This window comes from Streptomyces sp. NPDC012466 (assembly GCF_042955215.1).
Taxonomy (GTDB): Bacteria; Actinomycetota; Actinomycetes; order Streptomycetales; family Streptomycetaceae; genus Streptomyces.
This window is the reverse complement of sequence record NZ_JBIBEQ010000014.1, coordinates 112,201-167,182: the sequence shown is the minus strand read 5'-3', so window position 1 is coordinate 167,182 and position 54,982 is coordinate 112,201. Positions and strand designations below refer to the sequence as shown.

54 protein-coding genes, 1 tRNA gene and 1 pseudogene (2 of these 56 running past the window's edge) are annotated in these 54,982 nt (G+C 71.6%); 29 read left to right on the top strand and 27 right to left on the bottom strand.

Annotation, left to right across the window (positions count from 1 at the left end; translation table 11 throughout):
• Positions 1 to 435: part of a homocysteine S-methyltransferase family protein coding region (locus tag ACFY9E_RS37250; RefSeq protein ID WP_390992320.1), annotated on the bottom strand (this coding region is incomplete at its 3' end). Its footprint begins 1,306 nt before the window's first position; the window shows 435 of its 1,741 annotated nt.
• 304 nt (positions 436 to 739) lie between these two features.
• On the opposite strand from ACFY9E_RS37250, the gene ACFY9E_RS37245 reads away from it, so the two are divergent.
• From ACFY9E_RS37245 to ACFY9E_RS37220, 6 genes are all read left to right on the top strand, one after another.
• Positions 740 to 1,513, top strand: a complete 774-nt coding sequence (locus ACFY9E_RS37245) for an IclR family transcriptional regulator C-terminal domain-containing protein (RefSeq protein ID WP_390992318.1) — start codon at positions 740 to 742, stop codon at positions 1,511 to 1,513.
• 262 nt (positions 1,514 to 1,775) lie between these two features.
• A complete protein-coding gene (locus ACFY9E_RS37240; RefSeq protein ID WP_390992315.1) occupies positions 1,776 to 2,570 on the top strand; it encodes an MIP family channel protein in 795 nt (264 codons plus the stop codon).
• 85 nt (positions 2,571 to 2,655) lie between these two features.
• Complete coding sequence (gene glpK, locus ACFY9E_RS37235) at positions 2,656 to 4,194, top strand: glycerol kinase GlpK (protein ID WP_390992312.1); 1,539 nt, start codon at positions 2,656 to 2,658, stop codon at positions 4,192 to 4,194.
• 8 nt (positions 4,195 to 4,202) lie between these two features.
• Positions 4,203 to 5,819 (top strand): FAD-dependent oxidoreductase, encoded by a 1,617-nt coding sequence (locus ACFY9E_RS37230; RefSeq protein ID WP_390992310.1) that lies wholly within the window; start codon positions 4,203 to 4,205, stop codon positions 5,817 to 5,819.
• 127 nt (positions 5,820 to 5,946) lie between these two features.
• Positions 5,947 to 6,618, top strand: coding sequence for an FCD domain-containing protein (locus tag ACFY9E_RS37225; protein ID WP_390992308.1), 672 nt, complete (start codon positions 5,947 to 5,949; stop codon positions 6,616 to 6,618).
• Positions 6,619 to 6,775: 157 nt separating this feature from the next.
• Positions 6,776 to 7,759: a PAC2 family protein gene (locus ACFY9E_RS37220; protein WP_390992305.1), complete on the top strand. Its 984-nt coding sequence runs from the start codon at positions 6,776 to 6,778 to the stop codon at positions 7,757 to 7,759.
• Between the two features lie 73 nt (positions 7,760 to 7,832).
• Here ACFY9E_RS37220 and mshC read toward each other — a convergent pair whose 3' ends face one another.
• The 4 genes from mshC to ACFY9E_RS37200 all read right to left on the bottom strand — a co-directional run bounded on the left by mshC (position 7,833) and on the right by ACFY9E_RS37200 (position 11,303).
• Complete coding sequence (gene mshC, locus ACFY9E_RS37215; RefSeq protein ID WP_390992302.1) at positions 7,833 to 9,062, bottom strand: cysteine--1-D-myo-inosityl 2-amino-2-deoxy-alpha-D-glucopyranoside ligase; 1,230 nt, start codon at positions 9,060 to 9,062, stop codon at positions 7,833 to 7,835.
• A gap of 94 nt (positions 9,063 to 9,156) precedes the next feature.
• Positions 9,157 to 9,987 carry an SCO1664 family protein gene (locus ACFY9E_RS37210; protein WP_390992300.1) on the bottom strand — a complete coding sequence of 277 codons (831 nt, stop codon included), beginning with the start codon at positions 9,985 to 9,987 and terminating at the stop codon, positions 9,157 to 9,159.
• Positions 9,951 to 10,538, bottom strand: a complete 588-nt coding sequence (locus ACFY9E_RS37205; RefSeq protein ID WP_390992297.1) for a DUF3090 family protein — start codon at positions 10,536 to 10,538, stop codon at positions 9,951 to 9,953. Before ACFY9E_RS37205 ends, ACFY9E_RS37210 begins: the two co-directional genes overlap by 37 nt.
• A 78-nt stretch (positions 10,539 to 10,616) precedes the next feature.
• The gene (locus tag ACFY9E_RS37200) at positions 10,617 to 11,303 is read right to left on the bottom strand and encodes an MSMEG_4193 family putative phosphomutase (RefSeq protein WP_390992294.1); all 687 of its coding nucleotides are present in this window, start codon (positions 11,301 to 11,303) and stop codon (positions 10,617 to 10,619) included.
• A gap of 61 nt (positions 11,304 to 11,364) precedes the next feature.
• Between ACFY9E_RS37200 and corA the strand changes: the two genes are divergently transcribed.
• Entirely contained in the window at positions 11,365 to 12,360 is a 996-nt protein-coding gene (corA, locus tag ACFY9E_RS37195) for a magnesium/cobalt transporter CorA (protein WP_390992292.1), read from the top strand.
• An 11-nt stretch (positions 12,361 to 12,371) separates the two neighbouring features.
• Here corA and ACFY9E_RS37190 read toward each other — a convergent pair whose 3' ends face one another.
• Both ACFY9E_RS37190 and ACFY9E_RS37185 read right to left on the bottom strand, forming a co-directional pair.
• Positions 12,372 to 13,160: a ferritin-like domain-containing protein gene (locus ACFY9E_RS37190; protein ID WP_390992289.1), complete on the bottom strand. Its 789-nt coding sequence runs from the start codon at positions 13,158 to 13,160 to the stop codon at positions 12,372 to 12,374.
• A 252-nt stretch (positions 13,161 to 13,412) separates the two neighbouring features.
• Positions 13,413 to 14,468, bottom strand: coding sequence for an LLM class F420-dependent oxidoreductase (locus tag ACFY9E_RS37185; RefSeq protein ID WP_390992286.1), 1,056 nt, complete (start codon positions 14,466 to 14,468; stop codon positions 13,413 to 13,415).
• A gap of 209 nt (positions 14,469 to 14,677) precedes the next feature.
• Here ACFY9E_RS37185 and ACFY9E_RS37180 point away from each other — a divergent pair.
• The 3 genes and pseudogenes from ACFY9E_RS37180 to ACFY9E_RS37170 all read left to right on the top strand — a co-directional run.
• Positions 14,678 to 15,778, top strand: a pseudogene (locus tag ACFY9E_RS37180) (polysaccharide lyase family 1 protein); the annotation flags it as partial.
• 112 nt (positions 15,779 to 15,890) lie between these two features.
• Positions 15,891 to 16,874, top strand: a complete 984-nt coding sequence (locus ACFY9E_RS37175; RefSeq protein ID WP_390992283.1) for an aldo/keto reductase — start codon at positions 15,891 to 15,893, stop codon at positions 16,872 to 16,874.
• Positions 16,871 to 19,237 carry a helix-hairpin-helix domain-containing protein gene (locus ACFY9E_RS37170; protein ID WP_390992281.1) on the top strand — a complete coding sequence of 789 codons (2,367 nt, stop codon included), beginning with the start codon at positions 16,871 to 16,873 and terminating at the stop codon, positions 19,235 to 19,237. Before ACFY9E_RS37175 ends, ACFY9E_RS37170 begins: the two co-directional genes overlap by 4 nt.
• Before the next feature lie 72 nt (positions 19,238 to 19,309).
• Here ACFY9E_RS37170 and ACFY9E_RS37165 read toward each other — a convergent pair whose 3' ends face one another.
• Positions 19,310 to 20,011 (bottom strand): hypothetical protein, encoded by a 702-nt coding sequence (locus ACFY9E_RS37165; RefSeq protein WP_390992279.1) that lies wholly within the window; start codon positions 20,009 to 20,011, stop codon positions 19,310 to 19,312.
• A 47-nt stretch (positions 20,012 to 20,058) separates the two neighbouring features.
• On the opposite strand from ACFY9E_RS37165, the gene ACFY9E_RS37160 reads away from it, so the two are divergent.
• Positions 20,059 to 20,247, top strand: coding sequence for a DUF5703 family protein (locus ACFY9E_RS37160; protein WP_390992277.1), 189 nt, complete (start codon positions 20,059 to 20,061; stop codon positions 20,245 to 20,247).
• 80 nt (positions 20,248 to 20,327) lie between these two features.
• On the opposite strand, the gene ACFY9E_RS37155 is transcribed toward ACFY9E_RS37160, so the two are convergent.
• From ACFY9E_RS37155 to ACFY9E_RS37145, 3 genes are all read right to left on the bottom strand, one after another.
• Positions 20,328 to 21,170, bottom strand: coding sequence for a chaplin family protein (locus ACFY9E_RS37155; RefSeq protein WP_390992275.1), 843 nt, complete (start codon positions 21,168 to 21,170; stop codon positions 20,328 to 20,330).
• 130 nt (positions 21,171 to 21,300) lie between these two features.
• The gene (chpH, locus tag ACFY9E_RS37150; RefSeq protein WP_030608446.1) at positions 21,301 to 21,534 is read right to left on the bottom strand and encodes a chaplin ChpH; all 234 of its coding nucleotides are present in this window, start codon (positions 21,532 to 21,534) and stop codon (positions 21,301 to 21,303) included.
• Positions 21,535 to 21,682: 148 nt separating this feature from the next.
• A complete protein-coding gene (locus ACFY9E_RS37145) occupies positions 21,683 to 23,008 on the bottom strand; it encodes a M20/M25/M40 family metallo-hydrolase (RefSeq protein ID WP_390992273.1) in 1,326 nt (441 codons plus the stop codon).
• A 196-nt stretch (positions 23,009 to 23,204) separates the two neighbouring features.
• Between ACFY9E_RS37145 and ACFY9E_RS37140 the strand changes: the two genes are divergently transcribed.
• Both ACFY9E_RS37140 and ACFY9E_RS37135 read left to right on the top strand, forming a co-directional pair.
• Positions 23,205 to 23,289 (top strand) — tRNA-Leu (locus ACFY9E_RS37140).
• A gap of 63 nt (positions 23,290 to 23,352) precedes the next feature.
• A complete protein-coding gene (locus ACFY9E_RS37135; protein ID WP_390992271.1) occupies positions 23,353 to 23,727 on the top strand; it encodes a YchJ family metal-binding protein in 375 nt (124 codons plus the stop codon).
• 3 nt (positions 23,728 to 23,730) lie between these two features.
• Here ACFY9E_RS37135 and ACFY9E_RS37130 read toward each other — a convergent pair whose 3' ends face one another.
• Positions 23,731 to 24,432 carry an FCD domain-containing protein gene (locus ACFY9E_RS37130; RefSeq protein ID WP_390992268.1) on the bottom strand — a complete coding sequence of 234 codons (702 nt, stop codon included), beginning with the start codon at positions 24,430 to 24,432 and terminating at the stop codon, positions 23,731 to 23,733.
• Between the two features lie 138 nt (positions 24,433 to 24,570).
• On the opposite strand from ACFY9E_RS37130, the gene ACFY9E_RS37125 reads away from it, so the two are divergent.
• The 4 genes from ACFY9E_RS37125 to ACFY9E_RS37110 are packed head-to-tail and all read left to right on the top strand — an operon-like array spanning position 24,571 to position 28,365.
• Positions 24,571 to 25,089, top strand: a complete 519-nt coding sequence (locus ACFY9E_RS37125; protein ID WP_390992265.1) for a gluconokinase, GntK/IdnK-type — start codon at positions 24,571 to 24,573, stop codon at positions 25,087 to 25,089.
• Between the two features lie 54 nt (positions 25,090 to 25,143).
• The gene (locus tag ACFY9E_RS37120; RefSeq protein ID WP_390992263.1) at positions 25,144 to 26,541 is read left to right on the top strand and encodes a gluconate:H+ symporter; all 1,398 of its coding nucleotides are present in this window, start codon (positions 25,144 to 25,146) and stop codon (positions 26,539 to 26,541) included.
• A gap of 13 nt (positions 26,542 to 26,554) precedes the next feature.
• Positions 26,555 to 27,319, top strand: coding sequence for a glucose 1-dehydrogenase (locus tag ACFY9E_RS37115; protein WP_390992261.1), 765 nt, complete (start codon positions 26,555 to 26,557; stop codon positions 27,317 to 27,319).
• A 20-nt stretch (positions 27,320 to 27,339) separates the two neighbouring features.
• Positions 27,340 to 28,365: an alcohol dehydrogenase catalytic domain-containing protein gene (locus ACFY9E_RS37110; RefSeq protein ID WP_390992259.1), complete on the top strand. Its 1,026-nt coding sequence runs from the start codon at positions 27,340 to 27,342 to the stop codon at positions 28,363 to 28,365.
• A gap of 23 nt (positions 28,366 to 28,388) precedes the next feature.
• Here the strand turns inward: ACFY9E_RS37110 and ACFY9E_RS37105 are convergent, their stop codons facing one another.
• The 6 genes from ACFY9E_RS37105 to ACFY9E_RS37080 all read right to left on the bottom strand — a co-directional run bounded on the left by ACFY9E_RS37105 (position 28,389) and on the right by ACFY9E_RS37080 (position 35,158).
• Positions 28,389 to 30,392 carry a hypothetical protein gene (locus tag ACFY9E_RS37105; protein ID WP_390992256.1) on the bottom strand — a complete coding sequence of 668 codons (2,004 nt, stop codon included), beginning with the start codon at positions 30,390 to 30,392 and terminating at the stop codon, positions 28,389 to 28,391.
• Positions 30,382 to 30,828 (bottom strand): hypothetical protein, encoded by a 447-nt coding sequence (locus ACFY9E_RS37100; protein ID WP_390992254.1) that lies wholly within the window; start codon positions 30,826 to 30,828, stop codon positions 30,382 to 30,384. Before ACFY9E_RS37100 ends, ACFY9E_RS37105 begins: the two co-directional genes overlap by 11 nt.
• 365 nt (positions 30,829 to 31,193) lie before the next feature.
• Positions 31,194 to 31,817 (bottom strand): cytochrome b/b6 domain-containing protein, encoded by a 624-nt coding sequence (locus tag ACFY9E_RS37095; RefSeq protein ID WP_390992251.1) that lies wholly within the window; start codon positions 31,815 to 31,817, stop codon positions 31,194 to 31,196.
• Positions 31,801 to 32,526: a molybdopterin-dependent oxidoreductase gene (locus ACFY9E_RS37090; protein WP_390992340.1), complete on the bottom strand. Its 726-nt coding sequence runs from the start codon at positions 32,524 to 32,526 to the stop codon at positions 31,801 to 31,803. Before ACFY9E_RS37090 ends, ACFY9E_RS37095 begins: the two co-directional genes overlap by 17 nt.
• Positions 32,527 to 32,637: 111 nt before the next feature.
• A complete protein-coding gene (locus ACFY9E_RS37085; RefSeq protein WP_390992249.1) occupies positions 32,638 to 34,173 on the bottom strand; it encodes an APC family permease in 1,536 nt (511 codons plus the stop codon).
• A gap of 34 nt (positions 34,174 to 34,207) precedes the next feature.
• Positions 34,208 to 35,158, bottom strand: coding sequence for a hypothetical protein (locus ACFY9E_RS37080; protein WP_390992337.1), 951 nt, complete (start codon positions 35,156 to 35,158; stop codon positions 34,208 to 34,210).
• A gap of 361 nt (positions 35,159 to 35,519) precedes the next feature.
• Here ACFY9E_RS37080 and ACFY9E_RS37075 point away from each other — a divergent pair, with 361 nt between their 5' ends.
• The 4 genes from ACFY9E_RS37075 to ACFY9E_RS37060 are packed head-to-tail and all read left to right on the top strand — an operon-like array spanning position 35,520 to position 37,749.
• Positions 35,520 to 36,425: a DMT family transporter gene (locus tag ACFY9E_RS37075; RefSeq protein ID WP_390992246.1), complete on the top strand. Its 906-nt coding sequence runs from the start codon at positions 35,520 to 35,522 to the stop codon at positions 36,423 to 36,425.
• Between the two features lie 45 nt (positions 36,426 to 36,470).
• Entirely contained in the window at positions 36,471 to 36,986 is a 516-nt protein-coding gene (locus tag ACFY9E_RS37070; protein WP_390992243.1) for an NUDIX domain-containing protein, read from the top strand.
• A 38-nt stretch (positions 36,987 to 37,024) separates the two neighbouring features.
• The gene (locus ACFY9E_RS37065) at positions 37,025 to 37,417 is read left to right on the top strand and encodes a DUF202 domain-containing protein (protein WP_390992241.1); all 393 of its coding nucleotides are present in this window, start codon (positions 37,025 to 37,027) and stop codon (positions 37,415 to 37,417) included.
• Positions 37,414 to 37,749: a DUF202 domain-containing protein gene (locus ACFY9E_RS37060; RefSeq protein ID WP_390992238.1), complete on the top strand. Its 336-nt coding sequence runs from the start codon at positions 37,414 to 37,416 to the stop codon at positions 37,747 to 37,749. The genes ACFY9E_RS37065 and ACFY9E_RS37060 overlap by 4 nt, the downstream gene beginning before the upstream one ends.
• 36 nt (positions 37,750 to 37,785) lie before the next feature.
• Here the strand turns inward: ACFY9E_RS37060 and ACFY9E_RS37055 are convergent, their stop codons facing one another.
• Positions 37,786 to 38,730, bottom strand: a complete 945-nt coding sequence (locus tag ACFY9E_RS37055) for a zinc-binding dehydrogenase (protein ID WP_390992236.1) — start codon at positions 38,728 to 38,730, stop codon at positions 37,786 to 37,788.
• Positions 38,731 to 38,929: 199 nt separating this feature from the next.
• Between ACFY9E_RS37055 and ACFY9E_RS37050 the strand changes: the two genes are divergently transcribed.
• The 3 genes from ACFY9E_RS37050 (at position 38,930) to ACFY9E_RS37040 (ending at position 42,099) form a co-directional block, all read left to right on the top strand.
• Positions 38,930 to 39,964, top strand: a complete 1,035-nt coding sequence (locus ACFY9E_RS37050; protein WP_390992233.1) for a phosphotransferase — start codon at positions 38,930 to 38,932, stop codon at positions 39,962 to 39,964.
• Positions 39,965 to 39,969: 5 nt separating this feature from the next.
• Positions 39,970 to 41,184 (top strand): acyl-CoA dehydrogenase family protein, encoded by a 1,215-nt coding sequence (locus ACFY9E_RS37045; protein WP_390992230.1) that lies wholly within the window; start codon positions 39,970 to 39,972, stop codon positions 41,182 to 41,184.
• 150 nt (positions 41,185 to 41,334) lie between these two features.
• Complete coding sequence (locus tag ACFY9E_RS37040; RefSeq protein WP_390992227.1) at positions 41,335 to 42,099, top strand: hypothetical protein; 765 nt, start codon at positions 41,335 to 41,337, stop codon at positions 42,097 to 42,099.
• Here the strand turns inward: ACFY9E_RS37040 and ACFY9E_RS37035 are convergent.
• Genes ACFY9E_RS37035 through ACFY9E_RS37025 form a run of 3 tightly spaced genes read right to left on the bottom strand, consistent with a single transcriptional unit; the run spans position 42,038 to position 45,094 of the window.
• Positions 42,038 to 42,631, bottom strand: coding sequence for a TetR/AcrR family transcriptional regulator (locus tag ACFY9E_RS37035; RefSeq protein WP_283973180.1), 594 nt, complete (start codon positions 42,629 to 42,631; stop codon positions 42,038 to 42,040). The genes ACFY9E_RS37040 and ACFY9E_RS37035 overlap by 62 nt on opposite strands.
• Before the next feature lie 28 nt (positions 42,632 to 42,659).
• Complete coding sequence (locus ACFY9E_RS37030) at positions 42,660 to 44,324, bottom strand: AMP-binding protein (protein WP_390992225.1); 1,665 nt, start codon at positions 44,322 to 44,324, stop codon at positions 42,660 to 42,662.
• Complete coding sequence (locus tag ACFY9E_RS37025) at positions 44,321 to 45,094, bottom strand: SDR family NAD(P)-dependent oxidoreductase (RefSeq protein WP_390992222.1); 774 nt, start codon at positions 45,092 to 45,094, stop codon at positions 44,321 to 44,323. The genes ACFY9E_RS37030 and ACFY9E_RS37025 overlap by 4 nt, the downstream gene beginning before the upstream one ends.
• 194 nt (positions 45,095 to 45,288) lie before the next feature.
• On the opposite strand from ACFY9E_RS37025, the gene ACFY9E_RS37020 reads away from it, so the two are divergent.
• Both ACFY9E_RS37020 and ACFY9E_RS37015 read left to right on the top strand, forming a co-directional pair.
• Positions 45,289 to 46,524 carry an exo-beta-N-acetylmuramidase NamZ domain-containing protein gene (locus ACFY9E_RS37020; protein WP_390992219.1) on the top strand — a complete coding sequence of 412 codons (1,236 nt, stop codon included), beginning with the start codon at positions 45,289 to 45,291 and terminating at the stop codon, positions 46,522 to 46,524.
• Between the two features lie 93 nt (positions 46,525 to 46,617).
• Entirely contained in the window at positions 46,618 to 47,934 is a 1,317-nt protein-coding gene (locus ACFY9E_RS37015; RefSeq protein WP_390992216.1) for a serine-threonine protein kinase, read from the top strand.
• Between the two features lie 19 nt (positions 47,935 to 47,953).
• Here the strand turns inward: ACFY9E_RS37015 and ACFY9E_RS37010 are convergent, their stop codons facing one another.
• Positions 47,954 to 50,752 carry a penicillin acylase family protein gene (locus ACFY9E_RS37010; RefSeq protein ID WP_390992214.1) on the bottom strand — a complete coding sequence of 933 codons (2,799 nt, stop codon included), beginning with the start codon at positions 50,750 to 50,752 and terminating at the stop codon, positions 47,954 to 47,956.
• A gap of 264 nt (positions 50,753 to 51,016) precedes the next feature.
• On the opposite strand from ACFY9E_RS37010, the gene ACFY9E_RS37005 reads away from it, so the two are divergent.
• Positions 51,017 to 51,619 carry a hypothetical protein gene (locus ACFY9E_RS37005; protein WP_384159887.1) on the top strand — a complete coding sequence of 201 codons (603 nt, stop codon included), beginning with the start codon at positions 51,017 to 51,019 and terminating at the stop codon, positions 51,617 to 51,619.
• Positions 51,620 to 51,695: 76 nt separating this feature from the next.
• Positions 51,696 to 52,463 carry a 3-keto-5-aminohexanoate cleavage protein gene (locus tag ACFY9E_RS37000; protein WP_390992334.1) on the top strand — a complete coding sequence of 256 codons (768 nt, stop codon included), beginning with the start codon at positions 51,696 to 51,698 and terminating at the stop codon, positions 52,461 to 52,463.
• Here the strand turns inward: ACFY9E_RS37000 and soxR are convergent.
• Positions 52,420 to 52,887, bottom strand: coding sequence for a redox-sensitive transcriptional activator SoxR (gene soxR, locus ACFY9E_RS36995; RefSeq protein ID WP_390992210.1), 468 nt, complete (start codon positions 52,885 to 52,887; stop codon positions 52,420 to 52,422). The genes ACFY9E_RS37000 and soxR overlap by 44 nt on opposite strands.
• A gap of 110 nt (positions 52,888 to 52,997) precedes the next feature.
• Here soxR and ACFY9E_RS36990 point away from each other — a divergent pair, with 110 nt between their 5' ends.
• A complete protein-coding gene (locus ACFY9E_RS36990; protein ID WP_033311842.1) occupies positions 52,998 to 53,459 on the top strand; it encodes a MaoC family dehydratase in 462 nt (153 codons plus the stop codon).
• Here ACFY9E_RS36990 and ACFY9E_RS36985 read toward each other — a convergent pair.
• The 3 genes from ACFY9E_RS36985 to ACFY9E_RS36975 form a co-directional block, all read right to left on the bottom strand.
• Positions 53,450 to 54,103, bottom strand: coding sequence for a TetR family transcriptional regulator (locus tag ACFY9E_RS36985; RefSeq protein ID WP_390992207.1), 654 nt, complete (start codon positions 54,101 to 54,103; stop codon positions 53,450 to 53,452). The genes ACFY9E_RS36990 and ACFY9E_RS36985 overlap by 10 nt on opposite strands.
• A 70-nt stretch (positions 54,104 to 54,173) precedes the next feature.
• The gene (locus ACFY9E_RS36980; RefSeq protein ID WP_031141618.1) at positions 54,174 to 54,419 is read right to left on the bottom strand and encodes a YiaA/YiaB family inner membrane protein; all 246 of its coding nucleotides are present in this window, start codon (positions 54,417 to 54,419) and stop codon (positions 54,174 to 54,176) included.
• Between the two features lie 60 nt (positions 54,420 to 54,479).
• A protein-coding gene (locus tag ACFY9E_RS36975; protein WP_390992332.1) for an acyl-CoA dehydrogenase family protein crosses the window boundary here: on the bottom strand, positions 54,480 to 54,982 show its 3' portion. 649 nt of this gene lie beyond the right edge of the window; 503 of the gene's 1,152 nt are visible here — the last part of the coding sequence; its start codon lies off the right edge, out of view; its stop codon occupies positions 54,480 to 54,482.

Genomic DNA, 54,982 nt, shown 5'->3' with positions numbered 1-54,982 from the left:
GTGGCCGAGCGTGGGCAGCTTGGTGCCGGGACCGATCGAGCCGAGCACCCAGCGCGGGCGGCCGTCCCGGGCGGCGTACTCGTCGGCCACCTCGCGGGCGATCCGGGCACCGGCCTCGGACAGCTCGTGCACCCGGTCGGCGATCTCGTACTCGGCGGCGGCGGTGTGGTTGGCGCCGAACGTGTTGGTCTCCACGCAGTCCACGCCCACCGCGAAGTAGGCGTCATGGACCGAACGGACGATGTCCGGCCGCGTCACATTGAGGATCTCGTTGCAGCCCTCGAGATTCTCGAAGTCCTCGAGCGTGGGGTCCTGCGCCTGGAGCATGGTGCCCATGGCCCCATCGGCCACGACCACACGGGCGGCCAGGGCTTCTCGGAGCGCGGACACACGGGTCCGGCTGTCTGCGGAAGGGGTCGGCGGCAACGAGGCCATGTAAAGGGCTCCCTCGGATGCGACGGCTGTCGGCTTTGCGGCTTCCCGGACAGCCGGAGGGCTTCCGGGGAACGGCGCACCGCGCCAGCGTAACCGGGAGTCGGCTTGGATGGGCAGCGCGTCCACGAGCCGGACTCGAACGGCGCCGGAACGGCCGCCGGGCGATCCGCCGGTCATCAGCGGTGCAACAAATGGCGACGTGCCATTAGCGAGAGGTCGGCATCGACCGGTAGTGTTCGACATTGCCGAACGAGGGCTGTGGTGCCGCTTGTCGGCGGTCGAAGGGGACGGAGGCAGTACGGCGATGGCACGGAACATCCAGTCGCTCGAACGGGCGGCCGCGATGCTGCGGCTGCTCGCGGGCGGCGAGCGGCGGCTCGGCCTGTCGGACATCGCCTCGTCCCTGGGCCTGGCCAAAGGCACCGCCCACGGCATCCTGCGCACCCTCCAGCAGGAGGGCTTCGTGGAGCAGGACGACACCTCCGGGCGCTACCAGCTGGGCGCGGAGCTGCTGCGCCTGGGCACCACCTACCTCGATGTGCACGAGCTGCGGGCGCGCGCCCTGGTGTGGACCGACGACCTGGCCCGCTCCAGTGGCGAGAGCGTCTACCTGGGCGTCCTGCACCAGCAGGGCGTGCTGATCGTGCACCACGTCTTCCGGCCCGACGACAGCCGGCAGGTCCTGGAGATCGGGGCCATGCAGCCGCTGCACTCCACGGCCCTGGGCAAGGTGCTGTCGGCCTACGACCCGGTGGCGCACAGCGAGGCCCTGGAGGCCGACCGCAAGGCCTTCACCGACCGGACCGTGTGCGAGCCGGAGGACTTCGAGCACATCCTCGACGTCACGCGCGCGCGGGGGTACGCGGCGGACGTGGAGGAGACCTGGGAGGGCGTGGCCTCCCTCGCCGCCCCCATCCACGACCGGCGGCGCATGCCGGTCGGCGCGGTCGGCATCACCGGCGCCGTGGAGCGGCTGTGCCGGTCCGACGAGGAGAGCGCGCTGCGGCCCGAGCTGATCGCGGCGGTACGGGACTGCGCCCGCGCGGTCTCGCGGGATCTGGGCGCCGGGCGGTTCTGAGGGCACACGAGCGGACCGGGGCGCCGTACGGCGTTCCGGTCCTCGGCATGTCCGCGCTCACCTGCGGCAAAGATCCTTGAGCCCGGGGCGATCAGTAACGATCGTGTTTTCGACAACACAGCTCTTGACGTGCTCGTAACCCCGAAGCAAGACTCCCGTCCATCGGTCGACATTGTCGAACAGCTACCGGCAATACGCGCTAGAGTGTGACAACGCCAGGCCGGTATCGAACTTCCCTGGACGTAGGACAAAGGAGTCGCGGGTGTCCAGCTCCGACATCTTCATCGGCGAGACCATCGGTACCGCCATACTCATCCTCCTCGGCGGTGGCGTCTGCGCCGCCGTCACGCTGAAGGCTTCCAAGGCACGCAACGCCGGCTGGCTCGCCATCACCTTCGGGTGGGGCTTCGCGGTGCTCACGGCCGTCTACACCTCGGCGCCGCTGTCCGGCGCCCATCTGAACCCGGCCGTCACCCTCGCGCTCGCGATCAAGGACGGCGACTGGAAGAACGTCCCGGTCTACTGGGCCGGTCAGATCCTGGGCGCCATGATCGGTGCGGCCCTGGTCTGGATCGCTTACTACGGTCAGTTCCACGCGCACCTCACCGACCGCGAGATAGTCGGCGGCCCGGGTGCGCAGGACACGACGGCCAAGGCCGTCGAGGCCCGGGAGAAGGGCGCCGGCCCCGTGCTGGGCGTCTTCTCCACCGGCCCCGAGGTCCGGGTTGCCTGGCAGAACGTCGCCACGGAGATCATCGGCACCGTCGTGCTGGTGCTCGCCGTGCTGACCCAGGGCCTGAACGACAAGGGCAACGGCCTGGGCACCCTGGGCGCCCTGATCACCGCGCTCGTCGTGGTCTCCATCGGCCTGTCCCTCGGCGGCCCGACGGGTTACGCCATCAACCCGGCCCGTGACCTCGGTCCGCGCATCGTGCACGCCCTGCTGCCGCTGCCCAACAAGGGCGGCTCCGACTGGGGCTACGCCTGGGTTCCGGTGGTCGCCCCGCTGATCGGCGGGGCCATCGCCGCAGGCATCTACAACGTCGCGTTCGCCTAGGAGCGGCATTCACCACCGCTTCGCGAAACTCTCGGCACGCGCCGTACGTAAAGCCCCATAAACACGGAACTTTCCAGGAGACACAGTGACCGACGCGCACACCGCCGGCCCCTTCATCGCCGCCATCGACCAGGGCACCACCTCCAGCCGCTGCATCGTCTTCGACCGGGACGGCCGGATCGTCTCCGTCGACCAGAAGGAGCACGAGCAGATCTTCCCGAAGCCGGGCTGGGTCGAGCACAACGCGACCGAGATCTGGACCAACGTCCAGGAGGTCGTCGCCGGGGCCATCGAGAAGGCCGGCATCACCCGCGCCGACATCAAGGCCATCGGCATCACCAACCAGCGCGAGACGACCGTGCTGTGGGACAAGAACACCGGTGAGCCCGTCCACAACGCCATCGTCTGGCAGGACACCCGCACCGACGCCCTGTGCCGTGAGCTCGGGCGCAACGTCGGCCAGGACCGCTTCCGCCGCGAGACGGGCCTGCCGCTGGCCTCCTACTTCGCCGGCCCGAAGGCCCGCTGGCTGCTCGACAACGTCGACGGGCTGAAGGAGCGCGCCGAGGCCGGCGACATCCTCTTCGGCACCATGGACAGCTGGGTCATCTGGAACCTGACCGGCGGCACCGACGGCGGCAAGCACGTCACGGACGTCACCAACGCCTCGCGCACCATGCTCATGAACCTGCACACCATGCAGTGGGACGACAAGATCTGCGAGTCCATCGGCGTCCCGAAGCAGATCCTGCCCGAGATCCGCTCCTCCGCCGAGGTCTACGGCGAGATCACCGGCGGCAAGCTGGGCGACCTGCTCGGCGGCATCCCGGTCGCCTCCGCGCTCGGCGACCAGCAGGCGGCCCTGTTCGGCCAGACCTGTTTCGCCGAGGGCGAGACCAAGTCGACCTACGGCACCGGCACCTTCATGGTGATGAACACCGGTGACAAGATCATCAACTCCTACAGCGGCCTGCTGACCACCGTCGGCTACAAGATCGGCGACCAGAAGACGGTCTACGCCCTGGAGGGCTCGATCGCGGTCACCGGTTCGCTGGTGCAGTGGATGCGCGACCAGATGGGCCTGATCTCCACCGCCGCCGAGATCGAGACTCTCGCCCTGTCGGTCGAGGACAACGGCGGCGCCTACTTCGTGCCGGCCTTCTCCGGCCTGTTCGCCCCGTACTGGCGCTCCGACGCCCGCGGTGTGATCGCCGGCCTGACCCGGTACGTCACCAAGGCACACCTCGCGCGTGCCGTCCTGGAGGCGACCGCCTGGCAGACGCGGGAGATCGCCGACGCCATGACCAAGGACTCCGGCGTGGAGCTGGCCGCCCTGAAGGTCGACGGCGGCATGACCTCCAACAACCTGCTGATGCAGACCCTCGCCGACTTCGTGGACGCCCCCGTGGTGCGCCCGATGGTCGCCGAGACCACCTGCCTCGGCGCCGCCTACGCCGCCGGTCTCGCCGTCGGCTTCTGGAACAGCACCGACGACCTGCGCGCCAACTGGCGGCGGGCCGCCGAGTGGACCCCCCGCATGGACGCGGAGACCCGCGCCCGTGAGTACAAGAACTGGCTCAAGGCCGTCGAGCGGACCATGGGCTGGCTCGAGGACGAGGAGTAAGAAACAGCATGACCACCAAGTCCACCCTGCAGTCCGTGCCTGCCCTGGGGACGCACCCGGCCTCCGGCTCGAACCCGAGCCGAGCCGAGACCAGGGAGCAGCTCTCCAAGGCGTCGTACGACCTTCTCGTGATCGGCGGCGGCATCCTGGGCATCTCCACCGCCTGGCACGCCGCGCAGTCCGGCCTCAGGGTGGCTCTGGTGGACGCCGGCGACTTCGCCGGTGCCACGTCCTCCGCCTCCTCCAAGCTCCTCCACGGCGGCCTGCGCTACCTGCAGACCGGCGCGGTGAAGCTGGTGGCGGAGAACCACTTCGAGCGCCGTGCGGTCTCCCGCCAGGTGGCTCCCCACCTGGCGAACCCGCTCACGTTCTACCTCCCCGTGTACAAGGGCGGGCCGCACGGCGCGGCGAAGCTCGGCGCGGGCGTCTTCGCCTACTCCGCGCTCTCCGCGTTCGGTGACGGCGTCGGGCACCTGCTCTCGCCGGCCAAGGCCGCGCAGGACGTGCCCGAGCTGCGCACCGAGAACCTCAAGGCCGTGGCCGTCTACGGCGACGACCAGATGAACGACTCGCGCATGGCGCTGATGACCGTCCGCGCGGCCGTGGAGGCGGGCGCGGTCGTCCTCAACCACGCCGAGGTGACCGGTCTGCGCTTCACCCAGGGCCGGGTCACCGGCGCCGAGCTGAAGGACCGCCTGTCCGGCGACGAGTTCGGCGTGAACGCCCGGCTGGTGCTGAACGCGACCGGCCCGTGGGTCGACCACCTGCGCCGGATGGAGAACCCGAACGCGGCGCCGTCCATCCGCCTGTCGAAGGGCGCGCACCTGGTCCTCAAGCGCACCTCCCCCTGGAAGGCCGCGCTCGCGACCCCGATCGACAAGTACCGCATCACCTTCGCCCTCCCCTGGGAGGACATGCTGCTGCTCGGCACCACCGACGAGGTGTTCGAGGGTGACCCGGCGGACGTCTCGGTCACCGAGCAGGACATAACCCAGATCCTCGACGAGGCCGCCTTCTCGGTCCGTGACCAGCAGCTCAGCCGCGACCTCATCACGTACTCGTTCGCCGGACTGCGCGTGCTGCCGGGCGGCCCCGGCGACACCGCCAAGGCCAAGCGCGAGACGGTCGTCACCGAGGGCCGGGGCGGCATGCTGTCCGTCGCGGGCGGCAAGTGGACCACGTTCCGCCACATCGGCCGGACGGTCATGAAGAAGCTGGAGTCGCTGCCGGGCCACCCGCTGGGCGACGACTTCGAGCCGATCGGCGCGCTGCCCAAGAGGCTCCCGCTGCCCGGTATCGCCAACCCGCGCGCGGTCGCCCACCGGCTGCTCACGGACCGGCCGGCGCCGGGCCCGCGCATGGCGGCCGACACGGCCAGGCACCTGGCCACGCACTACGGCTCGCTGGCCTTCGACATCGCCCGCCTGGCCAACGAGAGTCCCGAGCTCGCCGAGCGCGTCCACCCCGACGCCCCGGAGATCTGGGCGCAGGTCGTCTGGGCCCGGGACCACGAGTGGGCCGAGACGCAGGACGACGTGCTGCGCCGCCGCACGACGCTGACGATCCGGGGTCTCGCCACGGACGACGTCCGCGCCAAGGTGCAGGACCTGCTCGACAAGAAGTAGGCCCGGCCCCGGGGGCATCCGTGCCGGGAGGGGCGGCTCCACGCCGATGGAGCCGCCCCTTCCGCGTTCCCGCGCCCGCATAATGACGTGATACGTCGGAGGTTTTGAGCACACTGGGAGGCCTGCCATGGCAGTCACCGACGAGGCGATCGAGAAGATCAAGGGAATGATCGTCTCCGGCGCGCTGCGCCCGGGTGACCGGCTGCCCAAGGAGAGCGAACTCGCCGCCGACCTCGGGCTGTCGCGCAACTCCCTGCGGGAGGCCGTGCGCGCCCTGTCGCTGATCCGGATTCTGGACGTACGGCAGGGTGACGGCACGTACGTCACCAGCCTCGACCCGCAACTCCTGCTGGAGGCGATGAGTTTCGTCGTCGACTTCCACCGCGACGACACGGTCCTGGAGTTCCTGGCCGTACGCCGCATCCTGGAACCGGCCGCGACCGCCATGGCGGCCGTGCGGATCAGCGAGCAGCAACTGGACGCGCTGACAGTCCAGTTGGACAAGCTCGGCGAGGCCCCGTCCGTGGAGGATCTCGTCGCCTGCGACCTGGAGTTCCACCGGGGCATCGTGCACAGCTCGGGCAACTCCGTGCTCTGTTCGCTCCTCGACGGGCTGTCGGGCCCCACCACCCGGGCCCGGATCTGGCGCGGCCTCACCCAGGAGGACGCCGTCGCCCGCACCCTGCGCGAGCACCGGGCGATCCTCGCCGCACTGCGCGACCGGGACGCCGAGGCGGCGCGCTCGTGGGCGACCGTGCACATCGCGAGCGTGGAGCAGTGGCTGCGTTCCACGCTGTGACCGGCGCCCCGCGCACCGCTCGGAAGGGTCCGGGGTGTCCGGGGGCGGATCGCGGGGCAGTGATGGGGCACTCCCCCTGCAAGGGGGCTGCGGGCGCCCCCGCGGCACGCCGTAAGGTTGGGTGGTCAAGCGAGGGCACGTCGGAAGGAGGCGCTGGGTGATCGAGCTCGAGGGGGTTCCCGAGCTGGTCGACCCGGTCATGGTGGCCGCGTTCGAGGGCTGGAACGATGCCGGCGACGCCGCCTCCACCGCGGTCGCGCATCTGGACAGGGAATGGAAGGGCGAGGTGTTCGCGGCGCTGGACGCCGAGGACTACTACGACTTCCAGGTGAACCGCCCCACGGTGTTCATCGAAGCGGGCGTCCGCAAGATCACCTGGCCCACGACGAGGATGTCGGTGGTCCGGGTCGGCGGTGAGAAGCCGCGCGACCTCGTCCTCGTCCGGGGCATCGAACCGTCCATGCGGTGGCGTTCGTTCTGCAACGAACTGCTCGGCTTCGCCCACGAACTGGGGGTGGAACTGGTGGTCGTCCTGGGCGCCCTGCTGGGCGACACCCCGCACACCCGCCCGGTTCCGATCAGCGGGACGACGTCCGACCCGGACCTGGCCCGCCGTATGGACCTGGAGGAGACCAAGTACGAGGGCCCCACGGGCATCGTCGGTGTCCTCCAGGAGGCCTGCACGCACGCGGGCGTCCCGGCCGTCTCGCTCTGGGCGGCGGTGCCGCACTACGTGTCGCAGCCGCCGAACCCGAAGGCCACGCTGGCCCTGCTGAACCGCCTGGAGGACCTGATCGACGTGCGCATCCCGCTGGGCGAGCTGCCCGAGGACGCGCGCGCCTGGCAGGTCGGCGTGGACCAGCTGGCCGCCGAGGACAGCGAGGTCGCCGAGTACGTCCAGTCGCTGGAGGAGGCCCGGGACACCGCCGAGCTGCCGGAGGCGTCGGGCGAGGCGATCGCCCGGGAGTTCGAGCGCTACCTGCGGCGCCGCGACGGCGGCGGACCGCCCGCCGCCGGCGGTCACGCCACGGCGGACGGCAGCGACAGCACGTCGTACCTGCGGGACAACCCGGGCGGCCGCACCCGCCCGCCGAAGCCGCCCAAGCCGGGCACGGACGACGACGAGTCGTCGGAGGACTGAGGCCACCACACGGACTTGAGGGGCGTCTCCCGGCCGGGAGACGCCCCTCAAGTCCGTTCCGTCTGCTTCCCGGCTAGAGCGCCACGCCCAGCAGTGCGTCCACGGCTCGGGAGACCACCCCGGGCGCGCCGATGTCGGTGCCGCCGCTCTGCTCCTGGAGCGCGACCCAGCGGTCGACCGCGGTGAGCGCGGCCGGGGCGTCCAGGTCGTCGGCGAGGGCCTCGCGGATCTCCTCGACGAGCGCCTCCGCCGGCGGCCCGTCGGGCCGGGACACGGCGGCCCGCCAGCGGCCGAGCCGTGCGACGGCGTCCTGGAGGACCTGGTCGGTCCACTCCCAGTCGGCGCGGTAGTGGTGGGCGAGCAGTGCGAGCCGGATGGCGGCCGGGTCGACGCCGTCGTGCCGCAGCCTGGAGACGAAGACCAGATTGCCCTTGGACTTGGACATCTTCTCGCCGTCGAGGGCGACCATGCCGGCGTGCACATACGCCTTGGCCATGGGGAACTCACCGGTCAGGGCCTGGGCGTGCGAGGCGCCCATCTCGTGGTGCGGGAAGGCGAGGTCGGAGCCGCCGCCCTGGATGTCGAAGCCCATGCCGAGGTGGTCGAGGGCGATGGCCACGCACTCGATGTGCCAGCCGGGCCGGCCTCGTCCGAGCGATCCGCCGTCCCAGCTGGGCTCGCCCTCGCGGGCCGCCATCCACAGCATCGGGTCGAGCGGGTTCTTCTTGCCCGGGCGGTCCGGGTCGCCGCCGCGCTCGGCGGACAGCAGCCGCATCGCCGCGGCGTCGAGGTTGGAGACCTTGCCGAAGTGCGGGTCGGACTCGACGGAGAAGTAGACGTCACCGTCGAGTTCATAGGCCGCGCCGGCGTCCCGGAGCCGCTCGACGAGCGGGACGATCCCGGGTATGGCCTCGACGGCGCCTATGTACTGCCGCGGCGGCAGCATCCGCAGGGCCGTCATGTCCTCGCGGAAGAGGGCCGTCTCCTTCTCGGCGAGCGCGGCCCAGTCGATGCCGTCGCGCTGCGCCCGCTCCAGGAGGGGGTCGTCGACGTCGGTGACGTTCTGGACGTAGTGAACCTGCCGCTTGGTGTCGAGCCACACGCGCTGCACGAGGTCGAACGCGTTGTAGGTCGCCGCGTGTCCCAGGTGAGTGGCGTCGTACGGGGTGATGCCGCAGACGTAGATACGGGCGACGGGACCGGGGTCGAGGGTGACGAGGCCGCCGGTCGCGGTGTCGTGGATCCTCAGGTCGCGGCCCTGACCAGGCAGGGCGGGGACCTCGGAAGCGGGCCAGGCATGCATGCCATGAGCCTAACCGGACTGGAGTTCCAGATACGAACGGGAGCGGGCCACACGGCCGAGAAGGCTCTCTTGCGGCGAACCGGCGACTGTGCTGCTACACGGGTGGCCAGGGAATCGCCGGCCACTCGCCGCTCGGCTCCGGGTGGGTCCCCGAGGCGAGCAGCGCGCCGACCCGCGCGCGGGTGGCGTCGATCTCGGCGCCGGTGATCAGCGGTTCGAGCCGCGCGGCCAGCGTCCCGCCCTCCGCCAGGGCCTTCCGGAGCCCTTCGAGGACCTCGACGGACTCCTGGGGCAGGGGCTCCCCCGCCCAGCCCCACAGTAGGGTCCGCAGCTTGTTCTCGGCGTTGAACGTGACCCCGTGGTCGATCCCGTACAACCGTCCCTCACCGGTGGGCAGCAGGTGGCCGCCCTTGCGGTCGGCATTGTTGATCACGGCGTCGAGCACGGCGAGCCTTCGCAGCCGTTCGTCGTCGGCGTGCACGAGCAGCGCGGTGCGTCCCTCGCCGACCTCGGCGAAGCCGATCGCCTTCCAGCCCGGCTCCGGTTCCTCGCCGTCGACCAGGGCGAGCAGTTCCGCCTCGGGCGCCACCTCGACCCACAGCTGGCACATGCCCTCGCCGTAGGGCCCGTCGCGCAGCACGGTGGGCGGCACCAGGCCCCAGCCCGTCGCCTCGGAGACCTCGTACGCGGCGACCTCGCGCTGGGCGAGCGTCCCGTCGGGGAAGTCCCACAGGGGCCTCTCCCCCGTGACCGGCTTGTAGACGCAGGCCGCGTCCCGGCCGTCGTACGACACCGTGCAGTACAGGGCCGCGTTGGAGGCCTCCCGGATGCGTCCGCGGACGGTCAGTTCGCCCCGGGCGAGCAGCTCGGCGGTGTCAGGCGGCGGCGTCACGCTCCGCGGCGGTATCCGTTCTGGCGCGGACATACGTGTCCTTCCGGGTCGAGCGGGAGGCTGCACAGCGGGCACGGCGGCCGCCCGGCGTTGACGACGTCGAGGGCGCGCTTGGCGAAGGCCCTGGCCTGCGCGCCGGTGAGCCGGACCCGCAGCATCGGGGGCCCGTTCTCCTCGTCCTGGAGCAGCCGCTCCTCGGCCTCGGCGAGGTCCTCCTCGGTCTCCGCGTCGAGCTCCACGAGCGCCTGCGCCTCGACGATCATGAGCTGCTCGTCGCCGTCCCAGGCGAGCGCCATGGTGCCCACCCGGAACTCCTCCTCGATGGGGGTGTCCAGCGGGGCGGTGTCGGTGTCCGAGGGTGCGACGGCGGGGACGTGGGCGCTGCCGCCGCTACGGCGTACGACCTCGTCGAGCAGTTCGTCCATGCGTTCGGCGAGCGCGGCGACCTGGGTCTTCTCCAGGGCCACGCTGGTCACGCGGGAGCCGGCGGAGGCCTGGAGGAAGAACGAACGGCGCCCGGGCAGTCCGACCGTGCCGGCCACGAAACGCTCCGGATGGTCGTAGAGGAACACCTGACGGGACACGTCCTGTCTCCATTGGGATCGTGGGAAACGTATGAGCACGGCACTGCTGCGACCGCTTCACCCTACTGCGGCGAACGATCACGGTGCGCCCGCACCACCCCCGACTTCGGCCTCGCCGCCCGGCGGTTCCTCGCGCGGCGCCAGGGACGTGAAGTCGCCGGTGTCACCGAGCCGGACGAGGAACGGCCGCAGTCGTGTGTAACGGATCGCGGTGATGGAACACGGTTCGACGGAAATCCGCTGGAAGAGGTCCAGATGCAGTCCGAGCGCGTCGGCGACGAGCGACTTGATGATGTCGCCGTGCGAGCAGACGAGGTAGACGGCGTCGGCGCCGTGGTCGCGCTCCACGCGCGCGTTCCACTCGCGGACGGCCTCGGCCGCGCGCGTCTGCATGGCCCGCATGGACTCGCCACCGGGGAACGCCGCGGCGGAGGGGTGCGCCTGCACCACCTCCATCAGGGGTTCGTCCTTGAGTTCGGCGAGCTTGCGTCCGGACCAGTCCCCGTAGTGGCACTCGCCGATGCGCTCGTCGGTGTGGGGGCTCAGTTCGGGCCGGGCGTCGAGCAGCGGCCGGATGGTTTCCTGGCAGCGCTGGAGCGGGCTGGTGACGATTTCGGCGAGGGGCAGTCCGGCCAGCCGCCCGGGGAGCGCGGCGGCCTGCGCGGCGCCGCGCTCGTCGAGGGCGACACCGGGCGTCCAGCCGGCGAGCAGTCCCTCGGTGTTGGCGGTGGAGCGTCCGTGCCTGACCAGGATCAGCGTGGGCATGCGGTCCAGCGTAGGCGCACGCGTGCGTGCGGTGTCGTTCGAGTGACAGGAGACTCGCCTCGTGATCGTCGACTGTGCCATCTACCGCGACGGACAGCGGACGGAAGGGCCCGAAGACCTCTCCGACGCCCTGGGTGAGGCCCGCACGGCGGGCGGATTCGTGTGGATCGGGCTGCACGAGCCGACGGAGGACGAGTTCGACCACGTGACCCGGGAGTTCGGGCTGCACCCGCTGGCCGTCGAGGACGCCCTCAAGGCCCACCAGCGGCCCAAGCTGGAGGTGTACGACGACTCGCTCTTCGTGGTGCTCAAGCCGGTGGCGTACGAGCCGCAGAGCGACACCGTCTCCTCCGGCGAGATCATGATCTTCCTGGGCGACTCGTTCGTGGTGACCGTCCGGCACGGCGAGGGCTCCCCGCTCAAGGCCGTGCGCCGGCGGCTGGAGCAGGAGCCGGAGCTGCTCGTCAAGGGCCCCACGGCCGTGCTGTACGCGGTCGCCGACGCGACCGTCGACCACTACCTGGACGTGGCGACCGAGTTGCAGACCGACCTGGAGGGCCTGGAGGCGGAGGTGTTCTCGCCGGACGGCGGGGGCACGCGGAACACGGCGTCCCGGATCTACGACTTCAAGCGGCAGGTCCTGGAGTTCCGCCGGGCGACCGGGCCGCTGGCCCCTCCGATGAGCCGGCTGGCGGGCACGGCGTCGACCGGTGTGACCGTGCCGTTCGTGGACGACCGGGCCCGGCCGTTCTTCCGCGACGTCAACGACCACCTCACGCGCGTGAACGACTCCGTGGAGAACCTGGACCGGCTGGTGTCGGACATCCTCTCGGCACACCTGGCGCAGATGAGCGTCCGGCAGAACGACGACATGCGGAAGATCTCCGCGTGGGCGGCCATGGCCGCGATCCCCACGATGCTGGCGGGGATCTACGGCATGAACTTCGACCACATGCCCGAGCTGCGCTGGGTCTGGTCCTATCCGGCCCTGCTCGTGCTGATGGCCGCCCTGGAGGTGATGATCTTCCGGCTGTTCAAGCGCCGCGGGTGGCTGTAGCCGGGCCCGGCTCAGGCGAACTCGGGTTCCGGGGTCGCGGGACCGCCGAGGGCGTTACGGCGCTCGGGCGTCTCAAGCGACACCATGCGGCGCCAGCCGCCCAGCCGTTCGTACGCGTACATGGCGTGGATGCCTGCCGCGAGCAGCGCCGACTTGGCCTTGGACCAGCCGAGGATGCGGCCCATGTGCGCCATGACGGCGAGGCTGACGTCCCGGTAGATCCGGATCTCGGCGAGCGCGCACTCGCGCAGGGTGCGCTGGATGGTCCGGCCGTGGCCCGCGTAGGCGAAGCGCAGCAGTTCCTCGTGGCAGTAGGCGAGGTGGTTGTCCTCGTCGTGGGAGATCTGCTTGACCGCGCGGCCGATGTCGGGGTGGTCGGCGAAGTGCTTGCGGAGCAGGTCCATCTGCTCGGAGGCGCGCTGCTCGGTGACCCTGCTGTGCGAGAGGTAGGTGACGATGTCCTGCACCGTGAGCCGCTCGTCGCGCTTCAGCTGGTCGTGCGCGAGGCCGATGCCGTTCTTCTCCAGGAGCATGGTGTAGTCGGTCTCCGGAGGGACCGGGACGGGGTCGAGGCCGCGCTTCTTCATCAGGGCGCTGAAGATCCGACCGTGCTTGTCCTCGTCGGCGCCGTGCCGGCTGATCTTGGGGGCGAGTGCGCGCTGGGCCTCCGGGACGAGCGCGGCGATACGGGCGTTCTCCCAGCCGCCCTGGGACTCACCGCTCGCGGCGATGGAGCAGAACAGGGCGAAGGACTCGTCGTTGGCGAGGATCTCCTGGAACAGACTCTTGGCCGAAAGCATCGTGGGCACCTCTCCCGCACGCGTGGGCGAACTGCGGCATTTCGCAGGTTTCCGCGAAGAACGAGTCAAGTGCGGGGTGGAGAGTGCCGCAACAGGGGTGAGGGACAACTCCGCCGAATGGAGGAGGCGGGGGCGGGCGTGCCGGGCCGGGCGGGGCGCCGCGCCGTAACCGGCGGCGGCCCCGCGCGTTGTTCCGCGTGACGGCCGTGGCGGGGAAGACCCCCGAGCCCCCACCACGGCCGCTGAAAGCTCCTAGGCGAGCCCGGCGCGCTCCAGGGCCTCGGTGCCGGCCCTCAGGGACGCGAGCCGCTCGTCGAGCGTGAAGCCCGCCGGCGCGAGGGACAGGGTCGTGACCCCGGCCGCGGCGTAGGCCTTCATCCGGTCCGCGATGCGGTCCACGGAACCGAGCAGGGTCGTCTTGTCGATCAGGTCGTGCGGCACGGCGGCCGCGGCGCCCTGCTTGTCGCCGGAGAGGTACTTGCTCTGGATCTCGGCGGCTTCCCGCTCGTAGCCCATGCGCTGGGCGAGCTGGTTGTAGAAGTTCTGCTTGGGGCTGCCCATGCCGCCGACGTACAGCGCGGTGTAGGGGCGGAAGGTGTCGGCGAGCGCGGCCACGTCCTTGTCGTCGCCGACGGCGAGCGGCAGGGTCGGGCAGACGTCGAATCCGTCGAGGGTCTTGCCGGCCTTCTCGCGCCCGGCGCGCAGATACGAGATCGTCGTGTCCTCGAGGTGCTCGGCGGCCGGGAAGATCAGCAGGGCGCCGTCGGCGATCTCGCCGGTCTGCTCCAGGTTCTTGGGGCCGATCGCGGCGATGTACAGCGGGATGTGCTCGCGCTGCGGGTGCACGGTCAGTTTGATCGGCTTGCCGGGGCCGCCGGGCAGGGGCAGGGTCCAGTGCTGGCCCTCGTAGGACAGGCGCTCGCGGGTCATGGCCTTGCGGACGATCTCGACGTACTCGCGGGTGCGGGCCAGCGGCTTGTCGAACTTCACGCCGTACCAGCCCTCGGAGACCTGCGGGCCGGAGACGCCGAGGCCGAGGCGGAAGCGGCCGCCGGAGAGGGAGTCGAGGGTGGCGGCGGTCATGGCCGTCATCGCGGGCTGCCGGGCCGGGATCTGGAAGATGGCGGAGCCGACGTCGATGCGCTCGGTCTGGGCGGCGACCCAGCTCAGTACGGTGGCGGCGTCGGATCCGTAGGCCTCGGCGGCCCAGCAGACGGCGTAGCCGAGCCGGTCGGCCTCCTGGGCGACGGCCAGGTTGTCCGCGTCCATTCCGGCACCCCAGTAGCCGAGGTTGATACCGAGCTGCATGCCGCATCCCCTTACTGATCAGTAACGTGCCCTGTGCGTGCACCTTAGCGCGGGGGTGGGGGCGGGGTACACGGCCGCAGCCCCGCTGTCGTTTAGATGAGTGAACAGAAATCATGGACGCGACCATTGACGCGTCCACAGCAAGTTCGTACCTTTCGCTGGAAAGCGCTTTCCGTCACCACCGTCCGAAGACGAACGGAGAGGCAAGGATGAAGCGAACACTCCCCCGGAGGCTCCACGCCGCGCTGGCCACGATGGCCCTCGCCGCCGCGACCGGCACCCTCGTGTCGATGCCCGAGGCGTCGGCGGCGACCGGCAGCGCCACCGGCTACGCGGCCCAGAACGGCGGAACCACCGGCGGCGCCGGAGGTCAGACGGTCCGGGCGACGACCGGAACGGCGATCCACCAGGCCCTGTGCGGCCGGGCGAGCACCAGCACCCCCCTCACCATCGAGGTGACCGGGACCATCAACCACGGCAACACCAAGAAGGTCTCCGGCGCCGGCTGCGACACCTCCGACGGTGTGATCGAGCTCAAGAAGGTCAGCAACGTGACCGTCGTCGGGGTCGGCAGTGGCGCCGTCTTCGATCAACTGGGCATCCACATCCGCGAATCGAAGAACATCATCATCCAGAACGTGACCGTCCGGAACGTCAAGAAGTCCGGCTCTCCCACGTCCAACGGCGGGGACGCCATCGGCATCGAGCGCAACGTCCGCAACGTGTGGATCGATCACACCACCCTGGAGGCGTCGGGCGGCGAGTCGGAGGGCTACGACGGCCTGTTCGACCTCAAGGACAACACCCAGTACGTGACCCTGTCCTACAGCGTCCTGCGCAACTCCGGCCGCGGCGGCCTCGTCGGGAACAGCGAGAGCGACCGGACGAACGGCTACATCACCTACCACCACAACCGGTACGAGAACATCGACTCCCGCGCCCCGCTGCTGCGCGGCGGCATCGCCCACCTCTACAACAACCACTACGTGCGCCTCAACGAGTCCGGCATCAACTCCCGGGCCGGCGCCCGCGCCAAGGTGGACAACAACTACTTCGAGGACTCCAAGGACGTCCTGGGCACCTTCTACACCGACGAGGCCGGCTACTGGCAGGTCGGGGGCAACATCTTCGACAACGTGACCTGGTCCGCCCCCGGCAGCGAGAACCATCCGGCCGGACCCGACCCGAGGTCGAACACCACCGTCGGCATCCCGTACGCGTTCCGTGCGGACGCCGCCGGCTGCGTGCCGGCCGTCGTGAGCCGAACGGCGGGCGCGAACAAGGGCCTTCAGGTGTCGGACGGCACGTGCTAGACCAGGACACCCGGCATCGTCGGATCGGGGAACCTCACGGTCCCGCTCCCGGAAATCGGTGGTCCGCAGCCACCCACACCGTAGGTTCTGGCCAGTAATCTCGGCGTTCATGGAGCAGAGGCAACTCGGCCGCACCGGCCTTCGTGTGTCCCGGATCGGGCTCGGCACCCTGACCTGGGGGCGGGACACCGACGAGCACGACGCCGCGGACCTCATGAAGACGTTCTGGGAAGCGGGCGGGACCCTCGTCGACACCGCGGACGTGTACGGCGACGGTGAGGCCGAGTACCTGCTCGGAAAGCTCATGGACGGCCTGGTGCCCCGCCGTGACCTGGTCATCTCGACCAAGGCGGGCAGCGTGCCGGACCCCGACCGCCGCTTCGACGGGTCGCGCGGCCATCTGCTCTCCGCGCTGGACGGCTCGCTCTCCCGGCTCGGCACCGACCATGTCGACCTGTGGCACGTGCACGCGTACGACCCGGACACCCCGCTGGAGGAGACCCTCCAGGCACTCGACCTCGCGGTCTCCAGCGGGCGTGCCCGCTACGCCGCCGTCTCCAACTTCTGCGGCTGGCAGCTGGCCAAGGCCGCGACCTGGCAGCTCTCGGCCCCCGGCAGGACCCGCCTCGCCGGTACGCAGCTGGAGTACTCCCTGCTCCAGCGCGGTGTCGAGCGCGAGGTGCTGCCGGCCGCGCTGGACCTGGGCATAGGCCTGCTGCCGTCCTCGCCACTCGGGCGCGGGGTGCTGACGGGCAAGTACCGGGGCGACTCGATGCCGCCGGACTCGCGCGGCGCCTCGGAGCGTCTCGCGCCGTTCGTCGCGCCGTACCTCGACGACACGGCGAGCCGCATCGTGGACGCCGTGGCGACCGCGGCCGACGGGCTGGCGGTGACACCGCTCCAGGTGGCCCTCGCGTGGGTCCGCGACCGGCCGGGGGTGGCCGCGCCGATCGTCGGCGCGCGCAACGCGCAGCAGCTCACGGCGGCGTTGTCAGTGGAGACCCTTAGTCTTCCAGACGAGATCTGCCGGGCGCTCGACGATGTGTCGGCGCCCGTGCACCGCTATCCCGATCACGACTGGAGCACGCTGTGAGCACGGAGCCCGAGACCACGGAGGACACCGAGCCGGGGACACCGGGCGCCGAGAGCACACCGGCCGGAGCCGCCGAGACCGACCGGGGTGAGGAGGGCGTCGGGCAGGGGGCCGGCACCGGGAGTTCCGAAGCGGGCACCGGGCAGGAGTCCGAGGCCGGGGGCGCTGAAGTCGCGGACGGGCAGGAGTCCGGCACCGAGGACGCTGAAACAGGCGCCCGGCAGGAGTCCGGCACCGAGGACGACGAAGCCGCAGACGGGCAGGGATCCGGCACCGAGGACGCTGAAGCAGGCGCACGGCAGGTGTCCGAGGCCGAGGCCGAGTTGCGGGCCCAGCAGGCCGAGCGGGAGCGCATCGAACAGCGCAAGGCCGAGAAGAAGACGCCCATCGAGGCCGGCACCAAACTGAGCGGCAAGGCCGCCGACCTGCTCGCGGCCGTACGGGCCGTCGAGAGCGGCGAGAAGCCGGTGGCCGCCGTGTTCGAAGAGCCCCGCCCCGCCCCCCGGCGCTCCGCCCCCGAGCCGGAACGGCGACCCCGGCCGGTGGCGTCCGAGCCCGTCGCCGCCCCGGTGGCTCCCGCGCCGCAGGCGGTCCAGTCCGTGAAGCAGGTGCTCGGCGAGGGCGGGGCCCCCGAGGTGCTCGCGCCGCAGATCGCCGCCGCACTCGGCGAGGGAGCGGACGAACGACTGCGCGCCGACCCCTGGCAGTTGCTGCGGGTCCCCGGCGTGCGCCCCGAGCAGGCCGACGGTTTCGCGCGGGCCCTGCTCGGAGCCGAGTGCGGCCCGGACGACGAGCGGCGGGGCCGGGCCCTCACCGGCTGGCTCCTGGAGCAGGCGGCGCTGGCCGGGCACACCGCCCTGGAGATGTCGGCGCTCCTCGCCGCCCTGGCCCAGCGGGGCGTCCCGGAGCCCGACGGTGCCGTGCAGGACGCGATCGCGGAGGGCGAGGCCCTGGTCTTCCAGGACGCGCTGGAGGAGAAGGCCGCCGCCCCGGCCCGGAGCGACGAGGAGGGCGCGGCGGAGGACGAGGAACGCCCGGTCCGTGTCCTGGTCGGGCTGGAGCGCTACGCGCTGGCGGAGGAGAGCCTGGCAGACGGCCTGGCCCGGCTGGTCAACTCGGTGCCCAAACAGGACGGTTCGGCCGAGGACTGGGAGCGGGCCGCCGCCGCGGCGCAGGGGTCGACGGCGGAGCTGATCCGCGCGGTCGCCGGTCAGGGCCTGGTGCTGCACACCGGCGGCGAGGCGTCTCTGGCCGAGCCCGCGGCGCTGCTGAACACCGCGCGGGCCCTCGGGCTGCGGGCCTGGGCGGCCGCGCACGGCCCGATCGGACGCAACCGTTTCGCGGCCCTGCTGCGCCGGTCCGGCCAGGCGGCGGACGGTCCCGGGCGAGCGGACGAGACACCCGCCGGTGCCCCCGTGGCCACCGTCGCCGGACTGCTCTCCGGCCTCGAAGGGCCCGGCCGGGACGCGGACGGGGCCCTCGATCTCGATCTGCTCGTCGTGCTCGACGCGCCGCAGCTGGATGTGGAGGCGGCGGCCCTGCTGACGGAGTCGCTGCCGGACGGGGCGCGTCTGGTGCTGGCCGGGGATCCGGCGGTGCTGTGGTCCGTCGGGCCGGGCCGGGTGTTCGCGGATCTGCTCGCGGCGCGGATCTGCCCCCAGGTGGCCTCACGGCGGCCGGATCCGGGGCCGCTGGGCGAGCTGGTCTCCGGTATCGGCATCGGCGAGCTGAACCAGGTCGAGGCCCCCGGCAAGGAGGTCGTGATCGTGCCGGTGCGGGACGCGGGCGAGGCCGTGCACCGGACGGTGCAGCTCGTCGTGGACTCGGTGCCGCGGGCGATCGGCGTACCGGCCGACGAGACCCAGGTGATCACGCCGGGGCACGGCGGAGCGGTCGGGACGCGTGTGCTCAACGCGGCCCTGAAGGAGCGGCTCAACCCCGGCCCGGGCCGCTTCGGCGGCTTCGACCCCGGCGACCGGATCGTCTGGTCCCCCGTTCCGGGGCGTGCGCTGCCGGGCCGGGTGGTGAAGGCGGATGCCGAGGGGCTGCATCTGTCGTGCGAGGGCGAGGCCGTCGTCGTGCCCAAGGAGCGGGTGGAGCAGACCGTGCGGCACGGGTGGGCGCTGACCGCGCACCAGGCCGTGGGGAGCCGGTGGCCCGCGGTGGTCGTGGTGCTGCCCGGCGACGCGGCGCAGGCGCTCAGCCGGCCGTGGGTGTACACGGCGTTCGGACGGGCCGACCGGCATCTGTCCGTGGTGCACGGCGTGGAGCAGGCGCTCCCCCGGGCCGTGGCCGAGGTTCCGGCGAAGCCGCGGACGACCCGGCTTCCGGTGCTGCTCGCACCGCAGATCAGCGGTACGTGACGGGGTGGTGGGGGGGGGGGGGGGCGGGGCCCCCCCCCGCCCCCACCACCCCGTGGCCGTCTGCGGGTGCGCTCAGCGGCGGTCCGCGTCCAGCGGTTCCAGGTCCTCGTCCTCGTCCAGGTCGCCGACGAGCTCGTCCTCGAGGTCTTCCCCGTCATCGTCGACGTCGTCGATCTCGTCGTCGAAGACGGCGCTGACGTCGAAGCGGCAGACCACCTGCTGCGCGTCGACCTCCTCGAACGGTGCCTCCAGCCACTCGCCGGGTTCGGCCGGCTCGTCCGCCGCCGTCACCCAGAGCGTGGAGTCGCCCTCCTCCAGCCCGAACTCCTTGTGCCGGGAGGCGATCTCGTCGGGTTCGAACTCGCCGAACAGCAGCCCGAGAGCGCCGTGCACCGTCCCGGAGGCCGAGGCGCCGTCATCGCCCTCCGCCGATTCGATCCGCTGTGCCTGCGCCAGCAGCCGCTGAGGTTCGGCGACGGCGTAGTCACGGCGGATCAGCACGCTCAGTGCGTTCGGTTCCTCGGGACCGGTGTACGGGGGCAGCGCGTCCTCCGCCCCGGGGATCTCGAAGGGCGTGACCTCGTCGTAGCGGTCGTAGAGCAGTTCGTCGTACACCTCTGCGGCCGCGGCCAGCTGGTTGAACGCCTCGTAGACCGCCGGGTCGTCCTCTCCCGACCGGCGTTCGACCGCGGCCAGGTGGCGGTCGAGCGCGGTCTTGACCGCCTCGGCGGCGGCGCGTACCTCGGCAGCGGTGGGCTGCGCAGCATCAGACATAGTGCAGACGCTATCCGTACCTGGCCCCAGCCCGCACAATAGATGCGATGCCGGAATACGAATTTGTCGACGTGTACGTCCCTCGCGGGGTCTCCCGCAAGGAAACGGCACGTCTGCTGACCGACCACGCGGAGTACGGAAACTGGGAGTTGTACCGTCTGAGCCTGCTGCGCGACGGCAGCCGCAAGGTGCGGTTGCGTCGGAGGATCATCCGCCAGGTGCGGGCCACGTGGTGAGCTGAGACGGGCACGGGGAGAAACACATGACGGAGCGGGCCCCGCCTCGGCGGGGCCCGCTCCGTTTCCCCGGGAGCGTGTCAGGCCGAGGCGCGCGCCTTGCGGTAGAGGACCGCGCCCGCCAGCAGCGCGCCCGCGCCGGCCGGGAGGGCGAGGCCGAGCGGCAGATCGCTGCCGGTGCTGGCGAGCTGGGCGTCACTCTTCGGCTGCGTCACGAACTGGCCACCCGGCTGGTTTCCGTACGAGGAACCGCCAGGGGTCCCGACGCCGGTCGCGGGCGGAGTACCCGGGGTACCGGGGTCGCCGGGCTCACCGGGGTGACCCGGGGTGCCGGGATCACCAGGGGTGCCGGGATGACCCGGGGTGCCGGGGTTGCCCGGAGTCCCAGGGGTGCCGGGGTCGCCCGGGTGGCCGGAATTGCCCGGGCCGCCCGGCTGGCCCGGGGTCTCGTGGCCGCCGCCGGGCGGGGTGCCGTGGTGGCCGCCGCCACCGTTCGAGCAGTCGTTGCCCGTGCTGGGGTTGCCGACGCCGATGACGTCGACACTGTTGCCGCAGACGTTCACCGGCACGTGGACCGGCGCCTGGACGTGGTTGCCCGAGCCGACGCCGGGCGAGTCGGTGGCGTGACCGCCCGCGTGCGAGCCGCCGTGTTCGCCGTATCCCCCCGACGACGATCCATCGCCCTTGTCGGCGCACGAGTTGCCGACCGACGGGTTGAGCACGCCGATGACGTTGACCGTGTTGCCGCAGACGTTGACCGGCGCGTGCACCGGCGCCTGCACCGAGTTCCCGGACAGCACGCCCGGCGACCCCGAAGCGGCGCCCTGGGCGCCCGAGTCGGCGTGCGCGGAGCCGCCCGCGGCGGCGATCACGCCGGTCGCGGCCGCCACGGTCATCAGACCCTTGCGGGTAGCCTGTCGCATTACTGAATACCTGCCTTCGACCCTGTCTCGAATTCTTCTCGAATTCCTCGAAAGAAGCGTTCGGTCCCGGAGCGCATGGCACGCGCTCCGGGACCGATGGCTTGGAACTCCCCTCAGCGAGGGGAGAGCATCACTTGTTGATGCAGGTGTTGCCGAAGGCGGGGTTCAGCAGCCCGATCACGGAGACCGTGTTGCCGCAGACGTTCACCGGGACGTGAACGGGCACCTGAACAACGTTGCCGGACAGGACGCCCGGGGAGTGCACGGCGGCACCCTGAGCACCCGAGTCGGCGACGGCCAGGCCCGCGCCCGCGAGAACCAGCCCACCGGTGGCAGCCGCAGCAGCGACGACCTTCTTGATCATTATTCCTCCTAGTTGGCAAAGCGACCCATCTTGCGATCGCATTACCTGTAACGAGGAGGGAGTAATGAGGCTACGAGCTTATCGTCGCATTCACTCTTCCCAGTCGATTCCGTACGCGCGACCGAATAGCACGGCGGCGGGGGCGGTTTCAGGACGCGTCGATGAAGCGGTCGAGCACCCGCACGCCGAACTGCAGGCCCTCCACCGGCACCCGCTCGTCCACGCCGTGGAACATGCCGGCGAAGTCCAGCTCCGGCGGCAGCTTCAGCGGCACGAAGCCGAAGCCGCGGATGCCGAGGTCGTCGAAGGACTTGGCGTCCGTCCCGCCGGAGAGCATGTAGGGGATCGCCTTGGCCGTCGGGTCCTCGGCCAGCAGCGCCGACTGCATCGCCGCCACGAGCGCCCCGTCGAAGGTGGTCTCCACGGCCTTGTCGGCGTGGACGTCCTCGCGCCGCACCTTCGGGCCGAGGATCCGGTCGAGGTCGGTGAGGAACTCCTCCTCGTGCCCGGGCAGGAAGCGTCCGTCGACGTGGGCGGTCGCCTCGCCCGGGATGACGTTGACCTTGTAGCCGGCACCCAGCTGCGTGGGATTGGCCGTGTTGCTGAGGGTCGCGCCGATGAGCTTGGCGATGCCACCGAGCCTGGCGAGGGTCGACTCCATGTCCTCCGGGTCGAGCTCCGTACCGAGCGCGTCACCGAGCTCGTCGAGGAAGGCGCGCGTGGTCTTGGTGACCCGCACCGGGAACTTGTGCCGCCCCAGCCGCGCGACGGCCTCGGACAGCTCGGTGATCGCGTTGTCCCGGTGGATCATCGATCCGTGCCCGGCGGTCCCGGCCACGGTGAGCTTCATCCAGTGCATGCCCTTCTCGGCCGTCTGGATCAGGTAGAGCCGGCGCTGCTCGCTCACGGTGAACGAGAAACCGCCCACTTCGCTGATCGCCTCGGTGACACCCTCGAACAGGTCGGGGTGGTTGCGCACGAGGTGCTTGGCGCCGTACGTGCCGCCGGCCTCCTCGTCGGCGAGGAACGCGAGGACGATGTCACGCGGGGGCTTGCGTCCGCTGCGCAGCCGGTCGCGGACGACCGCGAGGGTCATCGCGTCCATGTCCTTCATGTCGACGGCCCCGCGGCCCCACACGCAGCCGTCGGCGACCTCACCGGAGAAGGGGTGGTGGGTCCAGTCGTCCGCGTTGGCCGGTACGACGTCGGTGTGGCCGTGGATGAGGAGCGCGGGCCGGGAGGGGTCCTCGCCCTCGATCCGCGCCACGGTGGAGGCGCGGCCCGGGTGGGACTCGAAGATCTGCGGTTCGAGCCCGACCTCGGCGAGCTTCTCGGCGACGTACTCGGCCGCCTTCCGTTCGCCCGGACCCGAGTGGTCGCCGTAGTTGCTGGTGTCGATCTGGATCAGCTCGCGGCAGAGGTCCACGACCTCGTCCTCGCCGGTGACGCTCCTGGCCGTGTCCGTCTCGCTCACGTGCTTCCTCCCGCTGTCACTGCTGGTGGGTCCCCCACATCCTCTCTCTCCCGCGCCCGCACCCCAAGGGCGCTCCCGGCCCGTCACAGGCCGTTCACGCCTCGCGGGGGTGCGGACGGGGGGTGATCGGCCACCCGGGAAAGCCTGGTAATGTTTACGTCGTCGCCGCGGGGAGAACCCGCGCGACAGACACCTTGTCCGGGTGGCGGAATGGCAGACGCGCTAGCTTGAGGTGCTAGTGCCCTTTATCGGGCGTGGGGGTTCAAGTCCCCCCTCGGACACATGAAGCTGAGGGCCGTGACCGTGAGGTCGCGGCCCTCGGTCGTTGCCGCGGAAAGGTGACCATGACCAGGCGTTCCTGTCCTTGCGGGCTCCCCCAGGCCTACGAGGCGTGCTGTGGCCGGTACCACTCCGGTGCGGCTGCCGCGCCCACCGCCGAGGCACTGATGCGCTCGCGGTACTGCGCCTTCGTGAAGGGGGACGCCGGGTATCTGCTGCGGACCTGGCATCCGCGGACGCGGCCCGGGACGCTGGAGCCGGATCCGGGGATACGGTGGACGGGCCTGGAGATCCTGGGGACGACCGACGGGTCCGCGTTCCACTCCACCGGCAGCGTGGAGTTCCGGGCGTCGTACCGGGGTGGTTCGCTGCACGAGCGGAGCCGGTTCGAGCGGGTCGACGGTGCCTGGGCGTACGTCGACGGGGAGTTTCCGGCGTAGCCGCTACGGCGCCAGGATGTCGAGCTCCTGGAGGGCGCCGACCGTGATCCGGCGGGTCAGTTCCTCCGCCCGGACCGCGTCGCCCGCGCGGACCGCCTCGGCGACCTGGACGTGCAGGGTGACGGCGGCCGGGTCCGGGTCCTCGAACATCACGTCGTGCTGGGTGCGGCCGGTCAGGACCTCGGCGACGACGTCCCCGAGCCGGGCGAACATCTCGTTGCCGGACGCGTCCAGGATGACGCGGTGGAAGGCGACGTCGTGCAGGAGGTATCCCTCCAGCTTGTGGCCGCGTGAGTGGGCGACCATGCCGAGGGCGCACTCGGTGAGTTCCGCGCACTGCTCCGCCGTGGCGTGCCGGGCGGCGAGACCGGCCGCGACCGGTTCGATCGCCGAGCGCAGCACCGTGAGCGACCGCAGTTGCCCGGGGCGGTCGGCGCCGGCCAGGCGCCAGCGGATGACCTGCGGGTCGTAGACGTTCCACTCGGACTTCGGGCGGACCGTCACGCCGACGCGGCGGCGTGATTCGACCAGGTACATGGACTCCAGGACGCGGACCGCCTCGCGCATCACGGAGCGCGACACGTCGAAACGCTGGGCGAGCTCGTCCGTACGCAGGACGCTGCCCGGCGGGTACTCACCCGCCGTGATCTCGGGGCCGAGGGTGTCCAGTACGTGGCCGTGCAGCCCCCGGCCCGGTGTGCTCATGCACTCAGCGTACGGGGTAGATCACGCAGCCAAAAAGTCAGACTTATTCATCACGGCCTCTTGAATTCGTCGTACCTAATGGGTTTCAGTTGCGTCGACATCACGCGTCGACCCCGGACAGCAGACAGCGAGGCAGCGATGAACACCCCCCATGTCGTCGTGGTCATGGGCGTAGCGGGCACCGGCAAGACCACCATCGGTCCCCTGCTCGCGGCCCGGCTCGGCGTTCCGTACGCCGAGGGCGACGACTTCCACCCGTCGGCCAACATCACCAAGATGTCGGCCGGTACTCCGCTCACCGACGAGGACCGTCTGCCCTGGCTCGACGCCATCGGCGCGTGGGCACACGGGCGGGCCGGGCTCGGCGGGGTGGTCAGCTGCTCGGCGCTGAAGCGGTCGTACCGCGACCGGCTGCGGGCCGCCGCACCCGGTGTGGTCTTCGTGCACCTCACGGGTGACCGCGCGCTGATCGAGGACCGGATGTCGCACCGGCAGGGGCACTTCATGCCCACGGCGCTGCTCGACTCCCAGTTCGCCACGCTCCAGCCCCTTCAGGCGGACGAGGCGGGGATCGGGGTGGATGTCGCGGGCGGCCCGGAGGAGATCACCGAACGGGCGGCGCACGCCCTGGCGAACCTCCCCGAGCCCTCCCGGTAACCCCTGGCGCTTTCTCCCTCCCCCTCCCCTTCTCCCCAACGCAAGGGAACCACCGTGACCAGACTCAGCGTCGAGATGCTGGCAGCGGACGCACCCGAGCCGATCACCTCGGCCGGCCACGCTCAGCTGGGCATCGCCGTCCTGGCGGGCATCGCCGTCATCGTCCTGCTCATCACCAAGTTCAAGCTGCACGCCTTCCTGTCGCTGACCATCGGGTCGCTGGCGCTCGGCGCGATCGCCGGGGCGCCGCTGGACAAGGTGCTCCTCAGCTTCAGCGCCGGCCTCGGCTCCACCGTCGCCGGCGTCGGTGTGCTGATCGCCCTCGGGGCGATCCTCGGCAAGATGCTCGCCGACTCCGGCGGAGCCGACCAGATCGTCGACACCATCCTCGCCAAGGCCGGCGGGCGGTCGATGCCGTGGGCGATGGTGCTGATCGCCTCCGTGATCGGGCTGCCGCTGTTCTTCGAGGTCGGCATCGTGCTGCTGATCCCCGTGGTGCTGATGGTCGCCAAGCGCGGCAACTACTCGCTGATGCGCATCGGCATCCCGGCGCTCGCGGGCCTGTCCGTGATGCACGGACTGGTGCCGCCGCATCCCGGTCCGCTGGTCGCGATCGACGCGGTCGGGGCCGACCTCGGCATCACGCTGGCGCTCGGCGTCCTCGTCGCCATACCCACGGTGATCATCGCCGGCCCGGTGTTCTCCCAGTACGCCGCCCGCTGGGTGGACGTCCCCGCACCCGAGAACATGATCCCGCAGCGCGCCTCCGACGAGCTCGACAAGCGGCCCGGCTTCGGCGCCACGCTGTTCACGGTGCTGCTGCCGGTGATCCTGATGCTCGCCAAGGCGCTGGTCGACATCGTCGTGGACGACCCCGGGAACCTGGTGCAGCGGATCTTCGACGTCATCGGCGCCCCGATGATCGCCCTGCTCGCCTCGGTACTGGTCGGCATCTTCACGCTGCTGCGGCCCGCCGGGTTCGGCAAGGAGCGGATCTCGCCGCTCGTCGAGAAGGGCCTCATGCCGATCGCGGGCATCCTGCTGATCGTCGGTGCGGGCGGCGGCTTCAAGCAGACGCTGATCGACTCCGGCGTCGGCCGGATGGTGCTGGAGATCTCCGAGGACTGGTCGATCCCGGCGCTGCTGCTGGCCTGGCTGATCGCGGTGGCGATCCGGCTGGCGACCGGTTCGGCGACGGTGGCGACGGTCTCGGCCGCCGGTCTGGTCGCCCCGCTCGCGGCCGACATGTCGACCACGCACACCGCCCTGCTGGTCCTCGCCATCGGCGCCGGCTCGCTCTTCCTGAGCCACGTCAACGACGCCGGTTTCTGGCTGGTCAAGGAGTACTTCGGTCTCAGCGTCGGCCAGAACCTGAAGACCTGGTCGGTCATGGAGTGCATCATCTCCGTGGTCGCGGGCGGCATCGTCCTGCTGTTGTCCCTCGTGATCTAGGAGTGCCGCGGCGATGACGTCCCACCCCCTCTTCGACATCAGCGGCCGTACGGCGCTGGTCACCGGCTCCAGCCGGGGCATCGGACTCGCCCTCGCGCGGGGTCTGGCGGAGGCCGGCTGCACGGTCGTCCTGAACGGGCGCGACCAGGACCGGCTCGCCGAGGCCGCCGCCGAACTGCCCGGCGACCGGGTGCACACGGCCGCGTTCGACGTGACCGACGGATCATCGGTGGCCTCGGGGGTCGCCGAGGTCGAGGAGCGGGTGGGCCCGCTCGACATCCTCGTCAACAACGCGGGCATGCAACTGCGCGCCCCTCTCCTGGAGTTCGGCGAGTCCGACTGGCACCGGATCCTGGACACCAACCTGACCAGTGCCTTCCTGGTCGGCCGGGAGGCGGCGCGCCGGATGACGGAACGCGGCCACGGGAAGATCATCAACATCTGCTCGCTGCAGAGCGAGGTGGTACGGCCCGGGATCGCCCCGTACGCCGCCACCAAGGGCGCGCTGAAGATGCTCACCAAGGGCATGTGCGCGGACTGGGGGCCGTACGGGGTGCAGGTCAACGGACTCGGCCCGGGCTACATCGAGACCGAGCTGACCCGGCCGCTGGTGGAGGACGAGGAATTCTCCGCCTGGGTGCGGCGGCGCACCCCGGCCGGGCGCTGGGGACGTACGCGGGACCTGGTGGGCGGGGTGCTGTTCCTCGCCTCCCCGGCGGCGGACTTCGTCAGCGGGCAGGTGCTGTATGTCGACGGCGGTATGACGAGCGTGCTGTGACCTGCCGGGAGGCGGCTGTGATGCTGGGGTGTGTGATCCACGGTCAGGGCGATCTGCGGGTGGCGGAGTTGCCCGTGCCGCGGCCCGGCCCGGGGCAGGCGCTGGTCGCCGTGCGGTACGGCGGGGTGTGCGGGTCAGATCTGCACTACTGGCGGCACGGCGGGGTCGGTGACTTCCGGCTGCAGGAGCCGATGGTGCTCGGGCACGAGGTGGTCGGGACGGTCCTCTCCTACGGTGCCGGTGGGTCGGGCTTCCCTCCCGGCACGGCCGTCGCGGTGCACCCGGCGACTTCCTGCGGAGTGTGCCCGGAGTGCGCCGACCACCGGCGGAACGTGTGCCGGGACACGCGCTACCTCGGCAGCGCGGCCCGCTTCCCGCACGTCCAGGGCGGTTTCGCCGCCCGGATCGTCGTACCCGCCGAGCAGTTGCGGCCCCTGCCGCCCGGCCTCGGCCTGCGGCGGGCGGCACTCGCCGAACCGCTGTCGGTGGCGCTGCACGCGTTGCGGCGGGCCGGGGACGTCCGGGGCCGGCACGTTCTGGTCACCGGCGCCGGACCCATCGGCTGTCTAGTGGTCGCGGCGGCCAAGGCCGCGGGTGCCGCCCGGGTGACCGTGACGGACCTGCTCCCGGCCGCACTGGCATACGCCTCGGCCGCGGGCGCCGACACTCTCGTGCGGGCCGACGACCCCACGGATCCCGGATGGCCCGCGGAGGTCGACGCGGCCGTCGAGGCCTCCGGCGTCGCCGCCGGCCTTGACACCTGCCTTCGCCTGGTGCGGCGCGGCGGCGTCGTCGTCCAGCTCGGCATGCTGCCGCCCGGGCCGAGCCCTTTCGCCGGGAACCTGGTGGTGAGCCGGGAGATCGAACTGCGGGGCGCGTTCCGCTTCGACGGCGAGTTCGACGAGGCGCTGACCCTGCTCACAGCCGAGTCCCTCTTCGACGAACTGATCAGCGCCGTGGTCCCGGTCCGAGACGCGGAGTCCGCGTTCACACTGGCGACGGACCGCAGCCGGTTCTGCAAGGTGCTGCTGGACTTCGGGACCTGACCGGCCGGTCACCGGGCCGCCGGTCACGGCTCCTGTTCGGCCTCCGCCTGCTCCTGGGCGGCCTCCTTGTTCAACTCGTGGACGTCGGCCCAGGCGGCCAGGCGTCGGTCGCTGCGGTCGAGGATGCGGCGCAGCTCGTTGATCTGACCGGTGTCCCAGCCTTCGCGCTGGACGAGACTGTGGCCGCCCTCGTCGACGGGCACGGCCTCCATGGCGGTGACGGCCCTGGTCAGCTCCTCGACCTTGACGCGGACGTCCGCCCAGCGCCGGCTGGCCGCCTGGTAGCCGGTGCTCTGGGCCACGTCCGTGGTGGGCTCACCGTTGTAGGTGTGGCGGACGAGCGTGTCGGTGAGCTTGCGCGGCTCACCCCCGCTCGTGAGGACCGGGGCGCCCTTCTCGTCGACCTCGTAGAGGGGTTCGTGGCAGCGCCCGGCGCGGACGACCTCATACGCCTGGTGGACGCCGCGGCTCCGGGAGAGCATGGCGCGCAGCACGGACGCCGGGCTGCGGTCGTCCTCATGGCCCGGCCCGCCGAACACCTCGCGTTGCAGCGCCATGGGGTCGGCGACGGCCATGTAGTAGCAGGCCTTGACCGCCAACTCGGTCTGCGCGGGTCCCAGTTCGCCACTGTCACCGAGGCCGGACTCCACCTCCTCCAGTGCCTCGTCCCGCAGCCGCTCCAGCGACGGGCCGTCCTCAGGAGCGCCTTCCAGCCTCAGGTCCGCCTTCAGGTGCTGCTCGATCTCCTTGAGCCGGTAGGCCCGCTGGAGCACCGCACGGCGTGGGCGGACCAGTTGCTGCAGGTCGTTCATCTCGGTTCGGTAGGGGCGGATGGTGAGCTCGACGGCGATGTCCACGCGGTCCTCACGCGTGGGCTTCTGCTTGGCGGTCAGGGACCGGATGCCGTCGTTGACGCGGCGTTTGGCGCTACCGCCGAGCACGGAGCGCACGATCTCCGCGGCGCGCACATCCCGGTACGGGCTGAAGCCCTCCTCGACGGCCTCGTCATGGCTGATCACCCCGGCGAACCACTGCTTCTCCAGCTCGGTGATGCGGGCCGGGCGGGTGCGGGTGGGCTGAGCCAGGGTGTCGAGCACGGCGTCGGCCTTCGCCTCGTTCTCCACGGCGGAGCCGTAGGGCTTGGGCGGGCGGATGTGGGTCAGGCCGATGAAATTCCGTACGGCGGTGTGGAAGGGAAGGTTGCTGCGTTCGTTGGGCCGGAACCCGATCACCACCCGGGTGGGCACGGTCAGGACGCGCACCTTCTGCTGTTCCGGGTCACTGAGGTTCTCCCACCCCTGCTGCTGGACCAGCCGGATCCAGCGGTTGACCTCCCTGCGGAACAGTCGCCGGTCGCTGCTCCACTCGTACGCGATCTTCGACGGCGCGTAGCCGAGGAGGTCATGCACCGCACTGATCCGGCTGGACCCGTCGGCCGCGATCAGCAGCGGGGCGGAGCGGTGGCCGTCGCGGTGCCGGACGGTCATGGGCACGACGGTGAGCGGTTGCAGAACACCGTCCACGGCCACGTCCTCGCCCAGAGGGTTCTCCTTGGCCAGCCGCCCCTGGGCGTCCTCCAGCCGCTGGGCGAGGGTGTGCGGGCTCTCGACCAGGATCTCCAGCTCGGCGACACCCTCGTGGCTCGACGTGGGCTCGGGCAGCACGCGCAGGCTCGCTGCCGCTCCGCCCAAGGCGTAGCTGCGGCGGCCGTACTCGCGGGGGTTGGCCGGATGCGGGACCACGGCGGCCGACCACAGCCGGGTCTCGGCGATCAGCAACGTACCGCCCTGCACCCGCAGTTCCGCCGGCTCGGACAGCTTGCGCCGGAGTTCGTCGGGGCGTACGGCGGCCTGGGAGAGGGCGCGGACGGCTCCCTCGGTGAAGCCCTTGACCGAGAGCGCGCCCGCCAGGTTGTCGACCGCGGCGACCCGGGGCAGCGGCCACTGGGCGGGCTGCCAGCCGACTTCGACGTCGGCTCCGGCACCGTTCACCGCGGGGATCTCGGCCAGGGTGTGCTCACCAGCCATGGGACGCCTCCGCGATCCGGTCCGCCAGCAACAGGGCGTCGTGCGCGCGCTGCCGGGCGCGGTCCACGGCGACGATGCCGTCGATTTCCATGGTGCGCGAAACCTGGGCGGCGTGATCGCTGAGCGCGGCGCGGACCTGGTACCAGGCCTCTCGGTTCTGGGTGACGCTCGTCAGCCCGGTCCCGCCGGGCCGGGATCGCTGTCCCACGACGTCGCTCCAGTGCAGGGCCAGGCGTCCCAGGGTGACGCCGCCCGACGGGGCATCAGGCTGTTCGGCGGGTGCGGTGACCGCCGAGCACTCGGCCGCGGCCTGTTGGAGGACGCCTGTGATCAGGCGGATCTCACCGTCGGCGAGCGTGATGGGCACGTCGTCGGGTGGGGGCGTGGGCATGGAACGGCACTCCAGGAAGCCGGGGCCGATGCCGGGCATCGGCATGTCTGCGTCGGTCCGTCGGGCGGGGACGCCCGACCGAGCGAGAGCGCGGACATGCAGGCCGCCGACCTCCACCCGTGTCGGCCCTCGGACTGTCGCTCCGGGGGCGTCTGGTGCCGTTCGAGCCGCACGCCGTCCGTCTGGGGACAGGCAGGACGGGGTGGTCGTGCCTTCCGTACGGCAAGCGGGACGACTGCTCGGCGATCAACTGCCGTACGCCGAGGAGCCGTTCCGCACAACGCGGGGACTTCGAGCAAGTCGCTCAGGAGGCCGAATGTATCCACACAGTCACCCTGCGTGCAACAAGCTTGCTCTGGTCCCGGACGCCATTCCGGTTTCCCGTCGGTCCCGCTCCCGGCCGCGGCGGATCACGGCCGCCACAGCGGATGCTCGCGTTCCGCCCACTCCCGGCTCACCGATCCGGTGCGCATGCCCCTTCTGGACTCCGGGTCCGCCAGGGCCATGCCGATGTGGCCGGCCAGGACGATGCCGATGGTGAGGGCCAGCCAGTCGTGGACGAAGGTGGCGCTGGTGCGCCAGAGGATCGGGGTGAGGTGGGTGAACCACATCATCAGGCCGGTGGCGAGCATGACCAGGGTGGCGCCGGCGATCCAGGCCGCGTAGATCTTCTGGCCGGCGTTGAACTTGGCCGCGGGGCGGGACGCGTGGCGCTTGTCGCGGTGCAGGGCGGCGCGCAGCCAGGTGCGGTCGTGCGGGCCGAAGCGGTTGAGGCGGCCGAGGTCGGCGCGGAAGGCGCGGGAGGCGAGGCCGGCCAGGACGGGGACGGGCAGGGCGAGGCCCGACCACTGGTGCAGGGTGACGACCAGCGCGCGGCGGCCGACGAGTTCGGCGAGCTGGGGGATGTAGAGGCAGGCCGCGGTGACGATGCAGAGGCCCATCAGCGCGGCCGTGGTGCGGTGGGTCCAGCGCTGCAGCGTGGTGAAGCGGTGCACGTCGGCCGTGACCGGTGGTGTGTCAGCTCGTAGGGTCATCGTCGCGTCCGTTCGAGCGGCCCACCCAGGCGTCGACGTCGTAGCCGCGCTCCTCCCAGTAGCCCGGCCGGACCTCGTCGGTGACGGTGATGCCGGAGAGCCATTTGGCCGACTTGTAGAAGTACATGGGTGCCACGTAGAGGCGGACCGGGCCGCCGTGGGAATGGCCGAGGTCCTTGTCCTGCATGCGCAGGGCGACCAGGACGTCGGCGCGGCGGGCCTGGTCGAGGGTGAGGCTCTCGGTGTACGTGCCGTCGAAGCAGGTGAAGCGGACGGCCCTGGCCGTGGGGCGGACCCGGGCCGCGTCCAGGAGCCGCGACAGGCGTACGCCCTCGAAGGGGGTGTGGGGGACGCGCCAGCCCGTGACGCACTGGACGTCGCGGACCATGCGGGTCTGGGGCAGGGCCTTGAGGTCGTCGAGGGTGTAGGTCGTGGGGCGGTCGACCAGGCCGTCCACGGTGAGGCGGTAGCTGCGGGCGTTCTTGCGCGGGACGGACGAGGCGACCGAGTAGTAGCGGAAGCCGCCGCCGTTCGGGAGCAGGCCGGTCAGACCGGTGGGGTCCTTGTCGGCCGCGCCGCCGAGGAAGCCCTCCAGGCCGCGTTGCAGCGGGGGTGCGGCGACCACGCCGACGGCTCCCAGGGCGAGGGTGCCGAGGAAGACGCGGCGGCCGATCGGGGTGCCCCGCTCTTCGGGGTGTTCGTCGTTCACACCCTGGTGTACGTCCTCGTTCACGTACTCATTCGAACACCCGCGGCCCCGGTACGACAGGGATCGCGGGTGCTCGTCAGATTTCCGTAACCACTTCTTACACGGGCCGCGTCAGGAGGAGGCCGCCTTGTCCAGCTGGAACGCCTCGTTGCCGAGGCCGATCCGGGCGTGCTTCTCGGGGGCGCGGGCGCGCAGCACCAGGCCGAGGACGACGCCGGCGAGCGCGGCGAGGCCGATGATGCCGGGCAGCGCCCAGCTCAGCGAGGAGCCGGGGCCGGCGCCGACCAGCACCTCGAAGTCCTTCACCGTGTAGCCGGCGATGACCAGCAGGGCGATGCCCGCCAGCGCGGAGGTGACCAGCCGCCAGGCCTGGGTGCCCGCGGCGCCGCGGCGGACGAAGAAGACGACGACCGACAGGGAGGCCGCCGCCATCAGCACGATCACGCCGAGGGCGCCGATGTTGCCGAACCAGGTGAACAGGTGCAGCACGGGCGCGGTGGGGTCGCCGGCCGGCTTGTCGTCGGTGATGGCGAAGGCGGCCACGACCACCACGGCCACGGCGGTCTGGAGCAGCGAGCCGGTGCCCGGGGCGCCGCTGCTGCCGCTGGTGCGGCCGAAGGCGGCGGGCAGCAGGCCCTCGCGGCCCATGGCGAAGGCGTAGCGGGCGACGACGTTGTGGAAGCTGAGCAGCGCGGCGAACATGCCGGTGACGAACAGGATGTGCAGGACGTCCGTGAAGGTGCCGCCGAGGCGGGACTCGGTGAGGAAGAACAGCAGTCCGGCGCTCTGCTTCTGGGCCGTGCCGACGACGGCTGAGGGGCCGGTGGCGACGGTGAGGGCCCAGGAGCTCAGCGCGAAGAAGACGGCGACCCCGCCGACGGCGAGGAACATCACGCGCGGCACCAGCACGTGGGGGCGGCTGGTCTCCTCGGCGTACACGGGGGCCTGCTCGAAGCCGAGGAACGCGGCGACGCAGAAGCACAGGGCGGTGCCGACACCGGCGCCGGTGAGGGTGTCGGGGTTGAAGGCGTGCAGCGACAGGCCCTCCTTGCCGGGATCGGCGAGGGCGGCCACGTCGAAGACGACCACCAGGAGCACCTCGATGACCAGCAGCACACCGAGCACGCGGGCGTTGACGTCGATCTTGAGCCAGCCCAGCAGCCCGACGGCGAGCGCGGCCACGAGGGCCGGTATCCACCAGGCGATCTCCACGTCGGCGTAGGTGGCGAGGAGTCCGGAGACCTCGAAGCCGAAGATGCCGTAGATGCCGACCTGGAGCGCGTTGTAGGCGACGAGGGCCACCAGGGCGGCGCTCGCGCCGGCGGTGCCGCCGAGGCCCCGGGAGATGTACGCGTAGAAGGCGCCCGCGTTGTGGACGTGGCGGCTCATCTCGGCGTAACCGACGCTGAACAGGATCAGGACGACGCCGAGGAGGACGAAGAGCAGCGGCTGGCCGACGATGCCCATCACCGCGAATGTAGTGGGCATGACACCCGCGACGACCATGAGCGGGGCGGTCGCGGCGAGGACGGAGAGCAGCAGTCCCCCGGTCCCGAGCCGGTCGGCGCGCAGGGCCCGCTCCTGCCCCTTGAACGTACTGATGCCGCCGGAGGCGGATGGGCTCGTTCTCGAACTGTCCGTGGTCATCGGGGGAGCGTCCTCACTCTTCGGGTCGGGGGTGTCAGGCCGTGCCGAGCGCGCCGGCGCGGGCGGCGGCGAAGGCGGTGTGCGGGTCGCGGTCCGGGTACGACCAGGGGGCCGGGGTCGCGTAGCGGCCGATCCGGTGGAACAGGGCGGCGGCCTCGGCGCCCCGCCCTTCGCAGACCTTGGCGTGGGCGAGGAAGTTCAGGTCGATCAGCCGCCGCGGGTGCCCCTCCAGCTCCCATTCCAGCCACCAGTCGAAGGCGGCCTTCATGACCTGCCGGGCACGCCGGCCCGTCCAGTGGCCGGAGGCGGCGGGGTCGGCGGGCTCGTGCCCGGCGGCGGCCAGGACGCGGTAGCGCTCGGCGTGCGCGATGACCGGCAGGATCGCGAGCGGGGAGTCGGCGGGTGCCTGTTCGGCGGCCCAGTTGGCGAAGTCGTAGACCTCGTGCAGCGGGTCCGGGCCGGCCTCGGTGCGGCGGCCGGCGAGCCGGGCGACCATCAGGTGGTGGGCGTGATGGTGGTCGGCGTACCGGCCGCGGACCGCTTCGAAGCCGCGGACCACGTCCTGGTCGCTGCCGACCGCGCACTCCAGCAGGAGCAGGCCCAGCCACGGGGTGGGATCGGCGGGGGCACGGGCCGCGGCGGCCTGGCAGGCCTCGCGGGCGCGCACCGGCTTGGCCTTGCCGTGCAGGACGCGCCGGACCTCGGCGAGGGCGAGCAGCACGGAGGCGTCGGCGGACTCGGGTTCGGCGAGCAGCCACTCCCGGGCCCATGCGGCGCAGTAGGACTCGCGCGCGAGGACGGTGACGCGGTGGCCCCGCCGGTCCCAGTCGTCGCCGGTGTGCACCAGCAGGGAACGAGCGCTCTGCCAGCGGCCCTGTGCCAGCGCGGCACGGGCGGCCACGAGATCGGCGTCGTCGAGGGCCTCGTCGAAGGCCTGCGCCGCACGTCTGCGGCCGCGGCCGAGGGGAGGCGGGGGTGGGGGCACCGCGAACTTCCTCACGCGCTCTTCTTGTGTTCCGGCTCACGGCGACGGAGGAGCGCGTATGAGCGCATAGCCATGAACTGATCACACACAGCCAAGCCCCAGCCAATGGTCGCCGTCAAGGGCCGATGAGCGTTACACGCGTCAACTGCCGTTACTTGTGAGGGATTTGTGATCTGAGAGGCAGGAGGGGCCAGTGTGACGGTGACCCGATTTTCCCCTTTCGCCCTTTGTGACCCACGTCATAGCGCGGGCTGTCATCGCCCCCGACGATGGCATGACGTACGGGCGCGCCGGGCGGAGCCGGCCGGTGCAGTCGGCCCTTACGCAACCGTGACCCGACCTGACGATCGAGGTACACCGCGTGTCGGTTCTAGTTCTGGCGCTCGCCCTGGGCGCCGCCTGCTGTCTGGGCTTCGGATTCGTCCTCCAGCAGAACGCGGCTCAGCGGGCCCCGCTGAGCGACTTCCTCTCCTTCCGGCTGCTGATCGACCTCGTGAAGGTGCCGCGCTGGCTCGGCGGCATCGCGCTGATGGTGGCCGGCATGGGGCTCGGCGCCGCCGCACTGGGGCAGGGTGAGCTGTCGCTCGTGGAGCCCCTGCTCGCGACGAACCTGCTCTTCGCGCTCGCCCTCTCCCGCCGGCAGACCCGGCAGCCGCTGGGCCGCCAGGGCTGGGCCGGCCTCTTCCTGCTGGCGGGCGGGGTGACCGCGTTCATCGTGGCGGGCCGGCCGGAGGGCGGCGCCGCGACGGCCGATCCGGTACGGCAGTGGGTGATCATCGGGGTCATGATCGGCCTCGCCCTGCTGCTGACGGCCCACGGCAGGCGGTCCCGGCTGAGCTCCGGTCCGGTGCTGCTGGCACTGGCCGCCGGGCTGCTCTACGGCGTGCAGGACGCGCTGACCCGGGTCAGCGGGCAGAAGGTCTCCGAGGGCGGCCTCGCCGAGCTGCTCACCGGCTGGGAGCCGTACGCGGTGCTGGCGCTGGGCGTCACGGGGCTGGTCCTCGTGCAGAGCGCCTTCGAGACCGCGTCCCTGCGCAAGTCGCTGCCGGCCCTGACCGCGGCCCAGCCGCTCGCCGGGATCGTCTGCGGCGTCGGCTTCCTGGGCGACCGGCTGCGCACCGACGCGGCGGCCCTGAGCTGGGAGGCCGGTGGCCTGCTGGCCGTGGTCGCCGGGATCGTGCTGCTGGGCCTGCATCCGGCGATGCCGCAGGGGGCACCGGAGCGGGCACGGGTGGCCGCACCCGCGGTAAGCCCGGCCTCGCCCTGACGGACCCCGCCCCACCGCAGGCACGCGCCCTGCTTGGATGAGGGCATGAGCGCTGCTGACGAGATCCTCGACATCGTCGACGAGAACGACCAGGTCATCGGGCAGTTCCCCCGCGGCGAGGTCTACGCCCGGGGCCTGCGCCATCGCTGCGTGTTCATCCAGGCCCGGGACGCCCGGGGCCGCATCTTCGTACACCGGCGCACGCCCACCAAGCTGGTCTTCCCCTCCCTGTACGACATGTTCGTCGGCGGAGTCGTCGGCGCGGGCGAGTCCTACGACACGGCGGCCCTGCGGGAGGCCGAGGAGGAACTGGGCGTGACCGGCCTCCCCCTGCCCCGCCACCTCTTCACGTTCCTCTACGACAACGGCTCCGGGCAGAGCTGGTGGTCGGCGGTCTACGAGGTCCGCTGCGAGCTCCCCGTACAGCCGCAGGCCGAAGAGGTGGCCTGGCACGACTTCCTGCCCGAGGACGAGGTCGAGCGGCGCCTGGACGACTGGGCGTGGGTGCCGGACGGCCTGGCGGCGTACGAGCGGCTCAAGGCGTTCCGGTCGGCCGGCTGAAGCGGAGCCGGACCGGGCTCCCGGGTAGGGTCGCGCACGTGATCGAGTTCGTGCGGAACGTCCGGTTGTGGTTCGCGCCCGCCGAGGTCCGGGAAGACGGCGAGACGCCCGACTACCGGTTCTCCCTGGCGAACGAACGCACCTTCCTGGCCTGGCTGCGCACCGCGCTCGCGCTGATCGGCGGCGGCTTCGCCGTGGACCAGTTCCTCCCGGACCTGCGCTGGGGCTGGCGGGTCGGGCTGGCGCTCGCCCTGCTGGCGGCGGGCGTGCTCTGCTCACTGCGGGCCGTCAACCACTGGATGCGCTGCGAGCGGGCCATGCGCCGGGGTGAGGATCTGCCGGTGTCGCGGTTCCCGGCCCTGCTGAGCCTCGTCGTCGCCGTCGTGGCGGTCGCCATGGTCGTCGTGGTGCTCGTGGGGTGGGAGGTGTGAGCGCCCCGGCCGCGCGGCGGCGGGACCCCGACCGCGATCCCGGGCTGCAGCCCGAGCGGACCCGGCTCGCGTGGCGGCGTACGACGCTGTCGGGCACGGTCGTCGCCGTGCTCGCGGTGAAGACCGTGCTGCACGGCGGGGCGTCGGCGGCCGGGGTCCTCGTGTGCGCCGTGTGCTGTGTGCTCTGGCTGGGCTTCCTCGGCGTCGCCCACCGCCGGATCCGCACCCTCGCCGCCGCCCCGAGCCCGGTGGCGTTCGCGCCCCGGCACGCGACGGCGGCGGTGCTGTGCACGGTGGCGATGGCGGCCTGCGGCGCCGCCCTCGTGCTCTAGGGGGTGTCCGGCCCCGCTTCTCCAGGGACCTCGGCCCTACTCGCCGTCGCTCTCCCAGTCCACCGTCACGACGATCTTGCCGCGGGTGCGGCCCTCCTGGTTCAGACGGTGCGCGTCCGCCGCCCGCTCCAGGGGAAACGTCTCGTCGACGTGCACGCTCACCACGCCCTGCTCCGCCAGGTCGGCCACGCGCCGGAGGTCCTCCGCGTCGGGGCGGACGAAGTAGTAGCGGCCGCCGTAGTTCACGACGCCGTTGTCGGCGATGGACACCAGGCGGCCCTCGGGGGCCAGCAGATTCGCCGACACCTTCAGCGCGTCCCCTCCGACGGTGTCGAACACCGCGTCCACCCCCTCGGGGGCCAGTCCGCGCACCCGCTCGCCCAGCCCCTCGCCGTACACCACCGGCTCCCCTCCGAGGCCCCGCACGAAGTCGTGGTTGGACTCGCTCGCCGTACCGATCACCCGGGCGCCCAGATGGACGCCCAGCTGCACGGCGATCGACCCGACACCGCCTGCCGCGGCGTGCACCAGGACGGTCTCGCCCCGCTTCACCTGAAGCAGTTTGATGAGCACCTGATACGCGGTGAGCCCGACCAGCGGCAGCCCGGCCGCCTCCTCGAAGGAGAGGTTGCGCGGCTTGCGGGCGAGGGTGCGCAAGGGTGCGGCCACGTACTCGGCGAAGGTGCCACGGGAGAGGAAGTCCTCGCGCACGTACCCGATGACCTCGTCCCCGACGTCGAACTCCGAGACGGCCACGCCGGGCCGTACGACGACGCCCGAGACGTCCCAGCCGGGCACCACGGGGAAGGCGGGGGCGAGGATCCCGTCGAGGTATCCCTCGCGGGCCTTCCAGTCGACGGGGTTCACGGCCGCCGCCCGGACCTTGACCAGCACCGCGTCGGGGCCGACCTTCGGGTCGCGGACCTCCCCGAACGCCAGCACCTCGGGACCGCCGTACCGTGAGTAGCTGATGGCCTTCATGGCTTTGACCTTCCGGTGTCGTCGCGGGGCACGCAAGCCGGATGGCCTGAACGAACCGGCCGAAACCTCCCCGGCCGCCTCCCGGGACGAGCCGTCGGCCTATCGTGGCTCCGATCACGTTTCGGCCCCGCTCTGGACGACATACCGACCGGTCGGCATCATGAGTCGGGAATTGTTCACCTGCCCGTAGGAGCGACGCATGAGCCCCGACCATCCGCCCGGACTGGATCTCGACCGGCTGCGCGGCCTGCTCGACCGCGAGCGGCCCGGCCTGGTGAACGGCCCGCTGTCCGGCCGGCTGATCGAGGGCGGACGGTCGAACCTCACCTACGCGGTCTCCGACGGCATCTCCCGGTGGGTCGTGCGCCGGCCTCCGCTCGGTCATGTCCTGGCCACCGCGCACGACATGAGGCGCGAGCACCGGGTGATCAGCGCCCTGCACCCGACCGCCGTACCCGTTCCACGGCCGGTGCTGCTGTGCGAGGACGAGGAGGTGCTCGGCTCGCCGTTCTACGTCATGGAGTTCGTCGACGGCACCCCCTACCGCACCGCCGACCAGCTGGCCCCGCTCGGCCCCGAGCGAACCCGGGGCGCGGTGCTGAACCTCGTCGACACGCTGGTGGAGCTGCACGCGGTCGACCCGGGCGAGGTGGGCCTGGCGGACTTCGGCCGGCCCGAGGGCTTCCTGGACCGGCAGCTGCGGCGCTGGGGCAAGCAGCTGGACGCCTCCCGCAACCGCGACCTGGACGGCATCGACGAGCTGCACGCCGCCCTCGGCCGCGAACTGCCCCACTCCCCCGCCCCGGCCGTCGTGCACGGCGACTACCGCCTCGACAACGTGCTGATCGGGGAGGACGACTCGATCCGGGCGATCCTCGACTGGGAGATGTCGACGCTGGGCGACCCGCTCACCGACCTCGGCCTGCTGGTGATGTACAGCATGCCGCTGGGCATGCCCGAGTCCCCCGTCTCCACCACAGCCGAGGCCCCCGGCCATCCGGCTCCGTCGGAACTCATCGAGCGGTACGCCGCGCGCTCGGGGCGCGACGTCTCCGCGGTCTCCTGGTACACGGCGTTCGCCTGGTTCAAGCTCGCCGTGATCCTCGAGGGCATCCACTACCGCTACACGCTGGGCCAGACGGTCGGCCGCGGCTTCGACCGCATCGGCGACCTCGTCCCCGTCTTCGTCCGGCACGGACTGACCACGCTCCACGAAGGCCTCCAGGAGGGCTGATCCACATGGACTTCGCTTTCGACGCGCGCACCGAAGAGCTGCGCGCCAAGCTCCTCGCCTTCATGGACGAGTACGTCTACCCGGCCGAGGCCGTGGCTCACGAGCAGCGCGAGCGGCTCGCCTCGCCGTGGGAGACCGTGCCCGTGGTCGAGGAGCTCAAGGCCGAGGCACGCAGGCAGGGCCTGTGGAACCTCTTCCTGCCGGACTCCGAGTACGGGGCCGGGCTCACCAACCTCCAGTACGCGCCGCTCGCCGAGATCATGGGCCGCTCCCCGCAGCTGGCGCCGACGGTGACGAACTGCGCGGCGCCCGACACCGGGAACATGGAGGTGCTCACCCAGTTCGGCGACGAGCAGCAGCGCAAGCAGTGGCTGGAACCGCTGCTCGCCGGTGAGATCCGCTCGGCGTTCGCGATGACCGAGCCGGAGGTGGCCTCCTCGGATGCCACCAACATCACCACGCACATCGAGCGGGACGGCGACGAGTACGTCATCACCGGCCGCAAGTGGTACATCTCCGGGGCGATGCACCCCGACTGCAAGATCTTCATCGTGATGGGCAAGACCGACCCGGACGGCGACGACATCCGCCGTCAGCAGTCGATGGTGCTGGTGCCGCGCGACACCCCGGGCGTCACCATCGAGCGCGCCATGCAGGTGTTCGGGTACGAGGACCACTACCACGGCGGTCACGCGGAGGTCGTCTTCGACCACGCGCGCGTGCCGGTCTCGAACCTGGTCGGCGAGGAGGGCGGCGGCTTCGCCATCGCTCAGGCGCGACTCGGTCCCGGACGGATCCACCACTGCATGCGGCTCATCGGCATGGCGGAGCGGGCCATCGAGCTGATGTGCCGTCGGGCCGTGTCCCGGACCGCGTTCGGGAAGGCGCTGGCGCAGCAGGGGGTGGTGCACAACTGGATCGCCGACGCGCGCGTGACGGTGGAGCAGTTGCGGCTGCTGGTGCTGAAGACCGCGTGGCTGATGGACACGGTCGGGAACCGGGGCGCGCACACCGAGATCCAGTCCATCAAGATCGCCACGCCTCGGGCGGTGGTGGACATCCTCGACCGGGCCATCCAGCTGCACGGCGCAGGCGGAGTGAGCCAGGACTTCCCGCTGGCGGAGCTGTACGCCGGTGCGCGGACGCTGATGATCGCGGACGGGCCCGACGAGGTGCATCAGCGGTCGCTGGCCCGGCGGGAGCTGAAGCGGTACATGTGACGCCGACGCGGCGGGGCGGTGGGGGCCCTCCCCGCCGCCCCTTGCCGTGGACTTGGGCGGGACCACACCCGAACTGCGGGACGGTGCGTCGAGAGCAGTCCTCTTCCGTCGTCGCACAGTGGGTGTGGGTCACGCGTAGGGGCCCCGTACATGACTTCCTCCCCGGCCAGGCTCCGCACCGGTGCGGCGAGCACGGTGAGCGTCGCCTCCGCCCCCGGCCCGGTGGTGGTCCTGGACGCGGACGGGCACATCGCCGAATTCAACGAAGCGGCCGCTGCCCTGCTGCCCGCGGCGCGCGTCGGGCAGCCGCTCTCCTCTCCCGCCTGGCTCGCGACCGCCGACCCGGCTCGGCCGGTCTCCGTCAGCGGGGCGGTGGGCGCCCCTCCTGGGCGCCGACGCGCGGCACCCGACGCCCGCACCGCGCCGGACCGGCTCGCGGAAGGTCCGCCGGCCCGGCCGGTGCCCGCCCACCAGGCGATCGGCGGTCTGCCGCATCTGGGCGACCAGGAGTACACGCTGGTCGCCAAGTCCGCCACGCGGCTGGTGCGGGACACCTTCCGGCGTCTCGAGCGGCACGTCCCCGCGATGCGCGACTACAGCGACGAGCGGCGCGAGCGCACCGCCCTGGACATCGCCCACCTCGTCGGCTTCCTGAGCGCCGCCCTGTACGTCGACGCGGACGAGATCGTCACCGGCTTCCCCGGCTGGACCGCCGAGGTCCTCACGGCCCGCCGCGTCCCGGCGCGCTCGCTGCTGCCGTGCCTGGACCTGCTGGAGGAGCAGCTGCACGACTTTCCCCGCGCCCGACGGATCCTCGCCGCCGGGCGCACCGCGCTCGCCTCCCTGCCGACCCTTACGGACGCAGGGCGCGGAGCAGCAGGTCGGCCAGGTGGTCCGCGACCTCCTGGGGGCTGAGCGGGCCGTCCGGGCGGTACCACGTCGACAGGTGGTGGACCGAGCCGAAGTGGTAGTCGACCACCAGGTCCGCCGGGGTCGCCCTGGAGAAGACGCCCGCTTCCTGGCCCTCCTCCACGAGCGCGCGGAAACGCTCGTGGTAGCGGCGGCGCTCGGCCCGGACCTGCTTGTTCTTCTCGGGGCCGAGGTGGTGCATCGAGCGCCAGAAGATCATCGCGTCGTCGAGGTTGTCGATGGTGGTCACCACGACATCCGCGGCCGCGGCCCGCAGCCGCTTCTCGACCGGCTCGTCGGCACCCGCCACGGCGTCCAGCCGCTCCTGCTGGATGCGCAGCACGCGCGCGTACACCTCGTGCAACAGGTCGTCCTTGGAACCGAAGTAGTGGTACAGCGCCCCCTTGGTGACGCCGGCCGCCTCGACGATCTCCTGCACCGAGGTGCGGTCGTAGCCCTGCTCGGCGAAGAGCCGGGTGGCGGCGGCCAGGAGCCGCTGAGGCACGGGCGTGCCGTCCGAGTCCGTGGTCCTGGGCACTGCCGCCACCTGCCTTTCCGTTCTGCTGTCAGTTGCCTTGCGTACGGGAACGAAGTTCCCGACGGAGGATCTTCCCACTGGCCGTCTTGGGCAAGTCCGGCAGGATCTCCACCTGGCGCGGATATTTGTAGGCGGCCAGTCTCTCCTTGCAGTAGGCGGCGAGCGCATCCGGGTCCGTGTCGGCGTCCGGACGCAGGCTGATGTAGGCCTTGACGGTCTCCCCGCGGTAGCCGTCGGGCACTCCGACGACGGCGGCCTCGCGCACGGCCGGGTGGGTGTAGAGGACGTCCTCGACCTCGCGGGGCCACACCTTGAAGCCGGACGCGTTGATCATGTCCTTCTTGCGGTCGACGACGTAGAGCCAGCCCTCCTCGTCCATGAAGCCGATGTCGCCGGTGCGCAGTTCGGCGCCGGGGAAGGTCTCGGCGGTGGCGTCGGGGCGGCGCCAGTAGCCGGGCACGACCTGCGGGCCGCGGACGACGATCTCGCCCTGCTCGCCGAACGGCACTTCCCGGCCGGCGTCGTCGACGATCCGTACGACCGTGTCGGGGCCGGGCAGTCCCACGGCGAGGGTCCCGGACACCGGGTCGACCGGCGCCTCCCGACCCGGCGGCACGGAGGCGCAGGGCGCGGTGCACTCGGTCAGTCCGTAGCCGTTGCGAATGTACGGTCCGAAGCCGGCCCGGAACTTCTCCACCAGGGCGGGCGGCAGCGGGGCGCCACCGGAGGAGATCACCCGGAAGGAGGAGAAGTGGTCGCGGGTGACGGAGGGGTGGGCGGCCAGCGCCATGAAGGCCGTGGACGGGCCGACCGTGTAGTGCGGGCGGTGCTCGGTGAACGCGTCCAGCACCACGCCCGGTTCGAAGCGGTAGGCCAGCACGAGCGTGCCGCCGCTGTTCAGGCAGGCGCCCAGCTGGCACACCATGCCGGTGATGTGGAACAGCGGCGCCAGCGCGAAGTAGACCGGCCGCTCGGGCAGCCCGAGTCCGGTCCGCTGCCGTTCGGCGTTGTACATGATGTTGCCGTGCGTGTTGGTGGCGCCCTTGGGGGTGCCGCTCGTGCCCGAGGTGTAGCTGATCAGCGCGATCCCGGAGGCGTCGGGGTCCCGGTCGGCGGGCGGCTCGTGCCCGGCCCGGGCCACGGTCACCAGGTCGTCGGCGTCCGGGGCCTTCGGGAGCCGCTCGAAGGTGAGCACCCGCGCGTCGCCGCGGCTCTGGAAGTCCAGCTCGCATCCGGTGAGCACGATCCGCACCGTCGAGTCCGCCGCCGTCTCGCGCAGGTACGACTCCCAGGCCCGGTCCGAGCAGATCAGCGCGGCGACCTCGCCGTCCCGCAGGACGTGGGACACCTCGCCCGCCTTGTACATCGGGTTGACGGGCACGACGACCGCGCCCGCCTTCCACGCGCCCAGGAGGGCGAGGACGAAGTGCGGGGAGTTCTGCAGCAGCACCGCGACCCGGTCGCCGTGCCGAAGACCGCGCGCCGCGAGGTGCCCGGCGACGGAGTCGCTGAGCTCGTCGACCTCCCGGTAGGTCAGCCGGCCGTCGAAGTACGCCAGGAAGTCGCCGTCGGGTGTCTCGGCCACGGCCCGGCGCAGGGCATGCACGAGGGAGGCGGCCGGACTGATCGCGCCCTTCTGGGCGTCGCCGAGCAGGCCGAGCCAGGGCTTGGCCGCGTAACGGGACTCGGTCACCGGGCCCCCTCCCACTGCTGCTGGATGCGGTTCATGCCGGACAGCCACCGGTCGGGGTCACCGGCCCGGGCCTGGTGGTAGGCGGCGACCTCGGGGTGCGGCAGGATCAGGAAGCGGTCCTGCTCGATGCCCTCGATCAGGGCGTCCGCCACGGCCTCCGGCTCGATCGCGGTCGGCTGGAGCACCAGGTCGCCCGCGCTGCCGGTGGCGGCCAGCATGTCGGTGCGGACGCCCTGGGGGCAGATGGCGTGGACCTTCACGCCCCGGTGCCGGTAGGTCAGCGACAGCCACTCGGCGAAGGCGAGCGCGCCGTGCTTGGTGACGGCGTAGGGGGCGGCCCCGATCATGGTGAGCAGCCCGGCGGCGGACACGGTGGAGACGAAGCGCCCGCTGCCGCGCTCCAGCCAGCCGGGCACCAGCGCGTGGGCGGCCCGGACGTGCGCCATGACGTTCACGTCCCAGGAGGCGGCCCAGGCCATTTCGTCCAGCGGCCCGCCGGCGGCTCCGCCCTCGAAGGCGACACCGGCGTTGGCGCAGTAGACGTCGACGGTCCCGTCGAGCGCGTCCCGGGCGTCGGAGACGATCAGCGAGGCGTCCCCGGCCACGGCGATGCCGCCGACCTCGTCCGCGACCTGCTTGGCCCGGTCGGCGTCCAGGTCGTTGACGACGACCCGGGCCCCCTCGGCGGCGAAGCGCCGGGCGAGCGCCGCCCCGATTCCGCCTCCGGCCCCCGTGACAACGACTCCGGCCCCTTGAAAGGCTCCCACCATCGGTCTCCTCAGTCGCGGCTCAGCAATGCCGTCAGACTAACCGGTCGGTATGTACCAGGGAAGGGTCAGCCGGCAACGGCCCGAAGCGGCGCGGGGAACCGCGCGACAAGCCACAGGCGGCCCGCAGCCTCCACACAACCCGCGGGAGCGCATACCGTGCCCATGCGACCGTCCCCGCTCAAGGAGGTCACCGCATGCGCCCTTCCAGACGAGCCGTCATCACCGCGGCCACGGCGGCAGCCGTCCCGGCCACACCCGGCACCGCCGCGGCCCAGTCCCCCGGACGACTCCGCACCGGCTTCGAACGACTCGCCCGCGACGGCTACGGCCTGCTCGAGAACCAGAAGGTCGGCATCGTCACCAACCCGACCGGCATCACCCGCGATGCCCGCCACATCGTCGACGTCATGCACGCCGACGACCGCGTCGGCCTGACCGCCGTCTTCGGCCCGGAGCACGGCTTCCGCGGCACCGCCCAGGCCGGCGGATCCGAGGGCCGGTACGACGACCCGGCGACCGGTCTGCCCGTCTACGACACGTACCTCAAGAGCGGCCGGCCGCTCGCCGACGTCTTCACCGCGTCCGGGGTCGACACGGTCGTCTTCGACATCCAGGACGTCGGCGCCCGCTTCTACACGTACATCTGGACCCTGTACGACTGCATGGAGGCCGCCGGGCTCGCCGGCAAGCGGTTCGTGGTGCTGGACCGGCCGAACCCGGTGACCGGCCGGGCGGCCCTCGGGCCGGTCCTGCACAAGGAGTTCGCCACGTTCGTCGGGCGGCAGCCCATCGCGCAGGCCCACGGCATGACCGTCGCCGAGCTGGCGCGGCTGTTCAACGCGGAGTTCCTCCCCCAGCCCGTCCCACTGGAGACCGTGACGATGTCGGGCTGGAAGCGGTCGGACTTCCACGACGCCTCCGGGCTGCCCTGGGTGCCTCCGAGCCCGAACATGCCGACGCCCGAGACGGCCCTGGTCTACTCGGGGACGTGTCTGTTCGAAGGCACGAATCTGTCGGAGGGACGCGGCACGACCCGCCCGTTCGAGTTGCTGGGCGCGGAGGGCATCGACCGGCGCTGGGCGGCGGCGGCGAACGCACTCGCGCTGCCCGGAGTGCGGTTCAGGGAGGCGTACTTCGCGCCCACCTTCTCGAAGTACCAGGGACGGACGATCGGCGGTGTCCAGCTCCATGTGCACGACCGGGCCGCGTTCGACCCCGTCCGCACGGGGATCGCCCTGCTCGTGACCGCCAAGCAGGTCTGGAGCGGTTTCGCCTGGCGCCCGGACAACTGGATCGACAAGCTCACCGGCTCCACGCGCGTGCGCACGATGATCGACGCGGGTGCGGACACCGACGAGGTGGTGGCCGGGTGGCAGGAGGATCTGGCGGCGTTCCGCAGGACGCGGCGGAAGTACCTCCTCTACCGCTGAGCCCGAATGCGCTCGTGACGTATGGCCAAGCTCCCCCGTTGGCAGGACGATGCGCCCACATCGTGGCGTCACCCGGGGACCAGGGGACCTGTCATGGCGGATCCGGCGATGAGTGTGACTCCCTACTGGGAGCTGGCCTTCGACGCGGACGGGGACCCCGCGGGCCGCCGGCGCGACCGGCTGCTCGCCGGGGTGACCGAGCGGGGCGTGCGCGATCTGATCGTCTTCGCGCACGGCTGGAACAACGACCGCTCGGGCGCGACCCGCCTGTACGACCGCTTCTTCGCGCCCGTCCCGCGGCTGGCCCCGGCGGCCCGGGTCGGATACGCCGGAGTGCTGTGGCCCTCCATGCGGTTCTCCGACGAGCCGATCCCGGACTTCCCGCGGGCCGTGGCAGCCGAAGCGCCGAGACGCCCCGTGCTGGACAAGGACACGCGGCACGCGCTGCTGGAGACCTTCCCGGGCCGGGCGATCCTGGTCGACCAGATCGCCCGGCTGCTGGAGCAGCAGCCGCCGGAGGAGGCCGAACTGGAGGAGTTCGGGCGGCTGGTGCGGACGCTCGTGGAGGTGGTGGCGCCCGGGCCGCAGGCGCTGTTCGCGGCGGACACGGTGGCGGAGGGCGTGCCGCAGAGCGCCCCGGAGATGTTCGCCGGGTCGTCGGCGGCGGTCTGCGGGGAGTTCGCGCGGGCGCTGGCGGAGCTCGAAGCATCCGGGAACCGGCAGGCGTTCAGGATGCCCGACCCCTGGGACGGCGCCCACGAACTGCTGCGGCAGGCGACGTACTACGCGATGAAGCGGCGCGCGGGGACCGTCGGCGAGCGGGGTCTGGGCCGGGTCGTCGGGCAGCTCGCGGAGGCGGCGCCGGGTGTGCGCGTCCACCTGGTCGGGCACAGCTTCGGAGCGCGGCTGGTGTCGTTCGCGCTGCGGGGCCTTCCCGAGGGCGTGCGCACGGTGAAGTCGGTGACGCTGCTCCAAGGGGCGTTCTCGCACTACGCGTTCGCCGCCCGGCTGCCGCACGACGCGCGGGCCGGAGGGGTGCTCCAGGGGCAGCAGAACCGCGTCGACGGCCCCCTGGTGTGCTGCCACTCCCGGCACGACGCGGCCCTCGGCACGATGTATCCGCTGGCCTCCAAGATGGCGGGCGACAGCCGGTCGGCCGCCGAGCTGGACCTGCGGCGGGCCCTGGGCGCCAAGTGGGGCGCGATGGGCCACGACGGGGTGCAGGCGGTGCCGGGCACACGCGCGTACTCCCTCGCCGGGGCCCTGGAGGCGGCACTGCCCGGCTCGGGGTGCGTGAACGTCGACGCGGCGGCGGTGGTCAGAGGCGGCGGCCCGCCGGCCGGTGCGCACAGCGACATCCTGCACGCGGAGCTGGCCCGGCTGGTGCTGGCGGCGGGCCGCATCCGCTGACCCGCCGCCGCGTGGTGCGTCACCGGTGTGAGGTGAACTCCACGACCTGCTGGTAGGTCGGCCGGTTCTGCCAGCCGATCTTGCCGTGCTTGATGCCGCCGAGGGTGCGGTGGTTGATCGAGTCGGCACACCACTGGTCGCCCGCCGCGCACACGTCGTCGCCGGGGTAGACCTGGGCGGCGGTCTTGCCGGCCGCCTCCTTGAGGGTGCCGATCAGGGTGTCCCGGCAGGCACCGAGGTTGCCGCCGCCGCAGTACTTCCGGGCCAGGGGGCCCTTGACCTGCTCACCGAGCACCGCGCGGACGTCCTTGTCGACGTAGCTCCACCAGCCGTACTGGAAGGAGCTTCCCGCGTGCGAGCCGGTCGGGCCGTGCGCGGCCGACGGGGACTCGTCGACAGGGAGGTTGGCGGTGACGGCCGTGTACAGCTCGCTCCCCAGGCCCGGTTCGAACTCGGCCTTGACCAGCAGCGGCCACCAGGCGTCCAGGATGCGGATCGCGTCGGCGTCGGCGTACTTCTTCGAGCCGGCCGCGGTCTCCGTGCGCTTGCCGCCCGCGGCGACCCAGGCCTGGAGTCTGCTGACGGCGGACGCGGCGGCCGGGTCGCTGACGGGCGAGCTGGTGACGACCTTCAGGAGCTCGGGCAGGACGTCCTCCGCCCGCAGATCGGTCAGCCCGGCGTCGGCCATGGCCTTCACCAGGGCGGCCCTGGTCACCCCGCCCTGCCGGACCAGCTTCTTCACCCGGTCCTCGAGGAGGTTGCCGCGGTGCACGGACCCGTTGCCCCAGGGCGCGGTCGTGTAGTCCCTGGCCTGCTTGTTGTTCCAGGAGACGTAGTAGTCCTGGTCGGTGGAGTGGGGGTGGGCGGAGGCCGGGGTGTAGTCGGCCGTGTTGGTCTCCGGCTCCCAGCCGCGCCACTCGTACGCGGGCCGCGCCCATGCGGGGAACTCGGCGTCGACGCCGGTCGCCCGCACCGGGTTGTCGCCGCTGTTGTAGTACGCGGTGTGCTCGGAGTCGGCGTAGAACCAGTTGAAGGTGTAGTTGATGTGCTGCACGGCCTTCTGGAAGGAGTCCGGGCCCTTGACGTAGTCCGGGTCGTTCAGCATCTGGAAGCCGATGATGGAGTCGGCCTCGTGCATGAAGGACGAGCGCAGGGTGGTGTAAGCGACCCGCTTGCCTCCGACCGTCGCGCGGTACTCGACGGGGCCGTACTTCGTGCGCCAGACGCGCATGGTGTACGAGCCGGCCGCGGTGCCGTCGGCGACCGTGGGCTTCCAGGCGTTCTTCTGCTCGATCTTCTCCATCGGCGTGCAGGTGCCGCGGTACAGGTAGTGGTGGTCGTCCCGGCACAGTTCGACGGCGTAGGAGTCGATGATGTCCTGGCCGGAGGTCGTGGCGCTCCACGCGTAGTCCTGGCCGCGGCCGAGCTCGACGTACATGCTCAGGCCCGCGAAGGAGGCGCCGCGGGCGCTGATGCCCGGACCCTGGATCTCCTGGAGCAGCAGCAACTGGGGGGCGAAGTAGCCGGTCTGCGGGCCGAACACGGCGACGGGGTGGCCGCTCGCGGTGTGCTTGCCGCTGACCACGAGGGCGTTGGACATGCCGCGCCTGGCCGAGGACAGGGCGGCCTTCGCCGCTTCACCGGACGCGCCGGTCGCGCCGGCCGTGGTGGCGCTGCCGGTGCGGTCGTACACGAGCGGTTCCGCCGTCACCGAGCCGGCGTCGGGCAGGGCGGTGCCCTGCGCCTCGTCCGGCTTGCCGCCGTAGGGGAAGCTGCCGTCGTGCTGGGTGAGGACGGCCTCCGGGTCGTTGCGCATCCGGAAGGACTCCCAGACCTTGGTGCCCTCGGTGACGCCGTACTTCTCCTGGGCGGCCAGCAGCGAGAGGGCGTTGTTCACCTCGCCGCCGCCGCCGGAGCCGAACAGCGCGCCGATGACGGACGCCAGCGCGACCAGGTCGGTGATCTTGAAGTGTTCGATGGTCCCGGCGTTGGTGACTGAGTCCTTGTGCCCGGTGAGCACGTACTCCCCGGGGAAGGAGCGCCCGCTGTCGGAGGCGTCGATGTAGGAGTTGATGCCGTCGAGGTAGGCCTTGGCGTCGGCGAGGGCCTGCTGTCCGCGCTCGCCGTTGGTGGCGACGGCGTTGTCGATCTGCGCCTGCAGGTCGGCCTCGCTGTACGGGGCGTGCCTCCAGAACTGCTGTTCCAGGCCCTGGTTGGAGGGCGCACCGCCCGCGAAGGAGGTCAGCTGACCACGCCCGACGTGCCGGAAGACGTCCATCAGCCACAGCCGGTCCTGGGCTGCCGCGTAGCCGGCGCCGAACTCCGTGCCGTACCGGGTGGTACCGGTGATGTGCGGCACACCGGTCTTCTTGTCCCGGACGATCGTCACGTCAGCGCGTCCGGCGGGTCGGACGGTGGAGGCGACCTGGTCGGCGGGGACCCCGAAGGACGCGTCGTTGAAGAAGGTGTTGATCTTGTCGTTGGTGAGGCCGGGGTAGCCCTTGGCCAGGCCCGCGTAGGGCCCGAGCTGGTCCTCGGCGTGTTCGGGCTGAGTGCCGAAGGCCTGGTTCAGGAGGATCTGGGCGAGGGTGGCGTTGCCGTTCTGACCGGGCGGGAGGATGTCCGAACACTGATTGCCGCAGTGGTCGTTCGCCGCGGCCGTGACCTGCGCGGCCGCTGTTTCCGAGGCGGCAGCCGGGGCAAGCGGCGACAAGAGACCTGCGATCAGGGCGCATACCGATGCTGTCTTCAGGAACCCGGGGATTCCGCTGGGAGTTCTCATTCTGTCGAGAACGGTGCGTGGGGCACGCCGTGGCATGGGGGGCTCCTCCCGACGGGGGTGGGCGGGATGTTACCGCCGGTAGCCCCCGGCTTGAAGATGAACAGGCGTCACTTTTTGGAGACAGCACAACAGGCACACGGACCACGGCAGTCGACTCGCGAGCCCCTTCGGGCGGCTTATGGAGGCCATTTGAAATCGGATGGAGCCGATTCGCTTGTCGATACGTCTATTCGGCGACGTCCTTACGACGACGCCGAAGTGACCGGATTACAGGTGCAGGTGTGACGGAGGTGCAGGACGATGGCCGGTTTCCGGAGTCTGGCGAGACAGGTCCGTGATCCGCGGTGTGATCTGGCCTTGCGGCGTTATTCGCTGCGCAAGTGCCTTGAGCGGTTCGCCCCCTACGGACACAGGGCGACCTGGGACCATCTGTGCTCCCGGGCGGGGTTCGGGCCCGAGGACCGCTCCCCCGATCCGGTGCGGCTCGTGGCCGCGCTGGACGAACTGGAGGAGGCGCGGGCGGTCTGGCTGGCCTACGAGGTCGAGTTCGCCGAGCGCCGCAAGAAGGAGAAGCACGACGGACTGCGCAGGCCGGGCAGTGTGGACGACTGGCACCGGCTGACCTGGGGCGGTTTCGGCGTGGCGTGGTGCGACGATCCGGCGGTCCATCCCCGTGAACCGCTGGCCGAGGTGCTGCGCCGGCTCATCGCCGCGCTGGAGCGCGAGCCCGGCTCGGAATGCCCGGTCTGCGGTGGGGAGCAGCTCGTCTGGAGGTACGACCTGGACCACGAACCCTCGTCCGGACCGGTCTGCACGGACTGCGGAATCCTGGTTCCCCGCCCCGTGCTCACGCCCGAGTCCCTGGCGTACGCCCGGCGCGCGAGGCTGTTGGTGTCGGCTTGACGGATGCGGGTGCGCGGGGGGTGCGCCGGGGATGCCGCACCCCCGACTGTCGGTGGCGACTGGCACCATCGACGGCATGATGCAGGTGTGCCTGAACGGTTCGCGGACGGCCGCTGACGGTGTGGCCGTGCCGCTGACACCCGAGTCGATGGCCGACTCGGCTGCCGAGGCCGTCGCCGCCGGGGCGACGGACATCCACGTTCACCCCAAGACCCCTTGCGGGCGTGACACGTTGTCGCCGCGGGTGCTCGCGCCGACGCTGTCGGCGATCCGGGCGCGGGTGCCGGTGCCGGTCGGTGTGACCACGGGCGCGTGGGCGGAGCCCGACCCCGCCGCCCGGCTGGAGCGGATCCGCGCGTGGACGGTGCTGCCCGACCACGCCTCGGTCAACTGGCACGAGCCGGGGGCGGAGGAGACGGCCGCCCTGCTCCTGGAGCGCGGGGTGGGCGTGGAGGCCGGCATCTGGTCCGGGACCGACGGGGCGGAGCGGTTCGCGGCCTCGCCGCTCGGACCGAAGGTGCTGAGGGTCCTGGCGGAGGTGACGGACACGGACCCGCTGGACGCCGTCTCCTCCGCGCGGGCACTGCTGTCCGCCATCGGGGCCGCGCACGGACGCCCGGTCCTGCTGCACGGCGAGGACGGGGGCGCCTGGCCGGTGCTGCGGCTCGCGGGCCGGCTGGGCCTGGCCACGCGGGTCGGGCTGGAGGACGTCCTGGTGCTGCCGGACGGGGAACGGGCGCGGTCCAACGCCCGGTTGGTCGCGGCCGGGCTGGCGGAGTACAGGGCGGGCCTGGCGGACGCTACCCGCGACCGCCCCGGTCGGCCATCAGGCGGGACCCGGTGAGGCGTTCGCCGAAGACGTCGTCCGGGTTGGACAGGACGCAGGTGTCGAGGGAGAGGCAGCCGCAGCCGATGCAGTCGGCGAGGTGATCCCGCAGACGGTTCAGCTGCTTGATGCGCTCCTCCAGTTCGGCGCGCCAGGTCTCGGACAGGTGGGCCCAGTCCTCACGGGTGGGCGTGCGCTCCTCGGGGAGTTCCGCGAGCGCGTCGCGGATCGTCGCCAGAGGGATGCCGACGCGTTGCGCGGCCCGGATGAAGGCGACCCGGCGCAGCGTGTCACGCGAGTAGCGGCGCTGGTTGCCGGCGGTCCGGCGGCTGCTGATCAGGCCCTTGGACTCGTAGAAGTGCAGGGCGGACACGGCGGCGCCGCTCCGCGCCGCGAGCTGGCCGACCGTGAGCTCATGAATCTTCTCTGGAATCTGAGGCACCCCTCGAACCCTACCGAGTCCGTTGACACAGCCCCCACGGCCGACCATGCTAAGCAGTCGCTTAGAGATATGAGCGCGCAGACCCCCTGCACACGAGAGGCCTGGAAGACATGGCAGAGCCGAGGATCTTCACGTCCGTCGACGACCTGAAGTCGGCGGTCGGCGAACAACTGGGGTACACGGACTGGCTGGACATCGACCAGAAGCGGATCGACCTCTTCGCGGAGGCCACCGGTGACCACCAGTGGATCCACGTCGACCCGGAGAAGGCCGCCGCGGGTCCCTTCGGCACCACCATCGCGCACGGCTATCTGACCCTGTCGCTGCTGCCCCTCTTCGGACCGCAGCTGATCGCCGTCGAGGGCGTGAAGATGGGCGTCAACTACGGCACGAACAAGGTGCGTTTCCCCGCCCCGGTCCCGGTCGGCTCCCGCCTGCGCGCCACCGCGGCGATCAGCGCGGTCGAGGAGGTGCCCGGCGGCGTCCAGGTGGCCGTCGCCTTCAGCGTCGAACGCGAGGGCGGCGACAAGCCGGTCTGCGTCGCCGAGTCCGTGGCGCGCTACTACCTCTGAGACCCGGCCTCGGGCCCCTGGCCCTGGGCACCGACCATGCGCAGCACGAGATCGGCGTACAGTGCGCCGACCTCGTCCGGCGTCCGGGGCCCGTCGACGTTGAACCACCGCGCCACGTCGATGCAGAGCGACAGCACGGCCAGCGTGGTGCCGTGCACGTCGATGACCTCGAACTCGCCGGACCGCACGCCCTCCTCGATGATCCCGCGCACCTCGCCGTCGACCTGGCGCCGCAGCGCGAGGATCTCGGCCCGGGCGTCGGGCCCGAGCGAGTCGAGTTCGTACTGCACGACCCGCGCGGTGGTACGGCCGCCCGCGTGCCAGCGCACGAAGGAGCTCACCGCGTCGGCGAGCCGCTCGGTGGGACTGCCCTCACGCCGGGACGCCGTCCGCAGGATCTCCAGGGCCTTCTCGTGCCCGATCCTGCTGATGCGGTGCAGCAGCTCTTCCTTGGTCTTGTAGTGGATGTAGAGCGCGGCCGGGCTCATCCCGGCGCGGCCCGCGATGTCCCGGGTCGTCGTGGCGTGGTAGCCACGCTCGGCGAAGGCCTCCACCGCGGCGACCAGCAGCCGCCGCGCCGCGTCGGGCGTGACCTCGCCCCACGCCTGCGCCTCGCCGCCGGCCGTCTCCTCCGCCGTACTCATCACTCGCCCCTCTCCACTGGCAGGAGCAACACCATACCGCCGAAGGTGAGCGAGCGCTTAGTGTGGCCGCTCAGTGCTTCTCGAAGGGGGCGTACGAGGGGGCCGCCCCCTCCTGCCGGTCCCGGATCACCTTGGCCAGCGTGAAGGACGAGGTGACCAGGTACAGGACGGCGATGGCGAGGAAGCCCCGCACCCATGCGTCGGCGCTCAGCTGGTAGATGCCCACGGCGGTGGCCGCCATGGCGACGGCGAAGGATGCGACGGCCTGGCCGTAGAAGGCGGCCGTGTTCTGCTGCTTGCCCGGTGTGTCACTCATGGGGGAAAGCATCGGCGGACGTGGCCCGCGCCACATCCGCCGAAGTACTCAGACGCGTACTCAGAACGCCGAGACCCCCGTCAGCGCCCGCCCGATGACCAGCTTCTGGATCTGGCTCGTGCCCTCGTAGAGGGTCATGACGCGGGCATCCCGCAGCAGCTTGCCCGCCGGGTACTCGTCGATGTAGCCGTAGCCGCCGAAGACCTGGAGCGCGTTGTTCGCGGCGCGGACGGCGGCCTCCGAGGCGAACAGCTTGGCCTTGGACGACTCGACGGCGAACGGCCGCCCCCGGTCGATCAGATCGGCGACCCGCCAGGTCAGCAGCCGGGCGGCGTCGACGTCCAGGGCGATGTCGCTGAGCAGTTCCTGGACGAGCTGGTGGTGGGCGATGGTCTTGCCGAACTGCTCACGCTCCCCCGCGTACCGCACGGCGGCGTCGAGAGCGGCCTGGGCTATGCCGACGCAGCCCGCGGCGACCGACATCCGGCCCTTGGCGAGAGCCGACATCGCGATCGAGAAGCCCTTGCCCTCCTCCCCGACGAGCGCGGAGGCCGGCACGCGCA

Bases quoted from the DNA above. Each gene is read 5' to 3' on its own strand.
- ACFY9E_RS37245 (WP_390992318.1), top strand. From the start codon at position 740: ATGGCACGGAACATCCAGTCGCTCGAACGGGCGGCCGCGATGCTGCGG.
- ACFY9E_RS37230 (WP_390992310.1), top strand. From the start codon at position 4,203: ATGACCACCAAGTCCACCCTGCAGTCCGTGCCTGCCCTGGGGACGCAC.
- ACFY9E_RS37225 (WP_390992308.1), top strand. From the start codon at position 5,947: ATGGCAGTCACCGACGAGGCGATCGAGAAGATCAAGGGAATGATCGTC.
- mshC (WP_390992302.1), bottom strand. From the start codon at position 9,062: ATGCATGCCTGGCCCGCTTCCGAGGTCCCCGCCCTGCCTGGTCAGGGC.
- ACFY9E_RS37210 (WP_390992300.1), bottom strand. From the start codon at position 9,987: ATGTCCGCGCCAGAACGGATACCGCCGCGGAGCGTGACGCCGCCGCCT.
- ACFY9E_RS37200 (WP_390992294.1), bottom strand. From the start codon at position 11,303: ATGCCCACGCTGATCCTGGTCAGGCACGGACGCTCCACCGCCAACACC.
- ACFY9E_RS37190 (WP_390992289.1), bottom strand. From the start codon at position 13,160: ATGCTTTCGGCCAAGAGTCTGTTCCAGGAGATCCTCGCCAACGACGAG.
- ACFY9E_RS37185 (WP_390992286.1), bottom strand. From the start codon at position 14,468: ATGCAGCTCGGTATCAACCTCGGCTACTGGGGTGCCGGAATGGACGCG.
- ACFY9E_RS37175 (WP_390992283.1), top strand. From the start codon at position 15,891: ATGGAGCAGAGGCAACTCGGCCGCACCGGCCTTCGTGTGTCCCGGATC.
- ACFY9E_RS37165 (WP_390992279.1), bottom strand. From the start codon at position 20,011: ATGTCTGATGCTGCGCAGCCCACCGCTGCCGAGGTACGCGCCGCCGCC.
- ACFY9E_RS37160 (WP_390992277.1), top strand. From the start codon at position 20,059: ATGCCGGAATACGAATTTGTCGACGTGTACGTCCCTCGCGGGGTCTCC.
- ACFY9E_RS37155 (WP_390992275.1), bottom strand. From the start codon at position 21,170: ATGCGACAGGCTACCCGCAAGGGTCTGATGACCGTGGCGGCCGCGACC.
- chpH (WP_030608446.1), bottom strand. From the start codon at position 21,534: ATGATCAAGAAGGTCGTCGCTGCTGCGGCTGCCACCGGTGGGCTGGTT.
- ACFY9E_RS37135 (WP_390992271.1), top strand. From the start codon at position 23,353: ATGACCAGGCGTTCCTGTCCTTGCGGGCTCCCCCAGGCCTACGAGGCG.
- ACFY9E_RS37130 (WP_390992268.1), bottom strand. From the start codon at position 24,432: ATGAGCACACCGGGCCGGGGGCTGCACGGCCACGTACTGGACACCCTC.
- ACFY9E_RS37125 (WP_390992265.1), top strand. From the start codon at position 24,571: ATGAACACCCCCCATGTCGTCGTGGTCATGGGCGTAGCGGGCACCGGC.
- ACFY9E_RS37115 (WP_390992261.1), top strand. From the start codon at position 26,555: ATGACGTCCCACCCCCTCTTCGACATCAGCGGCCGTACGGCGCTGGTC.
- ACFY9E_RS37110 (WP_390992259.1), top strand. From the start codon at position 27,340: ATGCTGGGGTGTGTGATCCACGGTCAGGGCGATCTGCGGGTGGCGGAG.
- ACFY9E_RS37105 (WP_390992256.1), bottom strand. From the start codon at position 30,392: ATGGCTGGTGAGCACACCCTGGCCGAGATCCCCGCGGTGAACGGTGCC.
- ACFY9E_RS37100 (WP_390992254.1), bottom strand. From the start codon at position 30,828: ATGCCGATGCCCGGCATCGGCCCCGGCTTCCTGGAGTGCCGTTCCATG.
- ACFY9E_RS37095 (WP_390992251.1), bottom strand. From the start codon at position 31,817: ATGACCCTACGAGCTGACACACCACCGGTCACGGCCGACGTGCACCGC.
- ACFY9E_RS37085 (WP_390992249.1), bottom strand. From the start codon at position 34,173: ATGACCACGGACAGTTCGAGAACGAGCCCATCCGCCTCCGGCGGCATC.
- ACFY9E_RS37070 (WP_390992243.1), top strand. From the start codon at position 36,471: ATGAGCGCTGCTGACGAGATCCTCGACATCGTCGACGAGAACGACCAG.
- ACFY9E_RS37055 (WP_390992236.1), bottom strand. From the start codon at position 38,730: ATGAAGGCCATCAGCTACTCACGGTACGGCGGTCCCGAGGTGCTGGCG.
- ACFY9E_RS37050 (WP_390992233.1), top strand. From the start codon at position 38,930: ATGAGCCCCGACCATCCGCCCGGACTGGATCTCGACCGGCTGCGCGGC.
- ACFY9E_RS37045 (WP_390992230.1), top strand. From the start codon at position 39,970: ATGGACTTCGCTTTCGACGCGCGCACCGAAGAGCTGCGCGCCAAGCTC.
- ACFY9E_RS37040 (WP_390992227.1), top strand. From the start codon at position 41,335: ATGACTTCCTCCCCGGCCAGGCTCCGCACCGGTGCGGCGAGCACGGTG.
- ACFY9E_RS37025 (WP_390992222.1), bottom strand. From the start codon at position 45,094: ATGGTGGGAGCCTTTCAAGGGGCCGGAGTCGTTGTCACGGGGGCCGGA.
- ACFY9E_RS37020 (WP_390992219.1), top strand. From the start codon at position 45,289: ATGCGCCCTTCCAGACGAGCCGTCATCACCGCGGCCACGGCGGCAGCC.
- ACFY9E_RS37015 (WP_390992216.1), top strand. From the start codon at position 46,618: ATGGCGGATCCGGCGATGAGTGTGACTCCCTACTGGGAGCTGGCCTTC.
- ACFY9E_RS37010 (WP_390992214.1), bottom strand. From the start codon at position 50,752: ATGCCACGGCGTGCCCCACGCACCGTTCTCGACAGAATGAGAACTCCC.
- ACFY9E_RS37005 (WP_384159887.1), top strand. From the start codon at position 51,017: ATGGCCGGTTTCCGGAGTCTGGCGAGACAGGTCCGTGATCCGCGGTGT.
- ACFY9E_RS37000 (WP_390992334.1), top strand. From the start codon at position 51,696: ATGATGCAGGTGTGCCTGAACGGTTCGCGGACGGCCGCTGACGGTGTG.
- ACFY9E_RS36990 (WP_033311842.1), top strand. From the start codon at position 52,998: ATGGCAGAGCCGAGGATCTTCACGTCCGTCGACGACCTGAAGTCGGCG.
- ACFY9E_RS36985 (WP_390992207.1), bottom strand. From the start codon at position 54,103: ATGAGTACGGCGGAGGAGACGGCCGGCGGCGAGGCGCAGGCGTGGGGC.
- ACFY9E_RS36980 (WP_031141618.1), bottom strand. From the start codon at position 54,419: ATGAGTGACACACCGGGCAAGCAGCAGAACACGGCCGCCTTCTACGGC.